Origin of the sequence: Nitratireductor arenosus, from assembly GCF_009742725.1 — a bacterium.
Classification (GTDB): domain Bacteria; phylum Pseudomonadota; class Alphaproteobacteria; order Rhizobiales; family Rhizobiaceae; genus Mangrovimarina; species Mangrovimarina arenosa.
In genome coordinates this window covers 394,299-449,243 of the sequence record NZ_WPHG01000002.1, presented here as the reverse complement: position 1 = coordinate 449,243, position 54,945 = coordinate 394,299, and the positions used below count along the sequence as shown (strand labels likewise).

The window sequence follows — 54,945 nt, the reverse complement described above, 5'->3', positions numbered from 1 at the left end:
CAACTGTTCGGCCGTCATGTTCGGGTTCTGCATCGCCAGATACATGATCGCGAATTGCTGGCCCGTGCCCTTGACGATGGTCGGATCGCGCGCATCCGTCGGCAGGTTGCCGCGCACCTCCTGAACCTTCGACATCACCTCGGTCAGCGCGACGTCGGGGTCGGCGCCCAGTTCCATCTGCACCGTCACCACGCTGGCCGACGGCCGGCTTTGCGAGGTGACGTAATCGACGTTTTCGGTCGTCGACACCGCCGCGGCGATCGGCGCGGTGATAAAACCCTGGATCAGTTCGGCGCTGGCGCCGGGATAGATGGTGGTGACGGTGATCACCGTTTCCTCGACCTGCGGATATTGCCGCACAGTGAGGTTCATCATGCCCTGGAAGCCGAGCAGAAGAATCAGGAAGCCGACGACGGTCGACAGGACCGGACGGCGAATGAAGATATCGGAAAAATTCATTGCGCGGCCGCCTCCCCGGAACGGGTCGCCGCCGGCTCGACACTGTTGTCGACCGTAACCGGACCGTTATTGGTCAGACGGTTCTGTCCGGCAGTGACGACCTCGTCGCCCACGGATACGCCCGAGACGACCTCGATCACGCCGCCGGCCCGGCGCCCGGTCTTGACGAAGACCTGCCGCGCGACGAGGCCAGGCTCGTCCTCCGACGCGTCGCCCTTGCCCTCGGCCGGCGCGACCACGAACAGGTAATCGCCGTAGAGGCTGGTGACGAGCGCCGTCTGCGGCACCACCAGAACGTTGCCCTCGGCCGGCAGTTCGACCCGCACCTGGACGAACTGGCCCGGGCTCAGCCGGCCGCCCGCGTCGGTGATTTCGGCGCGCAGCGCGACCAGCCGCGTTTGCGGGTCGACGCGCGGTTCGATGCCGGTGATCTTGCCGGAAAAGTCGAGACTGTCCTCCGACAGGCCGTAACGGACCGGCAGTCCGATCTTCAAGAGCGGCAGATTCTGTTCCGGCACGCTGAAATCGGCGCGCAACGTGTCCAGATCCTGCAGCGTCGCCACCGTATTGCCGGGCGCGATATATTGGCCCTTTTCCACCCTGGGAATGCCGATCGTGCCCGAAAACGGCGCCTTGAGTTCCTTCTGGGCAAGCACGGCCTCGAGCTTGGCGACCTGCGAGGCCGAGGCCGTCGCCGCCGCCTGCGCGCTTTCCACCGCCGTTTCCGAGCCGACGCCGCGCTTCAGAAGTTCCTGCGCGCGCGTCAAAACCTGCATGTCGAGCTGCGCCTTGGCGCGAGCCGCTTCAAGGTCGGCGCGTTGCACATTGTTGTCGAGCACGACCAGGACCTGGCCCTCTTCGACGCGGTCATTGGCGCCGAAGTTGACGTCCTGGACAATGCCGGTCGTCTCGACCGTCAGGTCGACGCCGCGTGCGGCCCCGACCGTGCCGATCGCCTGAATCCGCGGTGTCCAGACCAGGGACTCGACCTTCGCCGTCGACACAGTCACGGCCGGCCGTGGCCGGTTGGCAAAAAACTGGCTGATCGCCTCGTCCCGGTACATGTTGAAGCCGACGAGTCCTCCGCCAACGATAGCGACGAGAACGAGGGCGATGAGGAAGCGTTTGACCATGCGGGGCTGGCTCCGGCAGTTCGGTTTTGGGCATGCTAGTCGCTAAGACTTCATCCGGCGAGGGCAATGCCGCTTTGAGCGCTTGCGTGCCGAAGCGCTTAACTGTACCGTCTGGTCGGTGAAGTCAATATCGAGGGGCACGGTTTCGATGGCGCCACGACGCCCGTCCTCGCGCGCGAAAATATTGAAGGCCGCCGCCGCGGTCGCCCGCGAGGCCGGCATCGGCCATTTTTCGCTCGACGCCGTCGCCGCACGCGCCGGCCTGTCGAAAGGCGGGCTGCTTTACAATTTCCCCACCAAGTCGAAATTGCTCGAAGCGCTGGTCGAGGAGCACTTGGTCGAGTTCGAGGCGGAGCTGAGCAACTATGCCGCGTGCAGCGCCGGCCGTCCCAACGCGCTCGCGGCCTCGTTTCTGGCCGTCACGCGTGATCAGGATTATCCGCAGGAACAACAGCCGGCCGGTCTCCTGGCCGCCCTTGCGAAAGATCCGAGCTTTCTGGAACCCGTATTGCGCTTCAACCGGCAGACCCTGACACGCATGACCGCCACGGCAAGCGATCCGCACATGGTGCTGGTCGCCTTCCTGGCAATCGAGGGGCTGAGGCTCACGCGCCTTTTGGGGCTCGATGTGCTCGACGCCTCGGAACGCGCCGCAGCCTACGCCAAGCTCGAAGCGCTGCTGGCTGCCTCAACGCCGGCCTGACATCTGCGCCGCAATATCCGCCTCAAAGCGTCGTCCAGGCGCCGTCCCGTTGCGAAGATTTCACACACGCCTCCACGAAGGCGACGCCCTCCACCCCGTCATCCACGGTCGGATAGACCACGCCCGCCTCCGGCTTGCCGCCCGCGCGCCGCGCGGCGCGGATCGCCCGGGCCGCCTCGGCATAGATGTTGGCGAACCCTTCGAGATAACCTTCCGGATGGCCGGGTGGCACCCGCGAAAGCCGCCCCGCCGCCTCGCCCGCGCCAGCTCCGTTGCGCGTGATCAGTCGCTTCGGCTCGCCGAACGGCGTGAACCACAGATGGTTGGGATGCTCCTGCTCCCATGCCAGTCCGCCCTTCGTGCCGTAGACCCTGAGCTTGAGCGCGTTCTCGTTGCCGGGCGCGACCTGGCTCGCCCACAGCATGCCCTTGGCCCCACCCTTGAAGCGCAGCATCACATGCGCGTTGTCGTCCAGCGGCCGGCCATCGACGAACGCCGTCAGATCGGCGGCGAGACTGTCGAGTTCGAGCCCGGTCACGAATCGGGCGAGGTTGAAGGCATGCGTCCCGATGTCGCCGGTCGCACCGCCGACGCCCGAGCGCGCGGGGTCGGTGCGCCACGATGCCTGTTTCTGGCCGGTGCCCTCCAGCTTCTCGGTCAGCCAGTCCTGCGGATATTCGACCTGGACGACGCGCAGGTCGCCAAGTTCGCCTGCGGCCACCATCTCGCGCGCCTGCCGCACCATCGGATAGCCGGTGTAATTATGCGTCAGCACGAACAGTTTGCCGGATTTTTTCACCAGCGCGGCGAGTTTTTTCGCGTCCTCGAGATTGGCGGTCATCGGCTTGTCGCAGATGACGTGAATGCCCGCCTCCAGAAAGACCTTGGCGGCCGGATAGTGCATATGGTTGGGGGTGACGATCGCCACCGCCTCGATGCCGTCGGCGCGCGCCGCCTCCGCCGTCGCCATCTCCTCGAACGAGCCGTAGCCGCGTTCGGGATCGATCCCGAGTTCGGCCGCCGAGGCGCGCGCCCGCTCGGGATCGGAGGAGAGCGCGCCCGCCACCAGCTCGAACTCGCCGTCGAGCCGGCCCGCGATGCGGTGCACCGCGCCGATGAAGGCGCCCTGTCCGCCGCCGACCATGCCGTAACGGATCGGCCCGTTCTCCGTCCGTGCCTTTGATGCGCCGACCATGACGGCCCTCCCTATTCGATCCCCATCATCTTCTTGAGCGCGGCCTTGTCGGTCTCGCCGCCGGCGAAATCGTCGAAAGCCCGCTCGGTCACCCGGATTATGTGCTGTTCGATGAACGGCGCGCCCTCGGCCGCGCCGTCCTCCGGATGTTTCAGGCAGCACTCCCATTCCAGCACCGCCCAGGAGGCGTAGTCGTACTGCGCCAATTTGGAAAAGATGCCAGCGAAATCGACCTGGCCGTCGCCCAGCGAGCGGAACCGCCCAGCCCGGTCGACCCAGCCCTGATAGCCCGAATAGACGCCCTGGCGCCCGGTCGGGTTGAACTCGGCGTCCTTCACGTGGAAGGCCCTTATATGCTCGTGATAGATGTCGATAAAAGCGAGATAGTCGAGCTGCTGCAGCAGGAAGTGCGACGGGTCGTAATTGATCGCGCAACGCTTGTGGCAGCCGACCGCGTCCAAAAACATCTCGAAGGTCGCGCCGTCGAACACATCCTCGCCCGGATGAATCTCGTAGCCGAGATAAACGCCGTTGTCTTCATAGACGTCGAGGATCGGTTTCCAGCGCCGGCCGAGTTCCGCGAACGCTTCCTCGATCAGCCCGGCCGGGCGCTGCGGCCAGGGATAGAGATAGGGAAAGGCGAGCGCGCCGGTAAACGACACCGACGCGTCGAGCCCGAGATTGCGCGACGCCTTGGCCGCCATCGTCACCTGGTCGACGGCCCATTTCTGGCGTGCTTTCGGATTGTTGTGCACTTCCGGCGGCGCGAACGCGTCGAAGGCGCTGTCATAGGCCGGATGCACGGCGACGAGCTGGCCCTGCAGATGCGTCGACAGCTCCGTCACCTCGACGCCGGCTTCCGCGCAGATGCCCTTGACCTCGTCGCAATAATCCTTCGAGCTCGCCGCCTTCTTGAGATCGAACAGCCGTGCGTCCCAGGTCGGGATCTGGACGCCCCTGTAGCCGAGGCCGGCGGCCCACTTGGCGATCGCCGGCAGCGAATCGAACGGCGCCTCGTCGCCGGCGAACTGCGCGAGAAAAATCGCCGGGCCCTTCATTGTCGTCGGCATGGTCTCCTCCCTGTTGGCTGATCGTACCGGGACGTCGCCCAGCCACGACCCCTCCTCCCGGCAGAGCAATTGTCCAGTCGCGCCGGTTTCGAGAGTCCCATTGCCACGACTGGACATTACCCCGCTCGCATTTTTGGTATTACCAGTATTTCCGTCCGGGTCAAGATGCGCGGGCCGGGCCAGTTTTCCCTTTCGGAACGCCGTTTGATTTTCTTAGTCCATATTTTCCATATAGTTACAGCATATGCGCGGCTCGCAACCGCACATGCTTGCGACCGGTTTCGAAATCCGCTAGAAAAACATCAACGCCAGATTGGTCCAACCAGTTTGCCAGTCGGGTCGTTTCGAGGGACGAGAGCGTGTGCCCGTGGCGGCGGCGCTCGCAAGCGATTTTGGAGAAGGACCGACCATGCACCTTTCGACGCATAACTGGATGCGCGCCGAGCCGCTCGAGCGCACGCTCGCCCGGATCAAGAAATTCGGTTACGAATCGATCGAGATTTCCGGCGAACCCACCCAGTACGACACCAAGGAAACGCGGGCCCTGCTCAAGGAGCACGGCATCCGCTGCTGGGGCGCGGTGACGCTGACGCTCGGCGAGCGCAATCTCGCCGCCAAGGATCCGGCCCAGCGCGCCGCCTCGGTCGACTACGTCAAGAGCGTGATCACCATGGTCAACGAGCTCGAGGGCGAGATGATCACCCTGGTGCCGTGCACCGTCGGCAAGGTGGTCCCCGACGCCACGGAGGAAGAGGAGTGGCGATGGGTGGTCGAATCGACCAAGGAATGTTTCGAACACGCAAAGAAGAAGGGCGTGCGCATCGCCGTCGAGCCGCTGAACCGGTTCGAAACCTATCTGTTCAACCGCTGCGCCCAGGCGCTGGCGCTTGCCGACGCGGTCAGCCCCGAATGCGGGGTCTGCCTCGACGCCTTCCATCTCAACATCGAGGAAGCCGACATCTATGACGCGATCCGGCTTGCCGGCGACCGGTTGTTCGACTTCCACGTCGCCGACAACAACCGCTTCGCGGCCGGGTTGGGTCATCTCGATTGGGCCAAGATCGTCGCCACGTTGAAGGACATCGGCTATGACGGCGCGCTGACGAACGAATTCGTCGCGCCCGTCGACCGCACGCCTGCCGCGATCTATCCCGACATGGTCGACCGTGATCCGAGCGACATCCCGCCCGAGCAACTTAAATTCATCCAGGACCACGGATCGAGCGTGCTGACGGAGGCATTTTATGCCGACCAGATGCGCATTACGGCGGAAACCATCCTGCCCCTGATCCGCTAGGATCGGGACGGGTACGGCCGTTCCCGCCGCGAATGCGGGAACGGCACGGGGAACAAGATGCGTATAGCGCGTATTGAAGCTTGGTGGGTGCGCGTCCCCATCGAAAGGAAGAACCAGCACCGAAGCGATTTCGGACAGATCGCGACGTTCGATGCCGCTATCGTTCGGGTGGAAACCGAATGCGGCATCGTCGGCTGGGGCGAAGGCAAGAACGCCGCCGGCAGCGCCGGCGAATATGCCGCGCTGGTGCATCTGATCAACCGCGAGGTCGCGCCGGTGTTGATCGGCCGCGATCCGCGCGAGCCGGGCGTGATCTGGGAAGCGCTTTATAACGGCGTGCGTCACCGGACCGCCGCCAGCGCCGGCCACGCCATGCCGCAACTGGCCCGCCGCGGCCACACGCTGGCCGCGATCAGCGCCATCGACATCGCGCTGTGGGACATTTTGGGCAAGCATCTGGGCGCGCCGGTGTGGCGGCTTCTGGGCGGACGCAAGGCCGACAAGCTGCCCGCCTATGCCTCCGGCGGCTGGGCGGGTGTCGATACGATCGGCGACCAGCTTTCGTCCTATGTCGAAAAAGGCGGCTTTCGCGCGGTGAAAATGCGGGTCGGTGCACTCGACGGCCCGCCGCACGTCTCGGCCGCGCGCGTGAGCGCCGCCCGGGCGGCACTCGGCCCCGGCATCGACATCATGGTCGATGCGCATGGCACCTTCAATGTCGGCGACGCCAAGCGTTTCGCCGCCCTGGTTGCGGATCAGGACGTCGCCTGGTTCGAGGAACCGGTGATCGCCGACGACAAGCGCGGCATGGCCGAGATACGCGCGGCCTGCTCGATCCCGATCGCCGCCGGCGAGAGCGAGGCGACGCGGTTCGCCTTCCGCGATCTCGCCGTGCTACGCGCCGCCGACATCTTCCAGCCCGACCTCGGCTATTGCGGCGGCATCAGCGAGGGCTGGAAGATCGCCGCGATCGCCTCCAGTTTCAATCTGCGTCTCGCCCCGCATCTGTGGGCCGGCGCACCGTGCTTCTTTGCCGGCCTGCATCTATGTGCCGCATCGCCGGCAAGCTTCATCATCGAATATTCGCTGGGCGCCAATCCGATGATACACGACCTCGTCGAGGAGACGATTTCCGTGCAAGACGGCATGATCGACGTTCCGGACCGGCCCGGCCTCGGTTTTACCATCTCGGAGGACTATGTGAGAAAACACGCGGTGGACTGAATGGAATGACCGAAAAAAGCCTGCTCTCCGACCTGGCCGCTTACCTGTTTGCCCATACCGACAAGCAGAGCGCGCGCACGCCCTCCGAGCGTGAGCTCGCCGAGCATTTTAGCGTCAGCCGCGGCCAGATCCGCGAGGCGCTGGCCATCCTCGAGGCCATGCAGATCGTGGAGCGGCGGGCGAAATCCGGTATCTATCTGACCCAGAGCCGGGCGAGCGTCGAGGCGCTGGCGCTGTTTGCCCGCGCCGGGCTGCCGCTTGACCCTGTGCAGATCTACGAGGCGGTGGAACTGCGCAAGATCCACGAGATCAAGGCCTCTGAACTCGCCTGCGAGCGTGCCACGGAAGAAAACTATCAGGCGCTGCGCGCCGTGCTCGACCGCTCCGAAAAGCGGCTGGCGGCGGGCGAATCGCTCAACAAGGAAGATCGCGACTTCCATCTCGAGATCGTCCGCGCGACCAAGAACAGCGTGTTTTACCGTGTGTGCAGCGTCTATTACGTGATGGGCGAAGCCAGGCTGCCGGTCTATTTCAGCGATCCCGAGCGGGGCCGGAAATCCCATGCCGAGCATCTGCAGATTTTCGACGCGCTGGTGCGCCGCGACGGCAATCTCGCCCAGGCGCTGATGAGCGCGCATCTGCAGGGCGCGGAAAGCTACTGGAAGGGTTTGATCGAGCGCGGCACGACGGTGGGCGGATCGGGACCGGCCAATCCCGATCCGCGGCTCGAGAATGTCTGACAATAGCCCTCTGGTCTTATCCACCCACCCGCTGCATCCGCAGGCCGAGGCCAAGCTCAATGGCGCCGCCAGGCTGACAATCGCCTCCGCCCTCGACGCCGATACGCTCGCCCGCGAAGCTGAGGCGGCCGAAATCGTCATCGTGCGCGCGCCTCTGCCCGCATCGCTGTTCGAACGGGCGACCAGGCTGCGCGCGGCGGTGCGCCATGGCGCCGGGCTCGACATGATCCCGGTCGAGGCGGCAACCGCAGCCGGCGTGCTGGTCGCCAACGTCCCCGGCGTCAACGCCCGCACTGTCGCCGAGCATGTTTTATTTGTGGCCATGGCGCTGTTGCGCCGCTTCCGCATGGTCGACCGCGACCTGCGCCAGAAAGGCTGGCTCGCCGGCCGGGCCCACGCCGTTGCCACCAACGAACTCTTCGGCCGTACGATCGGCATTGTCGGCATGGGCAATATCGGCCGCACCGTGGCCGATATCGCCACCCGAGGCTTCGGCCTCGACGTGATCGCCAACAGTCGCAATCCGCGCTCCGTCCCCGACACCATTCCCTATCGCGAAATCGACGCGCTGGTGGCCGAAAGCGATATCGTGGTGCTGTGCTGTCCGCTGACGGACGAGACCCGCGGTCTGATCGATGCAAGGCGCCTTGCGCGCATGAAACGCCAGGCCATCCTCATCAACGTTGCCCGCGGACCGGTCATCGACGAGGCCGCGCTGGTGGCCGCGCTGCAAAAAGAGCGGATTGGCGGTGCGGCGCTCGACGTCTTCGACACCCAGCCTTTGCCCGCCGATCATCCGCTCCTGGCGCTCGACAACGTGGTGCTGACGCCGCACATGGCCGGCATCACCGAGGAAAGCATGGCCCGCATGGGCCTCGGCGCGGTCGAGGAGTGCCTGCGTGTGCTGGCCGGCGAACTGCCGGTCAATTTCTGCAACCCGGATGTCGAGCCGCGCTACCGTTCCCGCTTTCCGCGCGCGTGAGACGAACCTTTTCGCTGGCCGCCGGCAACGAGCTCCGCAGCCTGCCGCGGCGCGCGAAGTCCTACGAGGCGTGGCGCAGGCTGAGACCGGAAACGCGATCGAACAGATGGACCTTGTCGGGGTCCCAGGCGAAACGAACCTGTTCGTCATAGCCGACCCTGGTCTGCGCCGACACCGTCGCGCGCAGCACGGAAGCGCCGGCATGCAGGGTCAGGATCTTCTCCACGCCATGGTCCTCGATGTCGTGGATCGTGGCTGCGCCCGGCGCGCCGGCGGCAAGCCGCACATCCTCGGGGCGGATGCCGAAGGTGAGGTCGCGGCCGGCAACCGAACCGTTGAGCTCTCCGGCGAGCGGCAGCGTCTGGCCGGCGCGCGACAAGGCGGCGGCGCCGTCCTCAACCTTGCCGTCGAGTAGGTTCATCGGCGGTGAGCCGACCGCGCGGGCGACAAACGTGTTGCGCGGACGGCTGTAGATGTCCTGTGGCGTGCCGACCTGGACCAGACGCCCCTCGTTGAGCACGCCGATCTTGTCGCCCATCGACATCGCTTCGACCTGGTCGTGGGTGACGAACAGGAAGGTCGCGCCCAGATTCATCTGCAGGTTCTTCAACTGCGTGCGCAGCGCCTCGCGCAGCTTGGCGTCGAGCGCCGACAGCGGCTCGTCCATCAGGAACACGCGCGGCTCGCGCACGATGGCGCGCCCGATCGACACGCGCTGCATCTCGCCGCCCGACAGGCGGTCGGTCTTGCGCTCGAGCAGGTGTTCGATCCGCAATACCTTGGCGACCCGCGCCACTTTTTCGTCGATTTCAGCGCGCGGCGTGGCGCGAATCTTCGATTTCAGCGGAAATTCGAGATTTTCGCGCACGGTATAGCGCGGATAAAGCGAATATTGCTGCAGCACCAGCGCGACATCGCGCTCGGCCGGACCCCAATCGTTCACCCGTTCGCCGTCGATGAGCACCTCGCCCGTCGTGGGTGCTTCGAGGCCGGCGATCACGCGCAGCGTGGTGGTCTTGCCGGCACCGGTCTCGCCGAGCAGGACGAAAAATTCGCCGTCGGCGATCTCCACATCGAGATTCTTCAGCGCCGCGTGGCTACCGAATTTCTTGCTGATGTTCTTGAGCTGGATATGGGCCATGGGTGTTATCCGTCTTCGCGTGCGGCGGCGCCGGTGGTCGTGGCGGGAAGGAGGGCGCGCCCGTTCACAGCCGCACGCCCAGCGAGTTGCCCGAGACGGCGTCGAAGAAATGGGCCTGGGCCGGGTCGATACGGGCAAACACCTGCCGGCCCGGACCGCCGACGAAGCCGCTGCGGGTGCGGGCGCGCAGATAGTCGTCGCCGACCTGAAGGTCTACAATGTCGTGCGACCCCAACGGCTCGATCAGATGCGCCTCCAGCGGCAGATAGCCGTCGCGCGGCTCGAGCGAAACGTCGATCCCCTCCGGCCGGATGCCGAGCTTGAGGCCGTCCGCGCCGGCCCGCGCCGATTGAAGATGCGACAGGAGCGCGTCCGGAAAGGCAAACCCCTTTTGCGAGCCCGGCGGCACCACTTCCGCCCCGCCATCGGCATCCGCAACCCGGATATCGGTGACGTTCATCACCGGACTGCCGACGAATTGCGCCACGAACAGGTTGGCGGGGTTGGAGTAGACCTCCTGCGGGCTGCCGACCTGCTGCAGGATGCCCTCGTGCATGATCACGATCCGGTCGGCGAGCGCCATCGCCTCGATCTGGTCGTGGGTGACGTAGACGGTGGTCGATCCCTGCTCCAGATGCAGGCGCTTGATCTCCGCGCGCATCTCCTCGCGCAGCTTGGCGTCGAGCGCTCCGATCGGCTCATCCATCAGGATCGCCTTCGGCCGGCGCACCAGCGCCCGGCCGATCGCGACCCGCTGCATGTCGCCGCCCGACAGCGCCGACGGCCGTTTCGACAGCAGATCGGTGATACGCAACACTTTCGCGACGCTTTGGACCTCGCTCTCGATCTCGGTGCGGCCGTGGCCCATCGCGCGGAGCGGAAAGGCGATGTTTTCGAACACCGTCATATGCGGATAGAGCGAGAACGACTGGAACACGAAAGCGATGTCGCGATGCGCCGCCTTGACGTCCTGCACGACCTTGCCGTCGATCAGGATATCGCCCTCGTCGATCGTCTCCAGCCCGGCAATGGCGCGCAGCGTCGTCGTCTTGCCGCAGCCGGACTGGCCCAGAAGCACGATGAATTCGCCGCTCTCGATGTCGAGGTTCAAGTCCTTGATGACCTGCACCTCGCCAAAGAATTTCTGCACCCCGCGAAGTTCGATCTGGGTCATGCCTTGCCCTCGCGATGGTCGGAAACATCGAATACCCGCTCGGCATCCGCCTCCTCGGCGTCCGCCTCGCCGGGACCGATATGGGTCGTGATGATGAAACCGATCAGCCCGGCAATGATGATCGTCAGCCCGTAGCGGTGTAGAAACAGGTTCCAGGGCTGGCACAGGGCCACCATGCCCAGGATCATCACCGTCTGCGAGGCCGGCTGCAAAAATTTCTGGTTGATCTCGCGAAAGCTCATTTGCGGATCGCTCCGAACGACATGCCGCGCAGCAGGTGATTGCGAAGCAGGAAGGTGAAGATGGCGACCGGCAGCAGGAACAGCACCGTGCCGGCCGCGATCACGGTCCAGTCTGGCAGGCCCGAGCCGATCTGGCTGGGAATGAAGGGCGGTGCGGTCTGCGCCCGGCGGTTGGTCATGATCAGCGCGAAGGCGTATTCGTTCCACGCGATGATGAAGCAGAATACCGCCGTGGCCGCGATGCCGGTGGCCGCCTCCGGCAGCACCACCTTGAAGAAGGCCTGCAGCCGCGTATAGCCGTCGACCAGCGCCGCCTCCTCGTATTCGCGCGGGATCTCGTCGATGAAACCTTTCATCAGCCAGACCGAAAACGACAGGTTGAAGGCCGTGTAGAGGATGATCAGCCCGACATGGGTGTCGGTCAGCCCGAACACCCGGTACATCAAAAACATCGGGATCGCGACGACGACCGGCGGCAGCATGCGCGTCGACAGGATGAAGAACAGCCAGTCCTGCTCGCCGGCCACCTTGAAGCGGGAAAACCCGTAGGCCGTCAGCGTGCCCATGCCGACCGCCAGCACGGTGGAGGATATGGCGATGATCAGCGAGTTCATGAAGCGGTCCGGATAGGCCGACCAGCGTACCTCGCCGGTTCCAGAGCGCACCACTTTTTCGCCGCCGTCGAACACCATCTGCTCCCACCAGGGGGCCGCGGCATATTCTTCCTCGCTCGGCGCCGCGCGCAATTGCGAGCGCCGCAGAAAGAGCTTCACAAAGGGCGATACTTCCGGCTCGAACATCACCGTGGGCGGCACGGTGGTGGCCAGGTTGCGCGGCTTGAAGGCCGTCGCCGTGATCCAGTAGATCGGCGCCAGGAAGATCAGCGTCACCAGAAGGACGCTGACGATCGCCAGGCGATTGAGCGTGCGCTCGGCCGGGGTGCGGACTGCAGCCATTCTAGCGCTCCTTCACCTTGTTCAGATATTTGACGTAGATATTGGTGATCGCCACCACCACGATCAGCATGATGTAGGCGAGCGCGCAGGAGCGTCCCGTCTGCCATTCCTGGAACGCCATCTTGTAAAGCCGGATCGACAGCACCTCGGTCGTCGGCTGGCTGGTCAGGATATAGGCCAGGTCGAAGGTCTTGAACGCTTCCATGGTGCGAAAGATGATCGCGATCATCAGGATCGGCGCCACCAGCGGCAGGGTGATGCGGAAGAATGTGTAGAGCGAGCCGGCCCGGTCGATCGCCGCCGCTTCGTAAAGATGCTTCGGCACCGCCGAAAGCCCGGCCAGCGACAGAAGCATGACGAAGGGCGACCACATCCAGATATCGGTGATGGCCACGGCGTAAAGCGCCATGTCGGGATTGGCGAGCCACTCGAACGTGCCGAGCCCGAGCGCATAGTTGATGATGCCGAACGAGGGATCGTAAAGCAGTTTCCAGAACAGGCCGACCACCGCCATCGACAGCATCATCGGCAAAAGCAGCAGCGTGGTGATGAGGCCCTTATAGGGAATGTCGCGATTGAGCAGCAGCGCCACGCCGAAACCGACGATCACCTGGCCGGCGACCGAGACGATGACGTATTTGGCGGTGATGACGAAATTGTTCCAGATGAACGGGTCGTTCAACAGCTCGCGATAATTCTGCAGACCGACAAAATTGGCCGCTGCATTGGTCGAGGCGCGGAAGTCGGTGAAGGAATAATACAGCGAATAAAGCAGCGGGAAGATGTTGAAGACGATCAGGAACAGGATCGTCGGGATGATGAACAGGTTGCGGATCGACAGATCGCTCAGTCCGCGCTTGGCCGCATGCGATTGCGGGTCCAGTCTGGTTATGACGTCGGTCGTCAAGACGCTCCTCCCCTGAGAGCATGATCAAAGCGGGCCGGCACGGTCGCCGGACGAAACAGGACGTTTCGCCGTGATGCACGGCCTGGCCGCGGTGGTCGCGGAACGATTTGCCTGCGTGTCGTCCGTTTGCGAGGCGCGCTCGGTCGCTCGAGAACCTGCGATCCTCGAAAGCGGACGTCGGTGAGGTGCGGAAGGGGCGCCTGGCCCCTCCCGCCATATCGGCTATTTCAGTCGGTCGTACTTCTTGAAGGTGTCGGTCCAATCCGTCGCCAGCGCGTCGAGCGCCTCCTTGGCGGTGCCTTCGCCACCAACGATATAAGGGTAGATGCGCTGGTTGATCTGCTGCAGCAGCTCGGCGAATTCCGGTACCGCCCAGAAATCCTTCACCTTGAACATCGTCTGGTAGAAGGCCTCGTTATAGGGCGTTGCGTTGCGGAACTCCTCCGATTCAAGCGTCTTGGCGTGGCAGGTATAGCCGCCCAGTTCCGCCCAGCGCTTCTGCACGTCGGCGCGGATGAACCACTCCAGGAACTTCATCGCCTCGTCCTTGTTCTGGGAATAGGAAACGATGGAGATCCCCTGCCCGCCGAGCGCGGCGAACTGGTCGCCACCCGGTCCGGCCGGATTGGCGAAGAAGCCGGTATTCTTGGCGTGCGGGTTGGTCGCCTCGTTGAGCAGCGCCGGGAAGAAAGCGAAATAGTTCATGCTCATCGCGGCCAGGCCCTCGGTGATCGCCTGGTTGTTTTCCACGAAGAAGGTCTTCGCCCAGCCCGGAGGCGTGAACTGGTAGAGTTCCTTGTAGGCTTCCAGCGCGGCGACCGCCTTGTCGGAATTGATGTAACCGTCGACCTCGTAGGTCTCGTAATTGCCGAGTTCCCCGCCGTAGCTGAAGATGGCGTTTTCCACGCCCATCACCAGCGCGTCGTAGGAATTATCCGTATAGATCGCCACGCCGTAGCGCTTTTCGTCGGGGCGATGGAAAAATTCGGCGATGTCGCGAAGCTGCTTCCAATCCTTCGGCGGCGCGAGATCGTAGCCGTATTTCGCCTTGAAGGCCTCCATCTCCTTCGGGTCCTCGAACCAGTCCTTGCGATAGGACCAGCCGACGGCGTCGCCTTCGAGCGGGATCGCCCAGTATTTACCGCTGTTGCCGGGATATTCGGCGTAATATTTCACCGTCGCCGGGGCCATCACCTCGCCGAGATTGTGCTCCTTGAAGAAATCGCTCAAATCGACATAGTGGCCGCCGGTCGAGCCCGCGCCGAGCCACTGCGAATCGCCCACGACCAGGTCGTAGGCATCGCCACGCGCATTGAATTCGGTAAAGGCCTTGGTCTGGAAATCCGACCATGGTGTCGTCTCGACCGTCACCCGAACGCCGGTTTCGGTCTCATATTCGTTGACGAGTTCCTGCAAATAGTTGGCCGGATCCCACTCCGCCCAGAAGATGGTCAGTTCCTGCGCCAGCACCGACGTGCCGCTGGCGAGCATAAGGCCTATGCCGGCTGCGATGCCGGCGATTTTTCTTCGCATGATCTTGCTCCTCCCTGTTGCGCCGTTTGACGCGTCGCCGCCGTCGCGGGCCGACTACGTCTGGCCCGGCTGCCGCGTCGCCTTTTGCCGGCAACCTCCACATGCCGGCATAGTCGCCAACGACCCGCCAGCAGCCAAAGCGGTGCGGCGGGCGTCGCTTCCTAAAACTGGTAGTACCAATTGACAGGGGCGGTCAAGCTTCTTTTTCCCCTTTTCGGCACGGCTCTAAACCGTTTTGAAAATCAGCGCCTTATGACGCTTCTATACTGGCTGCCCATCACGCCGTTCCCGCTGTTCCGTTTAGGGATGTGGACGGAAACGCCGAAAACATCCATCTTTGGTAAGACCAGTTATGCCTTATCAGTCGCCTCCGCCGCCATCATGTCGCCCGCTGTCGCGGCGCGCAGCAGCGCCTGGGCCGTCCAGGCCACGATACGGGCGGTCTCGTCGGCGTCGCAGCCCCAGATATCCTTAAGCACCACGAAGGCTTCGACGCCGAAAACCAGCGACAGCGCCTTGGCGAGACGGTCGAACTCGGCATCCGGCAGATCGCCCGCCAGCGGGCTCAGCGCATCGCGCAGCAAGGCGACCCGGTGGCCGCGACGAAACCGGGTTTCGTCGTCAGGCCGGCCGGCCTGTGACGGTTCGCGCTGGTCGAGCGCCAGTTTCAGCGCGGCCCGGAACGTGGCCTCGAACTCGTCCATGCGCGGCCATGACGACGCGAACAGATCGCGGACGCGCTCTGCGGGGTCGTTCGCCTCGCAACGCCAGTCGAGGATCGGGCCGAGCGCCCGGTCGACCACCGTGCCGACCAGAGCGGCCTGGCTGGGAAAATAACGATAGGCGGTGGCGCGCGATACTTCGGCCTCCTCCGCCACCTCGGCGACGGAGGGCACGATGCCGGCCTGCATCATCCGTACCGCGGTTTCGATCATCAACCGCCGTGTCCTGGCCCGCGGACCCTTTTCCGGTTCGGCGGTGGGATTTGCGGCTTGATTTGAGATATTCATATCATTACGATACGCTCGTCTCAAATTTTACGCAACCGGCACGTCATCCGTGCGCAACGATCACGGCCAAACAGGCATGAAACGGGTTTATGTCGTCGGCACGGCCGACACTAAAGGCGCCGAACTGGCCTATCTCGCCGCACAAATCGCGGCCTGCGGCGCGGCTGTGACCGTGGTGGACCTGGGAACCAGCGGCAGAGCCGATGCATCGGCCTTTGCAGGCGTTGATTTCGTGCCCGCCTCCGAAATTGCCACCCATGGCGGCGGCGCGACGCTGCAGGCGGTGGCCGCGTCGGACCGCGGCAGCGCCGTTGCCGCCATGACGGAGGCGTTTTGCGGCTTCGTGACAACCCGCACCGACATTGCCGGCATGATCGGCATCGGCGGCGGCGGCGGCACGGTGATGGCGACGGCGGGCATGCGCGCCCTGCCGATCGGCCTGCCCAAGCTCATGGTCTCCACGCTGGCCTCGGGCGACGTGGCGCCCTATGTCGACGTGTCCGACATCATCATGATGCCGTCGATCACCGACATGGCCGGCCTCAACCGCATCAGCCGCGTCATCCTGGACAACGCCGCCCGGGCGATCGCCGCGATGGCCACGCAGCCGGCCGCACCGGCAGACGACCGGCCTGCCGTCGGGCTGACCATGTTCGGCGTCACCACCGCCTGCGTGACCGCCGTCGTCGAGACGCTGAAGTCGTCGCGCGACTGCCTGGTTTTCCACGCCACCGGCACCGGCGGGCGCACGATGGAAACGCTTGCCGCCTCCGGCATGTTGGAAGGCATGCTCGACGTCACCACCACGGAGATCTGCGACTTGCTGGTCGGCGGGGTGCTGCCGGCGCGCGACGACCGGCTCGACGTGGTGGCGACAACAGGACTGCCTTATGTCGGCTCGCTCGGCGCGCTCGACATGGTCAATTTCTGGGCGCCCGACACCGTGCCGGCCGCGTTCGAAGGCCGCACCTTCTACGAGCACAACCCCAACGTCACGCTGATGCGCACCACAAAAGACGAATGCCGGCGCATCGGCGCCTGGATCGGCAACAAACTCAATGCCTGCCCGGGCCCGGTTCGCATCCTGATCCCGGAAAAGGGCGTCTCCGCGCTCGACGTCGAGGGCGGCCCGTTCTTCGATCCGCATGCCGACGCGGTACTGTTCGACACACTCGAAAACACCGTCGAATGGACGCAAAACCGCCGGCTGCAACGCCTGCCGCTGCATATCAACGACCCCGCCTTTGCCGCCGCGCTCGCCGAGGCCTATCGCGAAATCACCGCCAAGAAGGGCAAATGATGCCAGCCATTCCCCGCCGCCAGATTCTTCGACGCCTACACGACATGGTCAGCCGGCGCATTCCCATCGTCGGGGGCGGCGCCGGCACCGGTCTGTCGGCCAAGGGCGAGGAGGATGGCGGCATCGACCTGATTATCATCTACAATTCCGGCCGCTACCGCATGGCCGGACGCGGCTCGGCGGCCGGGCTGCTCGCCTATGGCAACGCCAACGAGATCGTCAAGGAGATGGCGGTCGAGGTGCTGCCGGTTGTCAAGAAGACGCCGGTTCTGGCCGGCGTCAACGGCACCGATCCTTTCGTGCTGATGCCGCAATTTCTGGCCGAACTGCGCGCGATGGGCTTTTCCGGGGTGCAGAATTTCCCCACTGTCGGCCTGTTCGACGGCGTCATGCGGCAGAGTTTCGAGGAAACCGGCATGGGGTACGGGCTTGAGGTCGACATGATCGCCCAGGCGGCCGCGCTCGACCTTTTGACCACGCCCTACGTGTTCAATCCCGACGAGGCCGACGCCATGACCAGGGCCGGCGCCGACATCATCGTTGCCCATATGGGCGTGACCACCGGCGGCTCGATCGGCGCGACATCGGCCAAGTCGCTCGACGCCTGCGTGGCCGAGATCGACGCCATCGCCGCGGCCGCGCGCGCCGTGCGCGACGACGTCATCGTGCTGTGCCACGGCGGCCCGATCGCAATGCCGGACGACGCCGAATACGTGCTCGGCAAAGCCCAGTCCTGCCACGGGTTCTACGGCGCCAGTTCGATGGAGCGGCTGCCGGTGGAAACCGCGCTGGCCGAGCAGACACGCAGGTTCAAGGCAATCACGTTCGACCGCTGAGGCGGCCCGGTGGGAGGAAAACGATGATCAAGGTCCGCACATCAACCGTCATCGACGCGCCGATCGAAGCCGTCTGGGCGCTGGCGTCCGATTTCAACGGCCTGCCGGCCTGGCATCCGGCCGCCGCCGAAAGCCATATTGAAGCGGGCAAGGCGAACAACGAAATCGGCTGCGTGCGCAATTTTGCCCTCAAGGACGGCTCCGGCCGCGTGCGCGAAACGCTGCTGGCCGCCTCCTCGATCGACCATACGATCATTTACGACATGGTGGGCGGCCCCCTGCCCTTCCTCGACTATGTTTCCGTGCTCCGCTTCGAGCCGGTTACCGACGGCGATCGCACCTTCGCCGTGTGGACGGCCGAATTCCGGGCAGGCGACGGCGAGCCGGACAAATGGGGGCCCTTCGTACGCGACGAGGTCTTCCTTGGCGGCCTCAAAGCGCTCGAACGGACGGTCAAGGCCCGGTAGGGCTGTCATCGCCAGCGCCGCCACAATACTGGACAAAAAAGTTCAGGTATTTTTCGCTTTGCCCTAGCGTCCGATTTGGAATCCTTCTAAACAAGGGGAGGACAAGCCGCGTACCGGCGGCGATCCCGAAGAGGACGATCATGAGGCTTACCCGTCAGACCAACTACGCTGTGCGTATCCTGATGTATTGCGCGGCCAATGACGGCCAGCTCAGCCGTATCCCCGAAATCGCCGCAGCCTATACGGTGTCGGAACTGTTTTTGTTCAAGATCCTGCAGCCCTTGGTAGAGCACAAGCTGGTCACCACGGTGCGCGGCCGCAAGGGCGGCGTCAAACTCGCCAGGCCGGCCGAGGAGATCACCTTGTTCGACGTCGTGCGCGTCACCGAGGAAAGTTTCGCCATGGCCGAGTGTTTCGAAAACGACACGGCCGACTGTCCGCTAATTGACTCCTGCGCCCTCAACAGCGCCCTGCGCGAGGCGCTCGGTGCGTTTTTCGAGGTTCTGGGGCGCCACAGCATCGCCGATCTGGTCAACGACAGCCCCGCCATGCAGGTCAGGCTGGGCATCGCGCTGCCCGAAGTGCGCGCCGCCATCAACTGATCCGCGTTTCCGCGTCGCAGCCAAGAACAACCAACGCGCGTCCGAAAATAGCCGGCGAGTGAACGAACGGCCCGTCCTATGCCGACCCGTCGAATTGCTTACAGCGAGGCGGCGTGCGGCAATACATAAGGCAGGCCCGCCTCCGGCGGCACGCAGACCCTGAGCTCACACTCGAACACACGCGACATCAGCCCGTCGCTCAGCACGTCTTGCGGCGTGCCGGTCGCGGCCACGCGCCCGCGATGCATGACGACGATCCGGTCGGCGAACATCGCGGCCAGGTTGAGGTCGTGCAGAATGGCGATCACCCCGCCGCCGCGTGCCGCAAAGTCGCGCGCGATGCGCATGATGACGAGCTGGTGCTTGATGTCGAGGCTGGAGACGGGTTCGTCCAGGAACAGGTAGCGCGGCCGCCCCTCCAGCACCGGCGCCCAGACCTGGCATAACACGCGCGCGAGCTGGACGCGCTGCTGCTCGCCACCTGAAAGCTCCTGGTAAAAACGGCCGGCGAACCCGTCGAGATCGACCCTGGCGAGCGCCCGTTCGGGCAGGTGTTGCTGTTCGCCGGCCAGTGCGCCGGACCTGCCGCCCGAAAGTCCCAGCCCCACCACCTCGCGCACGGTGAAGGGAAACGACAGGGCCGTCGCCTGCGGCAGGACGGCCCTCATGCCGGCAAGCTGATAGGGTTTCAGGCCCGCCAGGTCGTGACCGTTAATGCCGATCTCGCCCTCATAGGCAAGGTCGGCCGACAACGCCCGCAAAAACGTGGTCTTACCCGATCCGTTCGGCCCGACGATCGCCACCAGCGTACCCGCCGGCGCCTCGAGATCGGCGCCGGAAACGATGCGCTTGCGGCCGATCGAGACCGAAACATTGCGTGCCTTGATCATTGAGTAGCATCCGTGTTTAGAGGTCGAGGAGCCCGCGCCGGCGCAGCAGGATCCACAGGAAGAACGGCGCGCCGACGGCCGCGGTCACGATGCCGATCGGCAGTTCGGCCGGCGCGACGATGGTGCGGCTGACGGCGTCGGCCGCAAGCAGCAGGCTTGCGCCCAAAAGTGCCGAGGCCGGCAGCAGGTAGCGGTTGTCCGGTCCGATCAGGAGCCTGAGCAGATGCGGCACCACGATGCCGACGAAGCCGATGCCGCCGGAAACGGCAACCGACGCGCCCACCGCCGCAGCCACACCGACAATCGAAACGTTCTTCAGCCGTTGCACGGGCACGCCGATATGGTGGGCGGTCGCCTCGCCGAGCGCCAACGCGTTGAGCCCGCGCGCGACAAAGGGCGTGGCCGCCAGCGCCAGCACGATCACCGGGCCGGCGGCGGCGATCTTGGCCCAGGTCGCCCCGGCCAGCGATCCCAGGGTCCAGAAGGTGAGGTCGCGCAACTGCCGGTCGTCGGCCATGAAGATCAGCACGCCGGTAAACGCCATCGCCAGGGCGCCGAGCGCGATGCCGGCCAACAGCATGGTCGCGACCGAGGTCCGGCCGCTGCGCGTCGAGATGCGGTAGAGCGACAACGTCACCACCAGCCCGCCGGCGAAAGCGGCCGCCGGCAGCGCGTAGAGGCCGAACACCGCGACCAGCGGCGCCAACGTCGAGCCGCCCAAAACGATGACAGATACCGCTCCCAGGCTCGCACCGGCGGACACGCCCACTAGGCCCGGATCGGCCAGCGGGTTGCGGAACAGCCCTTGCATCACCGCGCCCGAGACGGCGAGCGCGGCCCCGATCAGAAGCCCCAGGATCGTGCGCGGCAGGCGAATGTCATAAACAATCACCTGGTCGCGCAACGACATCGCGGCCTCGCCGCCGCGCGCACGCGCGGCGAGATCGGCAACCACACCCCAAATCGAGGCATCCGACGCGCCATAACCCAGACTGGCGACCACGGTCGCGGCCAGGAGAACGCTCAGCACGACAAGGGCAAGGCGCGCACGGGACGACCGGTCGCCCGCGCCGCCTTGTTCGTGCACGCCTACGGGCATCGCAGCGGTCGACTGAGACATCGCCACGCCGTCAGTTGGAGACACGATCGCCGTAAAGGCGGAGCGCCAGATCGCGCGCGGCCGCAGCGGTACGCGGTCCGAAGCCGAGCAGATAAAGCCCGTCCATGCGCACAAGCTGCCGGTTCGTCCCCGCCGGCGTCTGGGCGATCGCCGGATGCGCGAACAGTTCCTGTTCCGAAATCTCGAGATCGTCGCCGCGCGCCATCATCAGGACGACATCGGGTTGTGCCTCGATCACCGCCTCGTCGGTCAGTTGCTTGTAACCTTCGAACCCCGACACCGCGTTTTCGGCGCCGGCAAGCGCGACGATGCCGCTTGCTGCCGTGTCGGCGCCAGCGGCCAGGATCTTGCCGCCCTGCAGGCTCAGCACGAACAAAACCCGCTTGCGCGGAGCAATGTCGGCCGTCAATTGCCGCGCGGCCTCCAGTTCGCCGCCCACCTTGTCAACCAGCGCAGTGGCCTTATCCTCGACACCGAGCGCCTTGCCGATGCTGCGAATCTTGGCCAAGATCCCCTCGCCGTCGAACCGCTCGGGCACCATCACCATCGGCACGCGCGCCTTTTCGAGCACATCGATCGCCTCGGGCGGGCCGCTGCCCTCCAAGGCCAGGATGGCGTCGGGATCGACCGACAGCACGCCTTCGGGCGACAGCCGGCGCATATAACCGACGTCGGGTAGCGCGATCGCCGCCGGGGGATATTGCCCGGTCGAATCGCGCGCCACCAGCCGGCCCTGCTCGCCGAGTTCATAGATGATCTCCGTCACCGAGCCGCCGATCGACACCAGCCGTTCGCTGTCGGCGAGCGCGGCGGTTTCGGAGGCCTGCGCATGCCCGCCTGGCCGCGGCGCGACAAGCGGGGCCATCGTCAGCGCCGCGGTCAACAGGCAGGCGCCGGCGCGCAACAGGCTGCGGCGCGAATTCCAGGTCTTCATGGGCTTGCTCCTCACGCGGCTGTGGACTGGGCATAAGCGGGAAGGTCGGCGACCAGCGAACGCCACGCGGTGCGCTCGACAGTGCCTTCCTCGCGCTGGCCGAAAAACTGGATGATCAGGCTTCCCCGGGCGTCATACGCCTCGATCGAGGTGACATGACCGTCCTTGGTCGGCTTTTTCACCGCCCACGCATCGCTGATGTGGTCGGTGCGCAAATGCAGGTGAAAGCTCGGATCCATGACGTTGAGCCAGGGGCCCATCGGCTTCAGCGTGCGGATCGGCCCGGAATGAATCTGGATACAGCCGCGGCTGCCGACGAAACACATGATCGGCAGCGCAATGCGCGCGGCCTCATGCATCATCGCCGCCACGGCTTCATTGTCGAGCCGATAGGCGAAATCCCGCCCGACCAGTTCGACGGCGCGCCGCCGCGTCAATTTCAGGTCGCGCAAAATGCCGATGAACTGATGCACGTCGCGCATATCCGCCCAGCGCGTGCGCAGCGCGTCGGTATCGACTGGCGTGTCGGTCGGCTCCGCCCCACCGGTGGCGGGCGGCGGCGCGATCGCGACCGAGGCGGTCTGATCGTCGGAAAGCAGGGTTGCGACCAGTCCCTCGTAGGCGTTGACGTCGGAGGCCGGACGCAGATGGATCTTGTGAACGGCATCGCCGTGGGCGTCGAAAAACTGCAGGCTGCGCCGCACATTGGTCTCGTCGCGCTTTTCGACCGCGAACCCATGCACGAAATGGCGCGGAAACAGCCGCAAATCGATGTCCTTGCCCAAAAGCATCGCCGCATGCTTGCCGGGCACCGGTTTGTCGTAGGGGCCGATCTTTTCGTGCACCGCGCTTTCATTGCGCGTCAGCGCCATCACTTCGCCGAGCGCGCCGAGTCCGGCCAGAAGCCTGTCGAGATCGGGGGCGATGCGCCGCACGCCGTGGCCGCAATGGGCCGCGACCAATTCGGCTTCGCTGATCCCAAGCCGCTCGGCCAGATCGCGCTCGCGCAGCTTGGGATTGTCGATCCGCGTCTGGCGGATATCGGCCGGCGTTGTTTTCGTGTCTACATTCATGGTCGTGCTGACGTTCATGGCCCGCCCCTATTTGTTGAGAATGAGTTTGCCCTGGCGGGTGATTTTCAACCGGTAGAGCGCGTCGCCGTGCTCGATGCCGATTTCCTGAGCCCCGTCGAACAGGGCTTCGCTGGTCACGGTGCGCGGCAGCGATTTCTGGCTGCCCGTGTCGGCGCCCGGTCGAAGGGCGGCATGGGGCCTGTATCCAGGCGAATCGATTTTTGCGCGATCGGTGTTCACGTCACAGAGCCTCCATTCGCGCCGGGCTTGCAGAGGAGCTGGCTGGGCGTCGTGAAACGGTCGATTGATTTCTTGACAGCTTTAGTCAGGTTAATTACGAAGCGCAATACCGGAGTTTGAAATTCAAGTTTAAAGCCCGGCAAGAACAATCACATGCGAGCAAGCCCCGGGCCAGCCAGCATCTCAGCCTATGGAATCAGGAGTTGGGTGATGGGGCTCGTGTCTCGTAACGTATTTTGTCTTTTGGGGAGTGCCGCCGTCGTCGCGGTCGCGACGGCCAGCGTGACGCATGCCCAAGACGGCGCGCAAACGAATGTCGCCGACAAGCAAGGGCGCGTGACGCTGCTGCAGCGTCTCGTGCTTGGCGCCGGCGTCGAAAAAATTGCCATCGACACCCCGCAATCCGTCAGTGTCGTCGAGCAGGAAGATATCGATCAGGAACAGGCGACGACCGTTGGCGATGTCCTGAAACGTATCCCCGGCGTCAACACCTCCGGCTCCGACCGCGTGTTCGGCCAGACCTTCAACATCCGCGGGATCGGCGCGCCCGAATCGGCCGGCGAGGAAGGCCGCATCATCGTCACCGTCGATGGCGCGACCAAATTCTACGAACAGTATCGCATGGGCGGCTTTTTCTCCGATCCCGAGCTCTACAAGAAAGTCGAGGTGCTGCGCGGACCGGCTTCCTCGACGCTCTACGGCTCGGGCGCGCTTGGCGGGGTGATCAATTTCGTCACCAAGGACGCCTCCGACTTCATCGCCGACGGCGACACCGGCGCGCTCCGCCTGAAGGGCGGCTTCAATTCCAACCGTAACGGCTGGCTCGGCTCGGTGGTGTTTGCCCAGCGCATGAGCGCCGACGCCGAATTCCTGCTGTCGGGCAATTTCCGCCGCGCCGATCCCTATGTCACCGGCAACGGCACCGAAATCCGCAGCTCCGACTTTTCCGCCTGGTCGGGTCTTGCCAAGGGCACGTTCAATGTCGGCGAGGAAGGCCGGCTCAGGCTCTCCTACCAGCAGTGGGATTCGGATGCCGACGATCAGGATTATGCCCAGGTCGGCACCGAATCGCTGTTCGGCACGGTCGACCGCCACGTCGTCGACCGCACCGGCGTCGTTTCCTACGAAAATCCGTTCAGCGACAATGACTGGCTCGACCTGAAGGTTTCGGCCTCCTATTCCGACACCAAGGTCGACCAGACCGACGCAACCGGCAACCCGATGTTCGGGCTGACCTGCGCGACAAGCCTTTTGTTCTGCGACACCGAATACGGCTACCGGACCTGGCAGTTCAACGTGCAAAACACCAGCGAGTGGCGCGGCGAGAACTGGGAGAACTTTCTCACCTATGGCTGGCAGACCGCCTACCAGGTCCGCACCGCCGAGCCGATGACGCTGGCCGGCACGCCGGGCGGCATCAATTTCCATCCAGAAGGCACCGACCTGAAGACCGGCCTGTTCGTGCAGAACGAATTCATCTGGGACGAGCGTCTGACGATCATTCCCGGCGTCCGGCTGGACTGGCACCGTCTGTCGCCGGGCACGAGCACCGGGCTGACCGCCTCCGACACCGACACCGCCGTCTCGCCCAAGATCGCCGCCCACTACCGCTTCAACGACCATGTCGCCGTGTTCGGCTCGATCGCCCATACCGAACGCTTCGCCACGCTCGATGAGGTGTTTTCGACTGGCGGCTCGCGCAATTCCTTCCTGCCCAGCCTCGACCTGAACAAGGAAGCCTCGAACAATTACGAGATCGGCTTTGCGCTGTCGGGCTACGACATTTTTCAGCCGGGCGACGGCGTGCAGTTGAAGACGACCGGCTTCTACAACGACATCAGCGACCTGATCAGCCTCAATCCGGCGCTCCGTCCCGGGCCGAACGCCCTGCCCGGCTACGTCAATATCGACAAGGCGCGTATCTACGGCTTCGAGGTCGAACTCGCCTACGAATCGGACTTCATCTTCGCCAATGCCGGTTATTCGCACGTCGTCGGCAAGGACCAGACGACCGGCGCCTATCTGACCACGGTCGCCCCGCACGAGCTGGCCTTCACGCTCGGCGGCAAGCTGCCGCAGCACGACCTCAGGTTTGGCTGGAAGGCACGCGTGGTCGCCGCGCCGCAGGATCCCGCCCTGCGCTCCTCGCAGGCAAACTGGACAGGCACCTCGACACGGTTCGCCGACAGCTTCGACGTGCACGACGTTTTCGTGAGCTGGACGCCCCAGGACGACCAGTTCGCCGGCTGGGAAGCCGAATTCGGTGTCGACAATCTTTTCGACACCGAGTTTAAGGAGTTCCTGCACAACGACGCAGCCAAGGGCCGCACGTTCAAGCTTTCCCTCAGCAAGCAGTTCGGATGGTAACGATGAAAAAACGGGTGACGACCGCAAGTCGTATTCTGACCGCGATCCTTGTGCTGTCGCCCGTCGCGGGCGGCCCGGCCCTCGCTCAAACGGGCGAGCCGGGCCCCTCGCTCGCACTGGAGCTGAACGCGATCGAGCCGGGTGACGGCGGCTGCCGTTTCACTTTCGTGATTGCCAACCAGCTCGGTGCGGCCCTCGACAAGGCGGCCTTCGAGATCGTGCTGTTCGACAAGGCCGGCATGGTCGACCGGCTGGTGACGCTCGATTTCAAGGCCCTGCCGCAGGGCAAGACCAAGGTCAGGCAGTTCGACCTGCCCGGCGTGGACTGTGCCGGTGTCGGCCGGGTGCTGGTCAACGACGCCACCCAGTGCGAGGGAGCCGGCGTCGATGCGACGGCCTGTCTGCGCGCCCTCGAACCGGCGACCAAGACGGCCATCGAATTCGGAGTGTGACGCCATGAAGCCCAACATTCTCGACGATGTGCGCGCCTTTCTCGAGCTCGGTGGCCCGGTGGTGGCCATCCTGCTCGTGCTGTCGGTGTTCGCGCTGGCGCTGATCCTGATCAAGCTGACCCAGTTCTGGCGCGAGCGCGTCGGTTCCGGTGCAGTGGCCAACCGCGCCTTGCATCTGTGGGTTCACGGCAGCGTCGGCGATGGCCGCCAGATGGCCGAGACGGATCCCTCGCCGGTTGGCGGCGCATTGGCGACTGCGATGCGGCTTTCGGCAAACCGTGCCGCGTCCAAGGCGGTGATCGAGGACGAGATCGGCCGTGTGGCCGTCACGCGCCTGCACGACCTGCAGCGCGGATTGCGCGCGCTCGACGCCATCGCCCAGATCGCGCCGCTGCTCGGCCTGTTCGGCACGGTGCTCGGCATGATCGAGGCGTTCCGGCAGTTGCAGGGCGCCGGCAGCGCCGTCGACCCGTCCCTCCTGGCCGGCGGCATCTGGGTCGCTCTTTTGACGACGGCGGCCGGCCTTGCCGTGGCGATGCCGGTTTCGCTGGTGCTGACCTGGTTCGAGACCCGCATCGAAAACGAGCGCGTGGCGATCGAGACCGTCACCACCGCGTTCCTGTCGCAGCAGGCACTCGGCACGGCCGGCACCCGGCTGGAACCAAATACGCCCGAAGCCGCCCAGCCGGCCGCGGTGGAACGAAGCCATGCGCATTGAAACCGCCCGCCGACCCCGGCGTCCGGTCTCCGTGACATCGCTGATCGACGTCATCTTCCTGCTGCTGCTGTTTTTCATGCTGACCTCCACCTTCGCCAAATTCTCCGAGGTCGAGATCACCGGCGGCCGCGCCGGCGAGGCTGTCGCCGGCAAGCCCCCCGATATCATCGTTCGGCTGTCGGAGACGGACTGGCGCGTGAACGGGCGACCTCTCACCGAAGCCGACGCGCTTGTGGAAATCGGCCGCCTGGAGCAGGCCGGCGCCGAAACCGCCGTGATTCTGGTACGTGGCGATATGACCTCCCAGGCCATGGTCGGCGCCATCGAGGCGATCCGCCGCGGCACCGGCCTGTCGCTTTCCGTCGCGCGGTAGCCGCCATGAAGCTGCCACGCCCACGCCCCCGTACAAGGCACGAATCGACGATCACCCTGATCAACATCGTCTTTTTGATGCTGATCTTTTTCCTGATCGCCGGCACGCTGACGCCGCCGATGGAACGGGACGTCGCCCTGATCACCACCTCGCAATCCGATCGTGCCGAGCCGCCGCGCGCGCTGTTCGTGACCAGCGACGGCGCCCTCAGCGCCGGCGGCGAACCCGTCACGGCAGCCGATTATGTCGAGCGGTTGCGCGCCGCCTCCGGCGCGGACGGAGCCATACCGGTTGTCAAGGTCGCGGCCGACCGCGCACTGCCGGCACAGGAGCTGATCGGCATCGTGGCGGCGCTGCGCGACGCCGGCGCCGGCCGGATCGCCCTCGTCACCGAGCGGGAGACGCCATGAGGTCCGCCTGGAAATGGTCGATCGCGGTGCTCGCCTCGGGCCTGGTGCATGCCGGCGCTGCCGCCTATCTGCTCGCCGAACGGCCCGAGGCGGTCGACATCGCCGGCTCGGCGGCGATGGAGGTCGCGCTGCTCGGCTCGTTCGAAGAAGCCTTCGCCGCCGGCGAGCCGGCGCCCGACAGCGAGATTGTCGAGCCCGTCGACACGCCGGCCGAAACGGCGGCCGCCAGGGAGGCGCCGGCCGGCGAAACCGTCGAACCGGACGAAGCCGTCCAGCCCCGCCCGATACCCGAAACGGAAAGCCGCGAAATCGCCGCCCGGGCGGCCGACGCAGCCGAGACGACCAAAGCCGAGCCTCGGGTGGCCGATGTCACGGAAGCCGTCGCGCCGCAGGCGCCGCAACCGGCGCAGGTGCTGGTGCCGGCCGAGGCGATCGCCCCGGTCGGGGTCGAGCCTGTCAACGCGGCAACGACCGCGCCCGAGCCGGCGCCGGAGGCCGAGCCGGTCGTGACCGCACGCGCCCGGATTACCCCCGTTAAGACGTCCGAGGCGCTGGCGCCCGTCGACGAGATCGCCATCCCCGACGACGTGCCCTTGCCGACCGCGCGCCCGCAACCGCCGAAAGTCCAGCAGGCGCTGGTACGGCCTGAAAAACCGCGCGCCAGGGAAGCCCCGCGCAAGAAGGCCGAAACCCCGCGCAAGCAACGCAAGAAAAAGCAGGCCTCCGGCCAGGGCGGCCGAGCCGAGCAGAGCACGCGGCGCGGCGAGGCCAACGGCAACGAACGCGGCCGCGCGGCCGCACAGGGCACCGGCAGCCGCAAGCAGGGCGCGGCCGGCAACGCCGCCGTCTCCAACTATCCCGGCAAGGTGGCGCGCAAGCTCCGCAGGGCGCTGCGCGGCGTGTCTCGCGCCGCCCGGCGCGACGCCCGGCGCGACGTCCATGTCCACTTCGTCGTCACCCGCAATGGCGGTCTCGGCTCGGTGCGCATCATCCAGAGCTCCGGCTCCGACACGCTGGACAAGGCCGCCCTCGCCTCGGTGCGGCGCGCGGCTCCGTTCCCGCCAATACCGGCCGCGGCGGGCCGTTCGAACTGGAAGTTTTCCGTCCCGCTCGGCCTGGCACGCTGACACCCAACCGCGAAAGGATAGTCATGACCGGCATGCTCGCCTTCGACCGCCTCGTCGCGCAGCGCCATGGCGACGGGCTGGACCCGCGCCTGCGCGCGCTGTTTGAGGACCAATTCGACCGCCGGCGCGGCGGCATCGTCGACCTCGACGGCAAGCGGCCCGCCGATCTTTGCCAGGCCGGCCCGAACCCGTTCCGCGACCGGCCGGCCCGGCTGCCGGCCGGCGTGGTGTCCTTTCCCGAGCCGGAAACGGACCGCTGCGAGCGCACGCCAACACCCCTCTCCAAAGCCTGAAAGGACACCGCCATGTATATCGCCATGAACCGTTTCAAGGTCAAAACCGGGTCGGAAGCCGATTTCGAACAAGTCTGGAAAGGGCGCGATTCCAGCCTGTCGGAGATGAACGGCTTCAAATCCTTCCACCTTTTGCGCGGCGCGCGCAATGAAGACGAAGGTTACACCTTGTTCGCCTCCCATACCGTCTGGGCGAGCCACGAAGACTTCCTCGCCTGGACCAAGTCGCAGCAGTTCCGCGACGCGCACAAGAATGCGGGCTCCAACACGCCGCTTTATCTCGGCCATCCCCAGTTCGAGGGCTTTTCCGTGGTCGAGGGCGCGTAGACATGCAGCCTCCCGCGGTTTGGGCGTGGAGGTGACGACGATCGCGCGCAGGACGCTGTGCGCCATCGCCTTGTCGACCTCGTGGCGCTGGCCGGCATCGAGCGAGCGATGGTGGAGGCCGATCGGCAAACCGTCCTCGTCGACGCACCACCGCCGCTGGGACAGGATTTCGGCCTCAAGCCGTTCATCTTAAAATGGGATCGTTTGACCGCCGGGATTTCGTCGTCTGGCCAGGAGCGCGCGGCGATGCGGTGCAGGCACCGCGAGCCGCGCGTGACGCCGTAAGACGCGCGAAAGACCAAGGTCGGGCGATTATAGTTTGACGGGCGATATCAAAACCACGGGCGTTCCCCGGCTCGGACGGCTCTAGCGCGGCGCTGGCAAGAGCGCGCCGGTCCACCCTGCCAGCCGATAAGCGACAAGCCCGATCCATTCACGTACGGCCAGCACCATGTTGTGCAGGGAATCGATCGGATTGTCCTGCGTCAGTCCGGGCGTTTCCTGACCGCTCGTGCGGTAGTCTGTCGGCCAGGCAATAACGTCGAAGCCGGCCTTACGGAAAAGCCCCATCGAGCGTGGCATGTGAAAGGCGGAGGTGACAAGCAGCCAACGCTCTCCAGGCGCGGGCTTGGCGAGCCGGTGGGAGAACTGCGCGTTCTCATAGGTGTTGCGCGACTGGTTTTCCAACAGCAGCCGGCCGGGATCAACGCCGAGCGCTTCCAGGAGACGCGGCGCGGTCTCAGCGTCGCTCTCGCCTTTCAACAGCAACGCGCCGCTGCCGCCCGAGATCAGGATTTTGGCGTCAGGCAGGCGCCGCGCCAGGACCGCCGTCTCCACGAAGCGGTCGCCGCTCCGGTTCAATTCGTAGCCGCCGCGCACCCGGTTGACGCCGCCTTCGAAGCCACCGCCGAGGACCACGATCCCGGCAACGGTTTCGGGCAGCCTGTCGGGCCGGCGAAAGCGGTCCTCGAGCGGGTGCAGCAAAAGCGCGCCCGCCGTCGTCCACCCACCGAGCAGGAGGATAGCCGTTGCCGCGAATGTCGCCGCGCCGGCGCTGCGCCGCCAGCCCAACAGGCCGGCGGTCAGTGCCGTTATCAGCAGCAGGACCGACAGGCTGAGAGGATTGGCCAACGCCCAGAAAATCTTCGATACGACGTAAAACAAGCTGGATTTCTCCCCTGGCGCATCGGCGCCGCTCCGACTCAGGGCCGGACGGCGTCTTCCTGTTCGTCCGTATCCGGCCGGTCGGTCGTATCCGGTTCTGGCGGCGCGAATCGGTCAACGAACCGGCGCAGCTCGGCAAGCACGGCGGCGGCTTCCGCGTCGTCGAGCCCGATGCCGAAGCTGCGCGTCTTGCCGCCGGCGACGAAGCCGATCCGGCGCGGCGCGAAAATGCTCGGCACTTCCGGCGGCTTGTCGGGCATCAGCCCGACGGACGACACGTTTTCGACCGGGTAGACCTGTTTGCGGCCGAACGGCCGGAAGCCGCGTTCGACGACGATCGCGCCGGCACTGACCAGGAACAGTTTTTCGACGCCGATCAATTGCCACAGCACCACCCCGCCGATCATGAAACCGCCGGCGGTCCAGCCGGCGAGCCAAAACAGCAAGAAGAGGTCGAGCGCCGCCGGGCCGCCGCTCAGCACTTGCCACACGACGAAGACCTCGCCTGCCCCCCAGCCGATCAGCCAGAACAACAGGAACCCTAAGGCCAGCGGTTCGCGCCGGGCGGGGTTGTAGACGCCGATGCCGTCCTCGGTTTCGCGGATGACAATCCGCCCCTGTCGGCGCGCCGGCATGCCGTCGGCCCGATCCCTCACATCACTCATATGTCCGTCTTCCCACCCATGCCCCTGTTGCAAATTATCAACGCTCGCGGCCTTCGACAATTCGCAACTGTCGTAGCGGATTGACCCGACGCCGTTTTCGTCTATGTCCCGGCAATTCGGAGCTTTTATGTCCACCTTGTCTGAATCCCGATAAAGCCCGATCCGGCGACGGATCGGGCCCGACCATGAGCCGGCACGGCGCGCCCGGTGGCACGCCGCTGCTTGTCGTGGCCGCGGCGCATATGCGCCGCGCATCGTGGACTTCACCGACAAATGGATATTTCACGCAAGGAACAGCGCGTGCTGCACGTGCTGGCGCAGGGCGGATTCATCCGTCTGGCGCGCAACGAAGACGGTAAGATCGGACAGATCGAATGCTACAGCCGCGAAGGCTGGATGTTCACGCATTTCGACCAGTTCCTGTTCCGTAAGCTCAGGCGCAAGCGCGCCATCGCCTCAAGCCAGGGCGGCCCCTACCGCATCACGCGGCGCGGGCTTGCCCTGGTGCGCGCGCAGCTCGACAACCGCTGAAAAGCGCCCGTCCCGACCGCCGCGCCTTGCGGCCGGCCGGGACGGGCAGCATCGTCACGGGCAGGGGTTTCCGACCCGCTGATGAACGGCGTCAACGGCGTCCCGCATCTCCTCGCTCCAATCCACCTCGGCGGAATCCAGAGCGGTTTCCAGTTGCGCGATCGACGTAGCGCCGATGATGTTGGACGTCACCACGGGACTGTGGGTGACGAACGCGTTGGCAAATAGCGCCGGTTCCATGCCGAACTGCCGGGCGAGCGCGTTATAGGCGCCAAAGGCCTCGGCCGCGTTCGGGGTCTCGTAACGTTGCAGCCTGTCGAAGAGCTGCTTGCGCGAGCCCTTCGGCAAGGCGCCGTCCTCGTATTTTCCGGTCAGATATCCTTGCGCCAGCGGCGAATAGGCTAAAAGCGCGACATCCTCGCGGCGGCAGGCCTCGGCGAGGTTCACCTCGAACGTGCGGTTGACGAGATTGTAGGCGTTCTGGATCGAGGCCGCGCGCGGCCCGACCTGCCGGTCGCTTTCGGCAACGAACCGCATCAGGCCCCAACCGCTTTCGTTCGACAGGCCGAAATGGCGGATCTTGCCGGCCTTCACCAATTCGTCGAACACAGCCAGCGTTTCGGCGATCGGCGTTTCGTCGGCGGGTCCGTCGGCCTGGTCGGCCGCGCCGACGCGGGTCGGGTTTGAGCCCCAGGGGATCGGCCGCTCGGGCCAGTGGATCTGGTAGAGGTCGAGATAGTCGGTTTGGAGTTTTTTCAAAGACTTGTCGATGGCGTCGAAAATGTCGGCGCGCACGAGTTTGGACGGCCGCCCGCCGCGAAACCATTCATTCGCGGTCCGTCCGACGACTTTCGACGCCAGGACGACATCGCCGCGATTGCCGCGCGCCTTCATCCACGTGCCGATGATCGTCTCCGTGCGGCCCTGGGTCTCCGCCTTTGGCGGGATCGGGTAAAGCTCGGCCGTGTCGATGAAATTCACCCCGCGCGCGAAGGCGATATCCATCTGCGCGTGGCCCTCGGCCTCGGTGTTCTGCTCGCCCCAGGTCATCGAACCGAGGCAGATTTGCGAAACAAACAGGTCCGTGCGGCCGATGCGGCGCTTTTGCATAAAAACTCTCCGGGATTGGTCGATCCGGGCGGATCTTGAAGTGGCGACTATAGCCACCAACCACCGCGCGCAAAAGCGTCCGCGTGGCCAAAGGACGGCATAGGGGTCAGCGCCAGTCGATCGCCGGCGGTTCGCGGAAGGCGAAACGCTCGAGATGGCTGGCGATCACCGAACGCATACGCTCCAGGTCTTCCGGCGTGCCGGCGCTCACCGTCATGGTCAGCATTTTTTCGCCGGCTGAGAGTGTGCAGGCGCCGAAATCGAATTCGATCGAGCCGTGTTCAGGGGTGAAGTTGACGGGGCGCTTATGGCCGAAATGCTTGCACAATTGCTGCAGGTAGCGGCTGGCCTTATCGGTCGTCACCATCGCGGTAGAGGTCAGCGGATCGCTTTCGTGGTCGCTCATCATCGTCTCCTCATGACATCATGGAGGAGAGATCGGTCAGCGGGGCCCGGAACGCAAGTTAAATCTGATAAAAATAGTCAAGTTAAAGCGATCAGCGCTTGGCGGCTGCGTTGCGCTTGGCCCGGTCGATCAGCATGTTGGCGATCTGCATGCGCGCAAGCGCCCGCTCGCGCCGATCCGGCGCCACCTTGTCGGGGTGGTTGTCGCGGGCGAATTCGCGCCGGATCCGGTCGAAATCCTTCGGCCAGCGCGCATAGGCGATCTTGAGTTCGGCCGCTATCGCGGCCGGATCGGCCGGCGGCAGCGGTTCTTCCGGCGGATCGGGCGTTTCGATGCCAGGCGCGTTCTCGGCCAGGCTCTCCAGTCCGGTGCGGCGATAAAGGCTCGCCACCACTTCGCCTGGAACATTGGCCCACAATTCCTCGACGGCCTCGGAGGACGGCACGAAGCCGAACGGCACCGACGGCCCGGCGCACTCCGCCTCGCTCTCGTCGGCCTTTGCCGCGATGAGTTCGTCGAGAAGTGTCGCAAACTCGCTGGTCGAGAAGCCGCTCAAACCACCTGCTCCAAGGGTTTTGCCATGAACGCGCCGGCACGATAGGCACAAGGAATTAACAAGCTGGCCAAAAAACCGGACCAAATTGAGTCATCGTAGCGGCGGTGCGGCTTGCCTCGTCGGGCCGCTGGGTGAGAGTGTTCACAGCTTCGCCGCCATCGTCGTTTATGCTCGGGCGCGATCGCAACACGAGAATCGCAGGAGAACCAGCATGCGCACCGGTTTGTTTTGCCTTGTCGCGACTATCACCGCCGCCGTGCCGGCCGGCGCGCAGGACCGGCCCTATCGCGACGACCGTTCCGACGCGGCCGCGCTGATCGCCTCCTACTACAACGCCGTCAACCGCAAGGAATATGCCCGCGCCTGGAGCTATTTCGGCGAGGACAAGCCGGCGGCCGACCTCGACGCGTTTGCTAACGGCTACGCCACGACCGAAAGCGTGGAACTCGTCGCCGGCGCTGCGGCTGAAGACGGCGCGGCCGGCAGCGTGTTTTTCCAGGTCCCGGTCGCGATCCGTGCGACGGAGGCAGGCGGCGGCCAAAACCTTTATGCCGGCTGCTACACGGCCCGGCTGATCGATCCGCAGATCCAGGACGAGCCGTTCCGCCCGCTATTCATCGTCGCAGCCAGTCTTGAGCCGGCCTCCGAACCGCTGGAGGATGCATTGCCGGCGCAATGCGGCGACGCACCGGCAAGCCCGCCGCGCGACGCCGGCATCGAGCGCGCCAGGGCGCTGTTCGACGCCGCCTACGACCAGACCTGCGACGGGACGCCGCCCGGCAGCGACAGGCCGCAGGCGCCGGACATCCACACGATCGGCTTCCGCTACAGCTATGACGACGCCGACGCCCCGGAGCGCCAGCTGCGGCTGTTTCGGTTTTACTGCCGGGCCGGCGCCTATAACGAGATGCATATCTATTACGTGGAAGACGAGATCGACGGCGTGCGCGAACTGCATTTTTCGACACCCGAACTCGACATTCGCTATGAAAACGACGACAGCGACGGTCCGGTCGATTCCATGCGCGTCATCGGCTTCACCGCCGAAAACCAGCTGGTGAATTCAGATTACGATCCGGAAAACTACACCATCACCTCCTACGCCAAATGGCGCGGACTGGGCGACGCGGCCGCCTCCGGTACCTGGCTGTTCCGCCATGGCCGCTTTTCGCTGGTCAAATACGAGGTCGACGCCTCCTATGACGGCGAGATCAATCCGGAATTGCTGCTCGACTATTATTCGGCGCCGTGAACGGCTTTATTCGCCAAATCCGGCACCAATTGCCTTCGGCGCCAGGCGAATCAGGCGGGAATCGGCGACGGCCGCCTGACGGTGAACGACCGCCTTTTGGTAGGCGGGATCCTTGACCATCTCCACGAAGGCGGCGCCCGACGGATATTCGGCGATGAAGCAATGGTCCCAGCGCTCGTCTTCGGGGCCGATCAGCATCAACCGGAAATCTCCGGCCCAGGCGATCTTGCCGCCGACCCGGCGAAAGATCGGCCCGCTTTCGCTCCCGTAGGCGGCGTAGGCCTGCGCGCCGGTCGCCCGGCGCCCGTCCGGATAGGCCGCGCGCTCGCGCAGCCGCACCAGATTGAGCATATGGACGGCCCCCTCCTCCGGCATTTGCCTGAATTCGCCGAATGTCTCGCGGGTCGGATCGATGAAGCCGGTCATGAACGATCTCCAAGAATTCGCGTCAGCGCCGTGTCAGCATCCAGTTGAGCGTCTCGCGCCAGTCGGTCATGCGGATCGGCGTTCCGTGCGTGCCGGTCTCGAAGCGCACGAAACGGACGGGATAGTCCGGCGCGGCCGCGAGGATCGCGCGGAAAAACGCTTCCTGTTTTTCGACCGGAAACACCGTGTCGCGGCTGCCCTGGCCGATGAAGACGGGGGTTTTCCGCTTGAAGGCCGGGCTTTTGAGGAAATCCGCATCCCAGTGCGAGCCGAGCAGAATCAGTCCGCCGAGGCGCGCGGCAACGCGCGCGTCCTCTGCCAGCGCGTAACACAGCGCCCCGCCCATCGAGCCGCACGCGACGAAGACCGGCGCCGCCGGCGAGCGCGCGGCGTAATGCTCGATCAACGCGGCAATGGCGTTCTTGCCGCCGGCGCCGAAATCGGGAAAGTCGGGCGACAGATAGAGCCCGTCATTGCGCATCATCAAATTCTTGATGCGATTGAAATTGCCGCCGAAGGTGAAGTCGTCGACCCCCTGCCGGCGGCTGCCGCCCTGGCCGTGCAGGTAGATGGTGATGATCTTGGCGCCCTCGCGCCGGCCGACCGCGTAGTGGCGCAACTCGCCGAGCGCGTATTGCTGCTGGGACGCGCGCACGCGCAAGGAGACGTAGTCGTCGCGCACCCGCCGTTCCGGCACGGCGTCGCGGCCGTTGATATCGCGCATCTCGCGATAGTCGACGACGCGGTATCGGCCGCCATCTGCCGAGCCGAGCGTCGCCGGATAGGCGAACAGCCGGTCCTTGTGGGGGGCGAGTTCGAAAGCGCCGGCGCTGCCCGCGGCAAGCAAAAGGGCGGCGAAAAGCAGAAAACGGCAAAACATCCCGGTCATCGCCGCGACTGTGCCGTCCGCCGCCGGGCTTGGCAAGCCCGGCATGGGGCGCTGATGCGGGTCTACCCCTCGAGCACGCCGCCTGCCCGCACGAGGGCGTCTTGCGTGTCGACATCGATGCTCGCCGCCGCGCCGATTTCCACGTCGATCACCTCGGCAAGCCCGCTTTCGACCAGATGGCGGGCGCCGGTATCGCCGGCAAGTCCGTCGACTGCCGCAAACACCGCGCGCGGCAGGATGACGGGGTTGCCGCGCTTGCCGTTATGGGTGGCGCGCACCACGGCGCGCCCGCCGGAACGCTCGAAGGCGCCGATCAGCGCATCGAGTGCCGCCGTGCCGATCGCGGGCATGTCGGCAAGCAGCACCAGCGCGCCATCGGCCGCCTCCGGCACGGCGTGCAGGCCCGCCTTCAGCGAAGTCGACAGGCCCTGGGCGAAATCGGGGTTCTGGCGCGTCTCGACGGCAAGCCCGGCAAGGGCCGCGGCCACGCGTTCGGCCTGATGGCCGACGATGACGGTCAGCCCGTCCGCGCGACTGGCCAGGGCACGCTCGGCGCTGCGCCGCACCAGCGGTGTGTCGTCGAACGAGGCCAGAAGCTTGTTCGGTCCGCCCATGCGGCTTGAGCGCCCTGCCGCCAGCAGCACGGCGTGCACTTTCGGCGGCGCTGCCGGCGCGTCGGCCGGCGCTGGCGCCTCGCGCGGCTGCGGCCGGGTGGCGATCTCCATCAACAGCCCGCCGACGCCCATGCCGGCGATCGTGCCGGCATCGACTTCGAGACCGGCCAGCATGCGGTCGAGCACCCAGTCGAAACCGTTTTCCTTCGGGCTGCGCGCGCAGCCCGGCGCGCCGAGAACCGGCACAGCGCCGATCCGCCCCTTGACCAGCAGATTGCCGGGATCGACCGGCATGCCGAAGCGTTCGACCGTACCGCCGGCGCCGCGGATCGCGGCCGGGATCACGTCGTCGCCGTCGCTGACGGCCGACGCGCCGAAGGCGATCACGATATCGCTGCCGGCTGTGGCGTCGGCCAGCGCCCGCGCCAGGCTCGCCTCGTCGTGCGGGGTGCGGCGCTCGAAGGCGATCGCGCTGCCCGAGGGTTCCAGCCGCGCGCGCATCGTCTTGACCGTCTTGTCGAGCACGCCCGGCTTGGTGCCCGGCAGGCTGGTCTGGATCAGGGCGACGCGTCGGGCGGTGAACGGATGCACGCCGAACACCGCGCCGCGCGCGGCGATCGCCTCGACCGCGTCGACCAGCGTGCCGGCGACGGCGAACGGAATGATTTTTACCGTGGCCACCATCCGGCCCGGTTCGACGCGAACGTGGTCGTTCAGCGTCGCGATGGTGATCGCCGGATCGACGGCGTTGATCGCGTCGACCAGCGCCCGGTCGACGCAAAACACGCCTGCCGGCCCGGCATGCAAATTGACACGTCCGGTCGCCGCGTCGCGGATCTCGACGGCGCGGCTTTTCAGCGCCGCGGCGATCCGGCGGGCGGCCTCGTTTTCGTCCAGGTCGCCGGGGTCGAGCACGGCCGCGGCGACCTCCGCGATGCCGGCCTCCCGCAAGGCCGCGATCTCGACTTCGCCAAGGCGGGTGCCCTTCTTGATCCGGCGCGTCCCGGCCTGGGTGGCGTGAGCGAGAATCGCGCCAAGCGCATCACGAACCGGTACGGGACCGAATTTCATGCCGCGCGGCTTTCCGTTGCCGCCGCCAGTCCGCGCGAGCGCAAGGCAGCGACGATCTGGGCCAGCACCGCCACGGCGATCTCGGCCGGGCTCGCCGCGCCGATATCGAGGCCGATCGGCGCCTGGATGCGGGTGCTCGCCTCATCCGTCACACCGGCCTCGGCAAGCCGTGCCAGGCGCTTGGCGTGGGTCTTGCGGCTGCCGAGCGCGCCGACGTAAAAACAACCCGTCTCCAGCGCCGCCTTGAGCGGAAAATCGTCGATCTTGGGATCGTGGGTGAGCGCGGCCAGCGCGGTATAGGCGTCGAGCGGCCGCCGTTTGAACACGTCCTCGGGCCAATCGGCCGCAAGCCGCGTCTCGGGAAAACGTTCCGGCGTAGCGAAGGCGGTGCGCGGGTCGATGATCTCGATGTCGAAACCGGCGATCCGGGCCATCGGCGCCAGCGCCTGGCTGATATGGACCGCGCCGATCGCCACGATGCGCGGCGGCGGCAGATGCACGTTGAGGAAAAACGACCCGCCCCCGGCCTCCACGGTGCCGGACTTGCCGGAGCGGAACGCGCGCTGCAGTGCCTCGCCGAGATGGCCCGAAAGCACATCGCCCTCGCGCACCAGCCGGTCTTTTCCATTCGCAAGGTCGGTGACGAGGATCGCCGCGCGGCGCGTGCGCCGTTCGGCGTTCAGCGACCTCAGGGTTTGAGCATGCATGGCGTCCTCCGCTCAGCCGAGAGGTTCGACATAGACTTTGATGCGCCCGCCGCAGGACAGTCCCACCTCCCAGGCGGTCTCGTCGGCGACGCCGAATTCGAGCAGGCGCGGCGCGCCCGTCTCGATCACGTCGGCGGCCTCGGCCACCACCGCGCCTTCCACGCAGCCGCCGGAGACCGAGCCCTCGAAATTGCCCTCGGTATCGATGACCAGATGGCTGCCGACCGGGCGCGGCGCCGAGCCCCAGGTTTCCACCACGGTTGCGATCGCGAGCGTGCGCCCGTCCTTCATCCAGCGTTCGGCGATCAGCAGCGGATCGCGCCGTTCGTCGAGGACCGAGAGGTTCTCCATGACTGCACTCCTTTGCCCGACACTAGGATCACGCCGCACGCTTGCCAAGGGAAACCGCTTCCAGAAAACGGCGCGGATCGGCCGCGCGCGCGCCGCGCCGCGACGACAGGGCCGCGCACAGATCGTCCAGCGCCTCCAGCGTATGCACGGCGCGGAACTCGTCGACATGCGGCAGCATGGCGCGCACGCCGCGCGCGCGCGCCTCGAACCCGTCGAAACGCAACAGCGGATTGAGCCAGATCAGCCGCCGGCACGATTTGTGCAGCCGTTCCATCTCGCGCCCGAGCAGGTCGATGTCGTCGCGCTCGAGCCCGTCGGTGATCAACAGCACGATCGCGCCCTGGCCCAGCACGCGGCGCGACCACAGCCGGTTGAATTCATAAAGCGTGTGGCCGATGCGCGTGCCGCCCGACCAGTCCTTGACCGCCGCGGCGCAGTCGGCGAGCGCCTCGTCGGGATCGCGATGGCGCATCTGCCGGGTCAGATTGGTCAGCCTGGTGCCGAACACGAAGGAGTGCACGCGCTGGCGTTTTTCTGTCAGCGCATGCAGGAAATGCAGGAAGATGCGGGTATACTGGCTCATCGAGCCGGAAATATCGGCAATCGCCACCAGCGGCGGATGGACTTCGCGCACGGAGCGGAATTTCGGCAGGATCAGTTCGCCGCCGGTGCGCAGTCCGGCCCGCAGCATGGCGCGCGGATCAGTGCGCGCGCCGCGCGGGTCCGGCCGCCAGCGGCGGGTGCGCACCTGGTCGAATGGCAGCCGCAATGCCGCGATCGCCCGCTTCGCCTCGGCCAGTTCGACGGCCGTCATCTGCGAAAAATCCTTGCCGCGCAGGATCTCGCTGGTCGAGGTGGTCAGCCGCGCGTCGACCTCGATCTCGGGTATCTCCTCACGCGGCCGGTTTTTCTCGTGGCCTTCGAACATGGCGTCGGCGACGCGCGATTCGGCCGCGCGCGGCCGTTCCCTTTCCCGCTGGTCGACCGCCTGCGGCGAAAACATCGCCAGCATTTTTTCCACCAGCTCGCGCGATTTCCAAAACAGCCGGAACGCCTCGTCGAACACCGCGTGGTCCTCGCGGCGCGTCACCAGCACGGCATGCAGGGTCCAGTAGAAATCGTCGCGGGTGCCGATGCCGCCGGCCAGCACGGCCTCGATCGCATCCTTGACCGCGGCCGGGCCGACGCGCATGCCGGCCTTGCGCAACGCGCGGGCGAAATAGACGATATTGTCGGCGATACGCCCGTCCGGCGGTGGCGTGCGGGAAGCGGAAACCTGCTGATCCATGGCCCCGGCCGGCCCTAGTCGCTCGCCGCGAGTTCGCTGCGCACCTCGTCGAGCAGCTTGCGCCCCTCGCCTTCCTCGATGCGGGCGATGTCGTCTTGATATTTCAAAAGCACGCCGATCGTGTCCGACACGGTCTCGGGATCGAGCGCGACCTTGTCGAGTTCGGTCAGCGCGCTCGCCCAGTCGATCGTCTCGGCAACGCCCGGCGCCTTGAACAGGTCCATCTGGCGCAATCTCTGGATGAAGCCGACCACTTCCTGCGACAGGCGCTCATTGGCCTGCGGCACCTTGCGATGGACGATCTCGAGCTCGCGCTGGGCATCGGGATAGTCGACCCAGTGATAGAGGCAGCGGCGCTTGAGCGCGTCGTGGATCTCGCGCGTGCGGTTGGTGGTGATCACCACGATCGGCGGTTCGGCGGCGCGGATCGTGCCGAGCTCGGGCACGGTGACCTGGAAATCGGACAGGATTTCGAGCAAAAAGGCCTCAAAAGCCTCGTCGGTGCGGTCGAGCTCGTCGATCAAAAGCACCGGCGCGCGGCCGTTTGTGCCGGAGAGCGCGTCCAGGATCGGCCGGCGGATCAGGTATTTTTCGGAAAAGACGTTCTTTTCCATCGTGCCGCGGTCGACCGCGCCGGCGGCCTCCTCCATGCGGATTTCGATCATCTGGGCGGCGTAGTTCCACTCATAGACGGCCGAGGCGACGTCGAGACCCTCATAGCATTGCAGGCGAATCAAGCGCCGGTCGAGCGCGCTCGCCAGAACCTTGGCGATTTCGGTCTTTCCGACCCCGGCTTCGCCTTCCAGAAAAAGCGGCCGCTGCATGCGAAGCGCAAGGAAGAGCACGGTCGCCAGCGCGCGATCGGCGACGTAGTCGGCGTCCTGCAAAAGGGCGAGCGTTTCGTCGATCGATTGCGGAAGGGCGGGCGGTGTCGGGCGCGTCATTGCGTCTCCGGATAAGGGATCGACCCTGGAAGCGGTTTGCCGCCCGACCGTCAGAGCACGCGGTAGGCGCGGTTGTGATAGACAAGCGGATCAAGGCTATCGCCGATATCGAGGCCTGTCACCCTGCCGAAATAGACCCGGTGGGTGCCCAGTTCCTTGGTATCGACGATTTCGCAGTCGAACACCGCCAGCGCGCCTTTCAGCACCGGCGCGCCGGTTGAAATGCGGTCCCACTCGGCGGCGGCGAAGCGCGCGTCCTGGCTCTTGCCGGTCAGGCCGGAGAAATCCGACGACAGGGCTTCGTGCGAGGCCGCCAGGGTGTTGAGTGCGAAGACGCCGTTGCGCAGGAAACAGTCGTTGTTTTCGTTCTCGCGATTGAGGCAGACCAGGATCGTCGGCGGATTGTCGGTCACCGAGCAGGCGGCGATCGCCGTCACGCCACGCCGGCCGAACGGCCCGTCGGTCGTGATCACGTGAACCGCGCCGGCAAACTGCGCCATCGCGTCGCGATAATGGCGTGGTTCGATTTCGCTTTTCTTCAACACCTGCCGCCCGGCCTTTCCGCCAGCAAACACCTGGCCCTACTGACAAGCAATATAGGCCCGCGCGCTTACGCCACAAGCCGTATACGCGCAAGACGAGTTGCGCTGATCCAGCGGCTTCTTTACGAAACGGCGGTAGCGGTCCCGCAAGCGGAAACCATCACGCGATGCGCATGTCGAAGCGATTGGCGATCCTTTTTGCCGCCATCTGTGCCGCGCTGCCGGCCCATGCGGCCGAGCCGCGCATCGGCCTGGCCGCGCCGTTGTCGGGCGCGAGCGCCTTGCTGGGCGCACAGATGGAGGCTGGCGCGACGGCGGCCGCCAAGGCCGACGGCAAGGCTGCGCTGGTGGTCAAGGACACCGGCTGTTCGGCGGTGGGCGGCGCGGTTGCCGCCAACGCCCTGATCGCCGAAGGCGTCGATCTGGTCACCGGCTTTGTGTGCATCGAGGCGATCGAAGCCGCCTTGCCGGTGCTTTCGGGCGCGGGCATTCCCGTCATCGTCACCGGCGTGCGCGTCGACGCGCTTACCGACCGGCGCGACAAGACCGGCTGGCCGGTATTTCGTCTCGCCCCGCGCGCCGACGCCGAGGCGCAGGCCGTCGCCCGTATTCTGACCCGGGCATGGCGAAGCGAATTGTTCGCGATCATCGACGACGGCACCATTTACGGACGCGAACTGGCCGAAAGCCTGCGCGTGGCGGCCGAACTGGCCGGTCTCGATCCGGTGTTCATCGATACGTTCCGGCCGCAGCTGCCCAACCAGATCGCGCTCGCCGGCCGGCTGCGCAAGGCGGGCGCGACCCATGTGTTTGCCGGTGGCGACCGGGCCGACATCGCCCTTCTCGGCCAGGCGGCGGCCGAGCTTGGCTATCCCCTGCAGATCGCCGGCGGCGAGGCCTTGCGCGCCGCGCGCGACGAGGCCGACCTTGTCGCCGGCACCTTGATGATCGGTCCGCCCGACTGGGCCGACATCGCCGATCCCGGAATTGTCGCCGCGCTGCGCCGGACCGGTGTCGAGCCGGACGGCTACGTCCTGCCGGCCTACGCGGCGGTCGAGATCGCGCTGGCGGCAAGACGCACCGCCGGCGACGCACCCGCCGCCGACGTGCTCGCGGCGACGCGGTTTGAGACCGCGCTCGGAGCGGTGCGCTTCAACGATATCGGCGACTGGGCCGGGACGCGCTACCGGCTGTTTCGCTATGACGGCCAAACCTTCGAACAGGTCGATCTGGAATGAGTTTTACCCCCGGCCCGCGCAACCTTTTGACCGACATTGCCGGCCTGCGCGTCGGCTCGGCCCACGACGACAGGCTCAATTCGGGTGCCACCGTCGTGCTGTGCGACACGCCGGCGGTGGCCTCGGTGCAGGTGATGGGCGGCGCGCCCGGCACACGCGAGACCGATCTTCTGGAGCCGCACAACAGTGTCGAGACCGTCAACGCACTCGTGCTTGCGGGCGGTTCGGCGTTCGGCCTCGACGCGGCCTCCGGCGTCCAGGCCTGGCTGCGTAAGCACCATATCGGGCTTCAGGTGCACGACCAGCGCGTGCCGATCGTGCCGGCGGCGATCCTGTTCGACCTCGTCAATGGCGGCGACAAGGGTTGGGGGCGCTACCCGCCCTATCGCGAGCTCGGCTACCAGGCGGCGCAGAACGCAGCGGGCACGTTCGACCTCGGCACGGCCGGCGCCGGCTACGGCGCACTGACGGCCGGGTTGAAAGGCGGGCTCGGCTCGGCCTCGACGCGGCTTGCCGACGGCACCACGGTCGCCGCCCTGGTCGCGGTCAACGCGGTCGGCTCGGTGACGGTCGGCAGCACGCGCCATTTCTGGGCGGCCCCGTTCGAGGCCGGCTCCGAATTCGGCGGCCTCGGCCTGCCCAGCCCGCTGCCCGACGATGCCGGCGAGGTGCGGCTGAAGTTCCGCGATCCGGGCCTTGCCGCCAACACCACCATCGCGGTGGTGGCCACCGATGCCGCTCTGACCAAGGCCGAGGCCAAGCGCCTGGCCGTCACCGCCCATGACGGGATCGCCCGTGCGATCTGGCCCGCCCACACGCCGGCCGACGGCGATCTCGTCTTCGCGCTTTCGACCGGCGTCCGGCCGGCGCCTGACAATGTGGCGATGATGGAACTTTACGCCGTGGGCGCGGCCACGCTGGCGCGCGCGATCGCGCGCGGCGTCCATGCGGCGCGCCCCGGTTCGCGCGACGTGATGCCGGCCTGGTCGAGCCTCACCTAACTCCTACCCCTATCGAGAGGCCGGCCGCGCCTGTCCCGCCCGGCACGCGCCCGTGATAGACTTGGTTCAGAATCGATCCGCAACAAGGATTTCGCCATGCTCGACCGTGCTGCCGCGATGTTTTGGGCCGCAGCCTTTTTCCTGTGCGCGCCGGCGGCCTCGGCCGGCGATGTGGCCGAGCTCGAGATTCTCGGCTTCTCGGATGACGCCTCGATCTTCGCTTTCGAGGAATACGGCGTTCAGGACGGGTCGGGTTTTGCCTACGCCAACCGCTATTACATCGACGTCGAGAACGACAGTTTTTTGCCCGGTTCGCCGTTCCGCGTGCTTGTCAGGGACGAAACGGTAAGCCTCGATACCGTACGCGCCCAGGTCAAGGCCGCCGCCGAAACCGTCGTTGCCGATGCCGAGCTGGCGCGCAACAAGGGCTGGCTTGCCGCCTACAGCCCTGTCACCGAATTGTCGGGCGATCCGGGCCGGATGGCGATCAATCCGCGGCCGGTTCTGCCGCCGATCGACGCGGCGGTCGCCTTCCATCTCGAGGAGATCGGTTTGGCCGCGCCGGAACGATGCGCCGCCTTCGGCCCGGTCGTCGGCTACCGCCTGTCGCGCGTCGATCTCGAACCGGGCGGCGCGTTCGTGCGCCTGCATCAAGACGAAACGATCCCGCAAAGCCGCGGCTGCCCGCTCGGATACCGGCTCGGCGCGGTGCAGACTGTCTATCCGCAGGGCGGGCCGCCCTCCTTCGCGGTGATGATCGCGGTGCGCGGCTTCGGGTTCGAAGGGCCCGACATCCGCTGGCTGGCCGTGACCGGCCGGCTGTGAGCGCTGAAAGAACAAACCAGCCGGCCGTGCCGTTGTCCCGCGCCCGCGGCACCGGCAGGCGAACGCTCGCGACCCTGGCGGCCGGCGCACTGGCCTGGTCGCTGCTGATGGCGGCCAGTGCCGTGCTGACGCTTTGCCGCGACGGCTGGCAGGAACCGGCCCATATCCGCGCGGTCGCGGTCTTGTTCGGCCTGGCGGCCTTCCTCGCCTATCCCGTTGCCGTGATCCTGGCCGGCTGGGCGAGCGGCGGCAAGAAATTCGACACGCGGCTTGCCGCCCATCTCTTCCTGCTCGGCGCCGGCACGCTCGGGCTGACGGCGGCGTTTTACGGGCTCGACCATCGCGCCTATTTTTCCCAGTGGCACGCCGCGCCGTTCACGGTCACCTGGTCGATCCAGTATTTTTTCACCGTGGCCGGCGCGTTTTACCAGTTCGCCGCGTTCGGCATGCGGCTCTATCTGCCGATCGGCATTCCGGCGCTTTGCCTGTTTGCCCTATGGCATGCCGCGAAAGCGCGTTGAGCCGGGCCGGCGGCTCTGTTACGACGCAGCCACTCTTTCCGTTCACAGGATACAAGCATGATCCCGCGCTATTCGCGGCCCGATATGGTCGCAATCTGGTCGCCCGCGACGAAGTTCCGCATCTGGTTCGAAATCGAGGCGCATGCCTGCGACGCGCTCGCCGAACTCGGCGTGATCCCGAAAGAGGCAGCCAGAACCATCTGGGACAAGGGCGGCAAGGCCACGTTCGACATTGAACGCATCGACCAGATCGAGGCCGAGACCAAACACGACGTTATCGCCTTTTTGACCCATCTGGCCGAGATCGTCGGGCCGGAGGCGCGTTTCGTCCACCAGGGCATGACCTCGTCCGACGTGCTCGACACCTGTTTCAACGTGCAGCTGGTGCGCGCCGCCGATCTGCTCCTGGCCGATCTCGACGCCCTGCTCGCCGCGCTGAAAAAACGCGCCTTCGAGCACAAGGACACGATCACCATCGGCCGTTCGCACGGCATTCACGCCGAACCGACCACTTTCGGCGTCAAGCTCGCCCAGGCCTATGCGGAATTTTCGCGCTGCCGCGAGCGGCTGGTCTTCGCCCGCAAGGAGGTCGCGACCTGCGCGATCTCGGGCGCCGTCGGCACGTTCGCCAATATCGACCCGCGCGTGGAGGAGCATGTCGCCGACAAGATGGGGCTGGAGCCGGAGACGGTGTCGACCCAGGTGATCCCGCGCGACCGCCACGCGATGTTTTTTGTCGTGCTCGGGGTGATCGCCTCGTCGGTCGAGCGGCTCGCCGTCGAGGTGCGCCATTTACAGCGCACCGAGGTGCTGGAGGCGGAGGAATATTTCGCGCCCGGCCAGAAGGGCTCGTCGGCCATGCCGCACAAGCGCAATCCGGTGCTGACGGAAAACCTCACCGGGCTTGCCCGCATGGTGCGCGCCTACGCGCTGCCGGCGATGGAAAACGTCGCCTTGTGGCACGAGCGCGACATCTCGCATTCCTCGGTCGAGCGCATGATCGGGCCCGACGCCACCGTCACGCTCGATTTCGCGCTGGCCAGGTTGACCGGGGTCGTCGACAAGCTTCTGGTCTATCCCGAGACGATGCAGAAGAATCTCGACCGGTTCCGCGGGTTGGTGCACTCGCAACGCGTGCTGCTGGCGCTGACCCAGGCCGGGGTGTCGCGCGAGGACGCCTATCGGCTGGTGCAGCGCAATGCCATGAAGGTCTGGGAGCAAGGCAAGGATTTCCTTGAAGAATTGCTCGCCGACGCCGAGGTGCGCGCCGCGCTTTCGGAAGACGAAATCCGTGAAAAATTCGACATCGGCTACCACACCAAGCATGTCGACACGATTTTTGCCCGCGTGTTCGGGCGCGACTGAGACGATCGGCGTGCCGGTGCCTGCCTTGCTTTGCCGGCCTGAAGCCGGGTGGCCTTGCCCAGCGCGGATCGCCTCGCTACATGGGCGGCCATGAAGGCCAAAGACACCGATATCCTGATCATCCCCGGCTACACCAATTCCGGCCCCGGCCACTGGCAAAGCCGCTGGCAGTCGAAACTGTCGACGGCGCGCCGGGTCGAGCAGCGCGAATGGTCGAAGCCGGTGCGTGGCGACTGGATCGCGCGCGTCGCCGAGGAGGCCAACCGGGCCGAGCGGCCGATCCTGCTCGTGGCGCATTCACTCGGCATTCCAACAGCCATCCACGCTTTGCCGGTGATCGAAAAACCGGTTGCGGGCGCGTTTTTCGTCGCCCCACCGGACGTGGCCAACCCGAAGATCAGGCCGAAACATCTGATGACCTTCGGACCCTATCCGCGCGAGCCGCTGCCGTTTCCCTCGGTGGTGGTGGCGAGCCGCAACGACGAGTTCTGCGCCTTCGACGTCGCCGAGGACATCGCCGCCGCCTGGGGATCGCTGTTTGTCGATGCCGGCGAGGCCGGGCATCTCAACGCCGAATCGGGTTTCGGCCCCTGGCCCGAGGGTTCGCTGCTGCTGGCGAAATTCCTGTCGCGGCTGTAGAGCCCGCGGCGGCGCGGGTGGTTACCCGGTCGCGGCTTGGTTCCTGGCGGCCTTTTCGGCGGCGCGGCGGTCTTTTTCGGCCTGGTAACGCGCCTTCAGCTTGGACGCCCGGCCTTCCTTGACGGTCTGCGGAGCGCGGCCGAAGGCAAGCGCGTCGTCGGGCACGTCGGCCACGATCACGCTGCCGGAGGCGACATAGGCGCCGGCGCCGATCGAAACCGGCGCGACCAGCGAGGAATTCGAGCCGATAAAGGCCTCGGCGCCGATTTCGGTGCGGTCCTTGGTAAATCCGTTATAGTTGCAGGTGATGGTGCCGGCGCCGATATTGGCCCTGGCGCCGATCGTGGCGTCGCCAATATAGGTGAGATGGTTGACCTTGGCGCCCGGCCCGATCTCGGCGGCCTTGACCTCGCAGAAATTGCCGACCTTGGCGCCTTCGGCCAGATCCGCGCCCGGCCGCAGCCGCGCGAAGGGACCCACTTCGGCACCGTCGGCGATCGTGGCGCCCTCGATATGGGAAAAGCCGCGCACGCGCACGCGGTCGCCGATCTGCACCCCCGGCCCGAACACGACATGCGGCTCGATCGCCGTGTCGCGGCCGATCGCCGTGTCGTGGGCGAAAAACACCGTCTCCGGCGCCGTCATCGACACGCCGTCGAGCAGCATGCGCCGGCGCCGGCGGGTCTGCCAGATCGCCTCGGCCTCGGCCAGTTCGGCGCGGTTGTTGATGCCGAGCACGTTTTCGAACGCCACTTCGGCCGCGACCACGCGCAAGCCCTGCGCCCGCGCGATCTCGACGATGTCGGTCAGGTAATATTCGCCCTTGGCGTTGTCGTTGCCGACCGCCTCGAGCAGGGCGAGCGCCCGGGCGCCGTCGATCGCCATCAGCCCGCCATTGCAAAACGTGATCGCCCGTTCCGCCGCGCTGCAGTCGCGGTCCTCGCGAATCGCCACCAGCTCGCCGCCCTGTTCCACCAGACGGCCATAACCGGCCGGCTTGTCGGTGCGAAAGCCCATCACCACCACGGCGGCGCCGTCGGCCAGGCCTTGTCGCGCCTCGGCCAGCGCCTCGGCCTCGATCAGCGGCGTGTCGCCGAACATCACCAAAATATCGTCGAACCCGTCGGCGATCGCGTCGCGGGCGGCAAGCACGGCATGGGCCGTGCCCAGCCGTTCGGCCTGGACGAAGGTCCGGCAGCCGGCAGCGTGGGTCTTGAGCGTTTCGGAGACGGTTTCGGCGCCATGGCCGACCACCAGGGCGAGCGCTCCGCTGCCGGCGGCGCGCGCCGCGCCGAGCACATGGGCGGCCAGCGGCAGGCCGGCGACCGGGTGCAGCACTTTCGGCAGATCGCTTTTCATCCGCGTGCCCTCGCCGGCGGCGAGGATGATCGACAGGCAGCTGCGTTCTCTCATGGGGATTTCCGTATCGCGATTGGGGACGGTTCGCGCCGTCTTTATCATCGCGCGCCCGGCAATCCAATCGCCCCGGCGGGCGCGGGAGCCTATCCCAGTTGGCCGAGCGCGGGAAAGGTTTCCAAAAGCCAGTAGGAGGCGGCCTGGATGCCGCCGGTCAGAAACAGCACGCCGGCAATCACCAGCAGCCCGCCCATCACCTTTTCCACCCGTCCCAGATGCAGGCGGAACCGACTAAGGAAGCGCATGAAGGCGCCCGAAAACAGCGCCGCCAGCAGGAAGGGAATGCCGAGGCCGAGCGAATAGGCAAACAAAAGCGCCGCGCCCTCGCCGACCGTGCCGCGCCCGCCGGCCAGGGTCAGGATCGGGCCGAGAACGGGACCGATGCACGGCGTCCAGCCGAAGGCGAAGGCCAGCCCCATCAGATAGGCCGCGGCCGGCCCGGCCTGCGCGCCGCCAGCCTGGAAACGGGCCTCGCGCGACAGGAAGGGAATGCGGATCAGGCCGAGAAAATTCAGCCCCATCAGGATGATCAGAATGCCGGCGACGATCGCCAGTTCCTGCTGCCAGGCCCGCAACAGGCCGCCTATGGTCGAGGCGCCGGCGCCAAGCGCGACGAAGACGGTGGAAAAGCCGAGCACGAAGGCAGCCGCCGCGCCGAGCAGGGCAAGCCTTGTGCCGGTGACCTGCGCAGCGGCCTTGCCGTCACGGAAATCCTCGACCGAGACGCCGGCCATATAGCACAGATAAGGCGGCACCAGCGGCAGCACGCACGGCGACAGGAAGGACAGCGCCCCTGCCCCGACCGCGCTCGCATATCCGACATCGATCGCCATGACGGCCCTTACACCTCGTGCCCGCGCGCCCGGCCCGTGCCGGCCAGGGCGTGCGATCCGGCTATAGCCTCCCGGGACGGGGCCTGCCAATCACCCTTTCGTGGGCGAATTGTCCCGGTCAGCGCACCGTGTCCCGCCTTTCACCAACAAGATCGCCGATGACGCGCTTTTGCGGTTGACCCGAGGATGCCGCCTCCCTATTTTCCGCCCACTTTCGGGGCCGAACAGGCCCTGCGGGAGCGCGTAGCTCAGCTGGTAGAGCAACTGACTTTTAATCAGTAGGTCCAGGGTTCGAGCCCCTGCGCGCTCACCAACATCCGCATCCTTCATGCATGAGAGGCATCGTCGTGTCCGCGACGACCGCCAATATTGCTGCCACGGGCGCCGGTCGGCCACGCCGTGACGACGGGGTGCGTGATCGCACCATACACGCGGCGAGCGTCATGGGTGAGTTTGCGGCTGCGGACCGTGATTCCCGAAAGCGTATCTCCCACGCGATCTGGCAACATTCGGGTGGCACGGTCCGTCCCCTGCCCGTGGACGAGGCATGGGCAGGGGCCCTCGTGAAAAAAACCGCCGGCATCGGGCGACGCCAGGCGGTTTTTTACGATGTCGTTCCGTGTCGCCCGGGATTCGGCGACCTAGCCGACGAAGGCGCGTTCGACGACGAAGTCGGCCGGCGCGGCGTTCGATCCCTCGACCAGGCCGGATTTTTCGACCAGCGCCTTGACGTCGCGGATCATGTCGAGCGATCCGCAGATCATCACCCGGTCGCTGGCGGGGTCGAACGGCGCGACGCCGAGATCGGAGAACAGCTTGCCCGATTCGATCAGCGTGGTGATGCGGCCGGTCCGCTCACCGTCCTCGCGCGTGGTGGTGGGATAATAATGCACGCGTCCGGCGACCAGCTCGCCGATCAGCGGATCGGCCCGCAACCCGGCGATCAGCTCGTCGCCGTAGGCGAGCTCGGCGACGTCCCGGCAGGTATTGGTCAGCACGATCTCGTCGAATTTTTCATAAGTGTCGGGGTCGCGGACCAGACTGGCGAAGGGCGCGATGCCGGTGCCGGTGGCGATCATGTAGAGCCTTTTGGCCGGGCTCAGCGCGTCGTTGACCAGCGTGCCGGTCGATTTCTGGCGCAACAAAACGGTGTCGCCGGGCACGATCTTCTGCAATTCCGACGTCAGCGGCCCGTTCGGCACCTTGATGGAATAAAACTCCAGTTCCTCGTCCCAGGCCGGGCTGGCGATCGAATAGGCGCGGAACACCGGCTTTTCGGCGTTGGGCAGGCCGATCATGACGAATTCGCCGGAGCGGAAGCGGAAGCTTTGCGGGCGGGAGATGCGGAAGGAGAACAGCCGGTCGGTATGATGTTTCACCGAAACCACGGTCTCGGCATGCACGCCGGCGGGAATGGGAAAATCCGACTGGCGGACAATCTCGTTGCTATTGGCGGCGACATTCGTCATCCGGTGCACCTTCCTGGCAAGCGTCGGTTGAAATGGCCGCGTCGGCGGCCGGTTGTGACAAACGGTGCCCGGCCAGGCCCGTTCGCGGGGTTGTTCGCCCCTGTCTCTTGCTCGCGAAATTAATTAGTATACAAATGAATATCGGGTCAAGATCGAGACCGGGAGAGCTGTTCCAAATTGCCGGCCATTGTTAGGCCGCGCGTTCGGGAAAACCGAGATGGACGAAAAAAACCGCGCCGGCCCCGCCTCAACCGTGGCCGGCATCGACGTTGGCGGCACGTTTACCGACCTGATCCTTATCGACGCTGCATCGGGTGGACGCGTCCGGCTTGCCAAGACCCCCACCACCGGCGCTAACCAGGCCGAGGGCGTGGTCGATGCGCTCGCCCAGACCGGCTTTGCCGTCGAGGCGATCGACCTGATCGTGCACGGCACCACCACCACCACCAACGCGGTCTTGGAACGCCGGCTGGCGCGCACCGGCATGATCACCACGCGCGGCTTTCGCGACATTATCGAGCTCGGCCGGCGCACCCGGCCGCAGCCCTACGGCATGACCGGCCGTTTCGTGCCGGTGATCGCGCGCGATCTAAGGCTCGAGGTCGGCGAACGCATGATGGCGGGCGGCACCGTGCACACGCCGCTCGACGAGGCGGAATTGCGTGACGCCGTGATCCGGCTGCGCGATCTCGGCTGCGAGGCGCTTGTCATCCATTTCCTGCACGCCTACGCCAATCCTCGCCACGAGCTGCGGGCGGCCGAGATCGCGGCCGAGCTCTGGCCCAACGACCACATCACCATGGCGCACGCGCTTTTGTCGGAGGCGCGCGAGTTCGAGCGCGGCGTGACCGCGGCCGTCAACGCCGCCGTGCAGCCGATCCTGAAACGTTACGTCGAGCGGCTGCGCCGCGACCTGCGTGGCCAGGGCTACAAGCGCGAATTTTTGGTCATGAACGGCAATGGCGGCATGATCTCCGCCGGGCTGGTGGCGCGCGAGGCCGCCAAGACGGTGATGTCGGGTCCGGCCTCCGGCGTGATGGCGGCCGCCTATACCGCGCGGCGCGCCGGTTTCGGCGACGTCGTCACCTACGACATGGGCGGCACCTCGACCGACGTCGCCATGGTCCGCGCCAGCCGCCCGGCGGTCTCCAACGAGATCGAGATCGAATACGCCATGCCGATCCATGTGCCGATGGTGGACGTGCGCACGGTCGGCGCCGGCGGCGGCTCGATCGCCCGCGTCAACGATGCCGGTCTGTTGGAGGTCGGCCCCGAGAGCGCCGGCGCGGTGCCCGGGCCGATCTGTTACGGGCGCGGCGGCACCCGGCCGACCGTGTCGGACGCCAATCTGCTGCTTGGCCGGCTCAACGCGCAAAAGCTGCTCGCCGTCGACGGCGCGGCCGACATCAAAGCCGTGCGGGCGGTTTTTTCGCACACGCTCGGCGCCCCGCTCGGGCTCGACGCGACCGAGGCGGCCGGCGCGGTTTTGAAGATCGGCAATCTCAGGATGGCCGGCGCCATCCGCATGGTCTCGATCGCCAAGGGGCACGACCCGCGCGACTTTTCGCTGTTCGCCTTCGGCGGCGCAGGCCCGCTGCATGCCTGCGCGCTCGCCCGCGAACTGGGTATCCCGCGGGTGATCGTGCCGGCCCGGCCCGGCATCACCAACGCGCTCGGCTGCGTGGTGGCCGATCTCAGGCACGATTTCGTCAGAACGCTGAACCGCCCGCTGGCGAGCGTCGACATGGCGACGGTGCACGCGATCCTGGAAGAACAGGCCGACGACGGCCACGACCAGATCGCACGCGAGGCGGTGCGCCCGGAACGCGTCGAGGTCGCCCATTCCGCCGACATGCAGTTCGTCGGCCAGACCCATCTGCTCAATGTCGCCCTGCCTGGGCCCGAGGTCGACCGCGCGACGCTGCAGGCGTTGTTCGAGGAGGCGTATTTCGCCCGTTTCAAGGTGAAACTGCCGGAAATCCGCGCCAATCTGGTCAATCTCAACACCTCGGTGATCGGCATCCGCCCCGAGCTCGACCTGTCGACGCTGATCGATCCGGCCGGACGCGCCGACACGCTCGCCGCCGCGCGCACCGAGACGCGGCCGGTCTGGTTTGCCGGCGACTGGCTGGACACGCCCGTCTATGCCCGCGAAAAACTGCCGCTTGCCGCCCGCATCGACGGCCCGGCGATCCTGGAACAGATGGACGCCACCACCGTGCTGGAACCCGGCGACCGGGCCGTGAGCGACGGCGACGGCAATTTGATCATCACCGTTGCAAAGGCGTGAGCGATGGCCGAGCTCGACCCGATCACCCTGACCGTCATCCAGGCCGCGCTACAACAGGTCTGCGACGAGATGGATCTGGCCTTTTCGCGCGCGGCGTTCTCGCCGGTGATCGCCGAGGCCAATGACCGCTCCGACGGCATCTATGCCGCCGGCGACGGCGCGCTGATCGCCCAGGGCGTCGGCGGGCTGCCGGTATTTGTCGGCGTGATGGAATATTCCACCCGTACGCTGATCGAGATGATCGCCGACGGGCGCTGCCTGCCGCCCGAGCCGGGCGACATCTATATCGTCAACGACCCTTATCTCGGCGGCACCCATTTGATGGACGTGCGTTTTGCCCGGCCGGTGTGGCGCAACGGCGAAATTTTCTGCTGGCTGTCCAATACCGGCCACTGGCCCGACATTGGCGGCTCGGTTCCGGGCGGGTTTTCGGCGTCGGCCACCGCCGTCGAGCAGGAGGGGCTGCGGCTGCCGCCGGTCAAGCTTTTCAAGCGCGGCGAACTCGATCCCGAAATCCACGCCATCATCGCCTCCAATATCCGCGTCGCCGACCAGCGCATCGGCGACATCAAGGCCCAGGCCGCCGCGCTGATGGTCGGCGAGGAGCGGCTGTGCGCCCTGCTCGATCGCTACGGCGACGACACCGTTCTGGCCGCGATCGCCGAATTGCGCCGGCGCGCGGCCGAGCAGATGCGCGCGCGTATCGCCGACATCGCCGACGGCGTTTATCGCGCGACGGCCCATGTCGATTCCGACGGGGTCGTCGACCGGCCGCTGACGATCGCGCTTGCGGTCGAAAAGACCGGCGAGCGGCTGGTGTTCGACTTTGCCGGCTCAAGCCCGCCCTGCGCGGGGCCGATGAACAGCGTGCTCGCCACCACGCTGTCGTCGGTCTATCTGGCCATGCGCCATATCTTTCCCGACGTGCCGCTCAGCGCCGGCGCGTTCGAGCCGCTGGAGATCCGGCGTCCCGAGGGCACGTTTCTCGACGCGCATTATCCGCGCCCGGTCTCCGGCTGCGCGGCCGAGGTCTCGCAGCGCATCGCCGAAGCGGTGTTCGCCGCCCTGGTCCAGGCTCTGCCAGAGCACGTGACGGCGGCACCGGCCGGCTCGTCCGGCAATTTCGCCCTCGGCGGCCACGATCCGGCGCGCGGGCGCGACTATGTGATGTACCAGATTTCCGGCGGCGGTTATGGCGGCAACAGCGACCATGACGGGCTCAGCAATGGCTGTTCGACCATCGGTATTTCCAAATCGCCGCCGATCGAGGTGATGGAGCAGGCCTATCCGATCCTCTACCGCCACTACGCGCTGCGCGAGGGCTCCGGCGGCGCGGGCCGGCATCGCGGCGGCTTCGGGCTTGCCTACGAGGTCGAGCTCCTGCGCGGCGAGGCGCGCGCCTCCTTCGTCATGGACCATGGCCGGTTCGGCCCGCAGGGTGTGCTCGGCGGCGCCGACGGCGGCGTCAACACCGTCACCGTGTGGCGCGACGGCGTCGCCCATGTGCCGCAACATCTGTCCAAGGAACAGGACATCG

60 protein-coding genes and 1 tRNA gene (2 of these 61 running past the window's edge) are annotated in these 54,945 nt (G+C 66.1%); 29 read left to right on the top strand and 32 right to left on the bottom strand.

The window, feature by feature from the left end; all coding sequences use genetic code 11:
* Both GN330_RS09100 and GN330_RS09095 read right to left on the bottom strand, forming a co-directional pair.
* A protein-coding gene (locus GN330_RS09100) for an efflux RND transporter permease subunit (protein WP_156712368.1) crosses the window boundary here: on the bottom strand, positions 1–459 show its 5' portion. 2,610 nt of this gene lie to the left of the window's left edge; only the first 459 of its 3,069 coding nucleotides appear in the window; it begins with the start codon at positions 457–459; its stop codon lies off the left edge, out of view.
* Complete coding sequence (locus GN330_RS09095; protein WP_156712367.1) at positions 456–1,592, bottom strand: efflux RND transporter periplasmic adaptor subunit; 1,137 nt, start codon at positions 1,590–1,592, stop codon at positions 456–458. Before GN330_RS09095 ends, GN330_RS09100 begins: the two co-directional genes overlap by 4 nt.
* Before the next feature lie 148 nt (positions 1,593–1,740).
* Here GN330_RS09095 and GN330_RS09090 point away from each other — a divergent pair, with 148 nt between their 5' ends.
* On the top strand, positions 1,741–2,295 hold the full coding sequence (locus tag GN330_RS09090; protein ID WP_156712366.1) for a TetR/AcrR family transcriptional regulator: 555 nt from the start codon (positions 1,741–1,743) through the stop codon (positions 2,293–2,295).
* Between the two features lie 22 nt (positions 2,296–2,317).
* On the opposite strand, the gene GN330_RS09085 is transcribed toward GN330_RS09090, so the two are convergent.
* The gene (locus GN330_RS09085) at positions 2,318–3,490 is read right to left on the bottom strand and encodes a Gfo/Idh/MocA family protein (RefSeq protein WP_156712365.1); all 1,173 of its coding nucleotides are present in this window, start codon (positions 3,488–3,490) and stop codon (positions 2,318–2,320) included.
* A gap of 11 nt (positions 3,491–3,501) precedes the next feature.
* The gene (locus tag GN330_RS09080; protein ID WP_156712364.1) at positions 3,502–4,560 is read right to left on the bottom strand and encodes a sugar phosphate isomerase/epimerase family protein; all 1,059 of its coding nucleotides are present in this window, start codon (positions 4,558–4,560) and stop codon (positions 3,502–3,504) included.
* Between the two features lie 409 nt (positions 4,561–4,969).
* On the opposite strand from GN330_RS09080, the gene GN330_RS09075 reads away from it, so the two are divergent.
* Genes GN330_RS09075 through GN330_RS09060 form a run of 4 tightly spaced genes read left to right on the top strand, consistent with a single transcriptional unit; the run spans position 4,970 to position 8,803 of the window.
* Entirely contained in the window at positions 4,970–5,857 is an 888-nt protein-coding gene (locus GN330_RS09075; RefSeq protein WP_156712363.1) for a sugar phosphate isomerase/epimerase family protein, read from the top strand.
* Positions 5,858–5,914: 57 nt separating this feature from the next.
* Positions 5,915–7,081: a mandelate racemase/muconate lactonizing enzyme family protein gene (locus GN330_RS09070; protein ID WP_156712362.1), complete on the top strand. Its 1,167-nt coding sequence runs from the start codon at positions 5,915–5,917 to the stop codon at positions 7,079–7,081.
* Positions 7,082–7,086: 5 nt separating this feature from the next.
* Positions 7,087–7,821, top strand: coding sequence for a FadR/GntR family transcriptional regulator (locus GN330_RS09065; protein WP_156712361.1), 735 nt, complete (start codon positions 7,087–7,089; stop codon positions 7,819–7,821).
* Complete coding sequence (locus GN330_RS09060; RefSeq protein WP_156712360.1) at positions 7,814–8,803, top strand: NAD(P)-dependent oxidoreductase; 990 nt, start codon at positions 7,814–7,816, stop codon at positions 8,801–8,803. Before GN330_RS09065 ends, GN330_RS09060 begins: the two co-directional genes overlap by 8 nt.
* A 61-nt stretch (positions 8,804–8,864) precedes the next feature.
* Here the strand turns inward: GN330_RS09060 and GN330_RS09055 are convergent, their stop codons facing one another.
* The 7 genes from GN330_RS09055 to GN330_RS09025 all read right to left on the bottom strand — a co-directional run bounded on the left by GN330_RS09055 (position 8,865) and on the right by GN330_RS09025 (position 15,766).
* A complete protein-coding gene (locus GN330_RS09055; RefSeq protein ID WP_156712359.1) occupies positions 8,865–9,944 on the bottom strand; it encodes an ABC transporter ATP-binding protein in 1,080 nt (359 codons plus the stop codon).
* Between the two features lie 64 nt (positions 9,945–10,008).
* Positions 10,009–11,118, bottom strand: coding sequence for an ABC transporter ATP-binding protein (locus GN330_RS09050; RefSeq protein ID WP_156712358.1), 1,110 nt, complete (start codon positions 11,116–11,118; stop codon positions 10,009–10,011).
* Positions 11,115–11,360, bottom strand: coding sequence for a hypothetical protein (locus GN330_RS09045; RefSeq protein WP_156712357.1), 246 nt, complete (start codon positions 11,358–11,360; stop codon positions 11,115–11,117). Before GN330_RS09045 ends, GN330_RS09050 begins: the two co-directional genes overlap by 4 nt.
* On the bottom strand, positions 11,357–12,316 hold the full coding sequence (locus GN330_RS09040; protein WP_156712356.1) for a carbohydrate ABC transporter permease: 960 nt from the start codon (positions 12,314–12,316) through the stop codon (positions 11,357–11,359). Before GN330_RS09040 ends, GN330_RS09045 begins: the two co-directional genes overlap by 4 nt.
* A gap of 1 nt (position 12,317) precedes the next feature.
* Positions 12,318–13,223 carry a carbohydrate ABC transporter permease gene (locus tag GN330_RS09035; protein WP_156712355.1) on the bottom strand — a complete coding sequence of 302 codons (906 nt, stop codon included), beginning with the start codon at positions 13,221–13,223 and terminating at the stop codon, positions 12,318–12,320.
* A gap of 222 nt (positions 13,224–13,445) precedes the next feature.
* Positions 13,446–14,756: an ABC transporter substrate-binding protein gene (locus tag GN330_RS09030; protein WP_156712354.1), complete on the bottom strand. Its 1,311-nt coding sequence runs from the start codon at positions 14,754–14,756 to the stop codon at positions 13,446–13,448.
* A gap of 350 nt (positions 14,757–15,106) precedes the next feature.
* Entirely contained in the window at positions 15,107–15,766 is a 660-nt protein-coding gene (locus GN330_RS09025; protein WP_156712353.1) for a TetR family transcriptional regulator, read from the bottom strand.
* Between the two features lie 76 nt (positions 15,767–15,842).
* Between GN330_RS09025 and GN330_RS09020 the strand changes: the two genes are divergently transcribed.
* The 4 genes from GN330_RS09020 (at position 15,843) to rirA (ending at position 18,971) form a co-directional block, all read left to right on the top strand.
* Positions 15,843–17,066: a Tm-1-like ATP-binding domain-containing protein gene (locus GN330_RS09020; protein WP_156712352.1), complete on the top strand. Its 1,224-nt coding sequence runs from the start codon at positions 15,843–15,845 to the stop codon at positions 17,064–17,066.
* Positions 17,066–17,902: a phosphoenolpyruvate hydrolase family protein gene (locus GN330_RS09015; protein ID WP_156712351.1), complete on the top strand. Its 837-nt coding sequence runs from the start codon at positions 17,066–17,068 to the stop codon at positions 17,900–17,902. Before GN330_RS09020 ends, GN330_RS09015 begins: the two co-directional genes overlap by 1 nt.
* A gap of 23 nt (positions 17,903–17,925) precedes the next feature.
* On the top strand, positions 17,926–18,369 hold the full coding sequence (locus GN330_RS09010; protein ID WP_156712350.1) for an SRPBCC family protein: 444 nt from the start codon (positions 17,926–17,928) through the stop codon (positions 18,367–18,369).
* Positions 18,370–18,509: 140 nt separating this feature from the next.
* Positions 18,510–18,971 carry an iron-responsive transcriptional regulator RirA gene (gene rirA / locus GN330_RS09005; protein ID WP_156712349.1) on the top strand — a complete coding sequence of 154 codons (462 nt, stop codon included), beginning with the start codon at positions 18,510–18,512 and terminating at the stop codon, positions 18,969–18,971.
* Positions 18,972–19,069: 98 nt separating this feature from the next.
* On the opposite strand, the gene GN330_RS09000 is transcribed toward rirA, so the two are convergent.
* Genes GN330_RS09000 through hemP form a run of 5 tightly spaced genes read right to left on the bottom strand, consistent with a single transcriptional unit; the run spans position 19,070 to position 23,228 of the window.
* On the bottom strand, positions 19,070–19,861 hold the full coding sequence (locus GN330_RS09000; RefSeq protein ID WP_156712348.1) for a heme ABC transporter ATP-binding protein: 792 nt from the start codon (positions 19,859–19,861) through the stop codon (positions 19,070–19,072).
* 16 nt (positions 19,862–19,877) lie between these two features.
* Positions 19,878–20,981: a FecCD family ABC transporter permease gene (locus GN330_RS08995; protein WP_197435101.1), complete on the bottom strand. Its 1,104-nt coding sequence runs from the start codon at positions 20,979–20,981 to the stop codon at positions 19,878–19,880.
* Positions 20,982–20,991: 10 nt separating this feature from the next.
* Positions 20,992–21,915 carry a heme/hemin ABC transporter substrate-binding protein gene (locus GN330_RS08990; RefSeq protein ID WP_156712347.1) on the bottom strand — a complete coding sequence of 308 codons (924 nt, stop codon included), beginning with the start codon at positions 21,913–21,915 and terminating at the stop codon, positions 20,992–20,994.
* An 11-nt stretch (positions 21,916–21,926) separates the two neighbouring features.
* Positions 21,927–22,988, bottom strand: a complete 1,062-nt coding sequence (locus GN330_RS08985) for a hemin-degrading factor (RefSeq protein ID WP_156712891.1) — start codon at positions 22,986–22,988, stop codon at positions 21,927–21,929.
* Between the two features lie 27 nt (positions 22,989–23,015).
* Positions 23,016–23,228, bottom strand: a complete 213-nt coding sequence (hemP, locus tag GN330_RS24110; RefSeq protein ID WP_343040475.1) for a hemin uptake protein HemP — start codon at positions 23,226–23,228, stop codon at positions 23,016–23,018.
* 210 nt (positions 23,229–23,438) lie between these two features.
* On the opposite strand from hemP, the gene GN330_RS08975 reads away from it, so the two are divergent.
* Genes GN330_RS08975 through GN330_RS08935 form a run of 9 tightly spaced genes read left to right on the top strand, consistent with a single transcriptional unit; the run spans position 23,439 to position 29,580 of the window.
* Positions 23,439–25,595, top strand: a complete 2,157-nt coding sequence (locus GN330_RS08975) for a TonB-dependent receptor domain-containing protein (RefSeq protein ID WP_156712346.1) — start codon at positions 23,439–23,441, stop codon at positions 25,593–25,595.
* 2 nt (positions 25,596–25,597) lie between these two features.
* Positions 25,598–26,047 carry a hypothetical protein gene (locus tag GN330_RS08970; RefSeq protein ID WP_156712345.1) on the top strand — a complete coding sequence of 150 codons (450 nt, stop codon included), beginning with the start codon at positions 25,598–25,600 and terminating at the stop codon, positions 26,045–26,047.
* 4 nt (positions 26,048–26,051) lie between these two features.
* On the top strand, positions 26,052–26,765 hold the full coding sequence (locus tag GN330_RS08965) for a MotA/TolQ/ExbB proton channel family protein (RefSeq protein WP_156712344.1): 714 nt from the start codon (positions 26,052–26,054) through the stop codon (positions 26,763–26,765).
* Entirely contained in the window at positions 26,755–27,138 is a 384-nt protein-coding gene (locus GN330_RS08960; protein WP_156712343.1) for a biopolymer transporter ExbD, read from the top strand. The genes GN330_RS08965 and GN330_RS08960 overlap by 11 nt, the downstream gene beginning before the upstream one ends.
* A 5-nt stretch (positions 27,139–27,143) precedes the next feature.
* Positions 27,144–27,548 (top strand): ExbD/TolR family protein, encoded by a 405-nt coding sequence (locus GN330_RS08955; protein WP_156712342.1) that lies wholly within the window; start codon positions 27,144–27,146, stop codon positions 27,546–27,548.
* The gene (locus tag GN330_RS08950; protein WP_156712341.1) at positions 27,545–28,675 is read left to right on the top strand and encodes an energy transducer TonB; all 1,131 of its coding nucleotides are present in this window, start codon (positions 27,545–27,547) and stop codon (positions 28,673–28,675) included. Before GN330_RS08955 ends, GN330_RS08950 begins: the two co-directional genes overlap by 4 nt.
* 23 nt (positions 28,676–28,698) lie before the next feature.
* A complete protein-coding gene (locus tag GN330_RS08945) occupies positions 28,699–28,968 on the top strand; it encodes a hypothetical protein (RefSeq protein WP_156712340.1) in 270 nt (89 codons plus the stop codon).
* A gap of 12 nt (positions 28,969–28,980) precedes the next feature.
* Positions 28,981–29,295: a heme-degrading protein HmuQ gene (gene hmuQ / locus GN330_RS08940; RefSeq protein ID WP_156712339.1), complete on the top strand. Its 315-nt coding sequence runs from the start codon at positions 28,981–28,983 to the stop codon at positions 29,293–29,295.
* A gap of 57 nt (positions 29,296–29,352) precedes the next feature.
* Complete coding sequence (locus GN330_RS08935; protein ID WP_156712338.1) at positions 29,353–29,580, top strand: hypothetical protein; 228 nt, start codon at positions 29,353–29,355, stop codon at positions 29,578–29,580.
* 81 nt (positions 29,581–29,661) lie between these two features.
* On the opposite strand, the gene GN330_RS08930 is transcribed toward GN330_RS08935, so the two are convergent.
* Positions 29,662–30,459: a YdcF family protein gene (locus GN330_RS08930; RefSeq protein WP_156712337.1), complete on the bottom strand. Its 798-nt coding sequence runs from the start codon at positions 30,457–30,459 to the stop codon at positions 29,662–29,664.
* A 38-nt stretch (positions 30,460–30,497) separates the two neighbouring features.
* Positions 30,498–31,124, bottom strand: coding sequence for a hypothetical protein (locus tag GN330_RS08925; protein ID WP_156712336.1), 627 nt, complete (start codon positions 31,122–31,124; stop codon positions 30,498–30,500).
* Positions 31,125–31,397: 273 nt separating this feature from the next.
* Between GN330_RS08925 and GN330_RS08920 the strand changes: the two genes are divergently transcribed.
* A complete protein-coding gene (locus tag GN330_RS08920; protein ID WP_156712335.1) occupies positions 31,398–31,655 on the top strand; it encodes a YjhX family toxin in 258 nt (85 codons plus the stop codon).
* Positions 31,656–31,709: 54 nt separating this feature from the next.
* On the opposite strand, the gene GN330_RS08915 is transcribed toward GN330_RS08920, so the two are convergent.
* The 3 genes from GN330_RS08915 to GN330_RS23770 form a co-directional block, all read right to left on the bottom strand.
* Positions 31,710–32,765 (bottom strand): aldo/keto reductase, encoded by a 1,056-nt coding sequence (locus GN330_RS08915; RefSeq protein WP_156712334.1) that lies wholly within the window; start codon positions 32,763–32,765, stop codon positions 31,710–31,712.
* Positions 32,766–32,871: 106 nt separating this feature from the next.
* The gene (locus GN330_RS08910; RefSeq protein ID WP_156712333.1) at positions 32,872–33,171 is read right to left on the bottom strand and encodes a DUF2218 domain-containing protein; all 300 of its coding nucleotides are present in this window, start codon (positions 33,169–33,171) and stop codon (positions 32,872–32,874) included.
* Positions 33,172–33,262: 91 nt separating this feature from the next.
* Positions 33,263–33,727, bottom strand: a complete 465-nt coding sequence (locus GN330_RS23770; protein WP_246188600.1) for a hypothetical protein — start codon at positions 33,725–33,727, stop codon at positions 33,263–33,265.
* A gap of 211 nt (positions 33,728–33,938) precedes the next feature.
* Here GN330_RS23770 and GN330_RS08900 point away from each other — a divergent pair, with 211 nt between their 5' ends.
* Positions 33,939–34,979 (top strand): DUF1176 domain-containing protein, encoded by a 1,041-nt coding sequence (locus GN330_RS08900; RefSeq protein ID WP_156712332.1) that lies wholly within the window; start codon positions 33,939–33,941, stop codon positions 34,977–34,979.
* A 6-nt stretch (positions 34,980–34,985) separates the two neighbouring features.
* Here GN330_RS08900 and GN330_RS08895 read toward each other — a convergent pair whose 3' ends face one another.
* The 8 genes from GN330_RS08895 to GN330_RS08860 form a co-directional block, all read right to left on the bottom strand.
* The gene (locus GN330_RS08895; protein WP_156712331.1) at positions 34,986–35,405 is read right to left on the bottom strand and encodes a DUF1330 domain-containing protein; all 420 of its coding nucleotides are present in this window, start codon (positions 35,403–35,405) and stop codon (positions 34,986–34,988) included.
* A 22-nt stretch (positions 35,406–35,427) separates the two neighbouring features.
* Positions 35,428–36,285 (bottom strand): alpha/beta hydrolase, encoded by an 858-nt coding sequence (locus GN330_RS08890; protein WP_425487163.1) that lies wholly within the window; start codon positions 36,283–36,285, stop codon positions 35,428–35,430.
* 71 nt (positions 36,286–36,356) lie between these two features.
* Positions 36,357–37,979 (bottom strand): NTP transferase domain-containing protein, encoded by a 1,623-nt coding sequence (locus GN330_RS08885; protein ID WP_156712329.1) that lies wholly within the window; start codon positions 37,977–37,979, stop codon positions 36,357–36,359.
* On the bottom strand, positions 37,976–38,686 hold the full coding sequence (locus GN330_RS08880; protein ID WP_156712328.1) for an XdhC family protein: 711 nt from the start codon (positions 38,684–38,686) through the stop codon (positions 37,976–37,978). The genes GN330_RS08885 and GN330_RS08880 overlap by 4 nt, the downstream gene beginning before the upstream one ends.
* Positions 38,687–38,698: 12 nt before the next feature.
* Positions 38,699–39,037, bottom strand: a complete 339-nt coding sequence (locus GN330_RS08875) for an XdhC family protein (protein ID WP_156712327.1) — start codon at positions 39,035–39,037, stop codon at positions 38,699–38,701.
* 28 nt (positions 39,038–39,065) lie between these two features.
* Complete coding sequence (locus GN330_RS08870) at positions 39,066–40,325, bottom strand: vWA domain-containing protein (RefSeq protein ID WP_156712326.1); 1,260 nt, start codon at positions 40,323–40,325, stop codon at positions 39,066–39,068.
* 14 nt (positions 40,326–40,339) lie between these two features.
* Entirely contained in the window at positions 40,340–41,269 is a 930-nt protein-coding gene (locus GN330_RS08865) for an AAA family ATPase (protein ID WP_156712325.1), read from the bottom strand.
* Between the two features lie 50 nt (positions 41,270–41,319).
* A complete protein-coding gene (locus GN330_RS08860; RefSeq protein ID WP_343040471.1) occupies positions 41,320–41,814 on the bottom strand; it encodes a flavin reductase in 495 nt (164 codons plus the stop codon).
* Positions 41,815–41,984: 170 nt separating this feature from the next.
* Between GN330_RS08860 and GN330_RS08855 the strand changes: the two genes are divergently transcribed.
* From GN330_RS08855 to GN330_RS08830, 6 genes are all read left to right on the top strand, one after another.
* Positions 41,985–43,049 carry a branched-chain amino acid ABC transporter substrate-binding protein gene (locus GN330_RS08855; RefSeq protein ID WP_246188599.1) on the top strand — a complete coding sequence of 355 codons (1,065 nt, stop codon included), beginning with the start codon at positions 41,985–41,987 and terminating at the stop codon, positions 43,047–43,049.
* Complete coding sequence (locus GN330_RS08850; protein ID WP_156712323.1) at positions 43,046–44,050, top strand: P1 family peptidase; 1,005 nt, start codon at positions 43,046–43,048, stop codon at positions 44,048–44,050. The genes GN330_RS08855 and GN330_RS08850 overlap by 4 nt, the downstream gene beginning before the upstream one ends.
* A 96-nt stretch (positions 44,051–44,146) precedes the next feature.
* A complete protein-coding gene (locus tag GN330_RS08845; protein ID WP_246188598.1) occupies positions 44,147–44,875 on the top strand; it encodes a DUF2259 domain-containing protein in 729 nt (242 codons plus the stop codon).
* A 32-nt stretch (positions 44,876–44,907) separates the two neighbouring features.
* Complete coding sequence (locus tag GN330_RS08840; RefSeq protein ID WP_156712322.1) at positions 44,908–45,396, top strand: hypothetical protein; 489 nt, start codon at positions 44,908–44,910, stop codon at positions 45,394–45,396.
* 57 nt (positions 45,397–45,453) lie between these two features.
* On the top strand, positions 45,454–46,761 hold the full coding sequence (gene purB / locus GN330_RS08835; RefSeq protein WP_156712321.1) for an adenylosuccinate lyase: 1,308 nt from the start codon (positions 45,454–45,456) through the stop codon (positions 46,759–46,761).
* Positions 46,762–46,851: 90 nt separating this feature from the next.
* The gene (locus GN330_RS08830) at positions 46,852–47,400 is read left to right on the top strand and encodes an RBBP9/YdeN family alpha/beta hydrolase (protein WP_156712320.1); all 549 of its coding nucleotides are present in this window, start codon (positions 46,852–46,854) and stop codon (positions 47,398–47,400) included.
* Between the two features lie 21 nt (positions 47,401–47,421).
* Here GN330_RS08830 and glmU read toward each other — a convergent pair whose 3' ends face one another.
* Both glmU and GN330_RS08820 read right to left on the bottom strand, forming a co-directional pair.
* Positions 47,422–48,813 carry a bifunctional UDP-N-acetylglucosamine diphosphorylase/glucosamine-1-phosphate N-acetyltransferase GlmU gene (gene glmU / locus GN330_RS08825; protein ID WP_156712319.1) on the bottom strand — a complete coding sequence of 464 codons (1,392 nt, stop codon included), beginning with the start codon at positions 48,811–48,813 and terminating at the stop codon, positions 47,422–47,424.
* Between the two features lie 89 nt (positions 48,814–48,902).
* Positions 48,903–49,649: a cytochrome c biogenesis CcdA family protein gene (locus GN330_RS08820; protein ID WP_156712318.1), complete on the bottom strand. Its 747-nt coding sequence runs from the start codon at positions 49,647–49,649 to the stop codon at positions 48,903–48,905.
* 237 nt (positions 49,650–49,886) lie between these two features.
* On the opposite strand from GN330_RS08820, the gene GN330_RS08815 reads away from it, so the two are divergent.
* Positions 49,887–49,962 (top strand) — tRNA-Lys (locus GN330_RS08815).
* A gap of 328 nt (positions 49,963–50,290) precedes the next feature.
* On the opposite strand, the gene GN330_RS08810 is transcribed toward GN330_RS08815, so the two are convergent.
* Entirely contained in the window at positions 50,291–51,118 is an 828-nt protein-coding gene (locus GN330_RS08810; RefSeq protein WP_156712317.1) for a ferredoxin--NADP reductase, read from the bottom strand.
* A gap of 217 nt (positions 51,119–51,335) precedes the next feature.
* On the opposite strand from GN330_RS08810, the gene GN330_RS08805 reads away from it, so the two are divergent.
* Positions 51,336–53,408 (top strand): hydantoinase/oxoprolinase family protein, encoded by a 2,073-nt coding sequence (locus tag GN330_RS08805; protein ID WP_156712316.1) that lies wholly within the window; start codon positions 51,336–51,338, stop codon positions 53,406–53,408.
* A 3-nt stretch (positions 53,409–53,411) separates the two neighbouring features.
* On the top strand, positions 53,412–54,945 hold the 5' portion of the coding sequence (locus GN330_RS08800) for a hydantoinase B/oxoprolinase family protein (RefSeq protein ID WP_156712315.1). 179 nt of this gene lie beyond the right edge of the window; 1,534 of the gene's 1,713 nt are visible here — the first part of the coding sequence; the start codon lies at positions 53,412–53,414; its stop codon lies beyond the right edge, outside the window.

Coding starts and splice junctions, on each gene's coding strand:
- GN330_RS09095 (WP_156712367.1), bottom strand. CDS start 1,592: ATGGTCAAACGCTTCCTCATCGCCCTCGTTCTCGTCGCTATCGTTGGC.
- GN330_RS09090 (WP_156712366.1), top strand. CDS start 1,741: ATGGCGCCACGACGCCCGTCCTCGCGCGCGAAAATATTGAAGGCCGCC.
- GN330_RS09085 (WP_156712365.1), bottom strand. CDS start 3,490: ATGGTCGGCGCATCAAAGGCACGGACGGAGAACGGGCCGATCCGTTAC.
- GN330_RS09080 (WP_156712364.1), bottom strand. CDS start 4,560: ATGCCGACGACAATGAAGGGCCCGGCGATTTTTCTCGCGCAGTTCGCC.
- GN330_RS09075 (WP_156712363.1), top strand. CDS start 4,970: ATGCACCTTTCGACGCATAACTGGATGCGCGCCGAGCCGCTCGAGCGC.
- GN330_RS09070 (WP_156712362.1), top strand. CDS start 5,915: ATGCGTATAGCGCGTATTGAAGCTTGGTGGGTGCGCGTCCCCATCGAA.
- GN330_RS09065 (WP_156712361.1), top strand. CDS start 7,087: ATGACCGAAAAAAGCCTGCTCTCCGACCTGGCCGCTTACCTGTTTGCC.
- GN330_RS09060 (WP_156712360.1), top strand. CDS start 7,814: ATGTCTGACAATAGCCCTCTGGTCTTATCCACCCACCCGCTGCATCCG.
- GN330_RS09055 (WP_156712359.1), bottom strand. CDS start 9,944: ATGGCCCATATCCAGCTCAAGAACATCAGCAAGAAATTCGGTAGCCAC.
- GN330_RS09050 (WP_156712358.1), bottom strand. CDS start 11,118: ATGACCCAGATCGAACTTCGCGGGGTGCAGAAATTCTTTGGCGAGGTG.
- GN330_RS09045 (WP_156712357.1), bottom strand. CDS start 11,360: ATGAGCTTTCGCGAGATCAACCAGAAATTTTTGCAGCCGGCCTCGCAG.
- GN330_RS09040 (WP_156712356.1), bottom strand. CDS start 12,316: ATGGCTGCAGTCCGCACCCCGGCCGAGCGCACGCTCAATCGCCTGGCG.
- GN330_RS09030 (WP_156712354.1), bottom strand. CDS start 14,756: ATGCGAAGAAAAATCGCCGGCATCGCAGCCGGCATAGGCCTTATGCTC.
- GN330_RS09025 (WP_156712353.1), bottom strand. CDS start 15,766: ATGAATATCTCAAATCAAGCCGCAAATCCCACCGCCGAACCGGAAAAG.
- GN330_RS09020 (WP_156712352.1), top strand. CDS start 15,843: ATGAAACGGGTTTATGTCGTCGGCACGGCCGACACTAAAGGCGCCGAA.
- GN330_RS09015 (WP_156712351.1), top strand. CDS start 17,066: ATGCCAGCCATTCCCCGCCGCCAGATTCTTCGACGCCTACACGACATG.
- GN330_RS09010 (WP_156712350.1), top strand. CDS start 17,926: ATGATCAAGGTCCGCACATCAACCGTCATCGACGCGCCGATCGAAGCC.
- rirA (WP_156712349.1), top strand. CDS start 18,510: ATGAGGCTTACCCGTCAGACCAACTACGCTGTGCGTATCCTGATGTAT.
- GN330_RS09000 (WP_156712348.1), bottom strand. CDS start 19,861: ATGATCAAGGCACGCAATGTTTCGGTCTCGATCGGCCGCAAGCGCATC.
- GN330_RS08995 (WP_197435101.1), bottom strand. CDS start 20,981: ATGTCTCAGTCGACCGCTGCGATGCCCGTAGGCGTGCACGAACAAGGC.
- GN330_RS08990 (WP_156712347.1), bottom strand. CDS start 21,915: ATGAAGACCTGGAATTCGCGCCGCAGCCTGTTGCGCGCCGGCGCCTGC.
- GN330_RS08985 (WP_156712891.1), bottom strand. CDS start 22,988: ATGAATGTAGACACGAAAACAACGCCGGCCGATATCCGCCAGACGCGG.
- GN330_RS08975 (WP_156712346.1), top strand. CDS start 23,439: ATGGGGCTCGTGTCTCGTAACGTATTTTGTCTTTTGGGGAGTGCCGCC.
- GN330_RS08970 (WP_156712345.1), top strand. CDS start 25,598: ATGAAAAAACGGGTGACGACCGCAAGTCGTATTCTGACCGCGATCCTT.
- GN330_RS08965 (WP_156712344.1), top strand. CDS start 26,052: ATGAAGCCCAACATTCTCGACGATGTGCGCGCCTTTCTCGAGCTCGGT.
- GN330_RS08960 (WP_156712343.1), top strand. CDS start 26,755: ATGCGCATTGAAACCGCCCGCCGACCCCGGCGTCCGGTCTCCGTGACA.
- GN330_RS08955 (WP_156712342.1), top strand. CDS start 27,144: ATGAAGCTGCCACGCCCACGCCCCCGTACAAGGCACGAATCGACGATC.
- GN330_RS08950 (WP_156712341.1), top strand. CDS start 27,545: ATGAGGTCCGCCTGGAAATGGTCGATCGCGGTGCTCGCCTCGGGCCTG.
- GN330_RS08945 (WP_156712340.1), top strand. CDS start 28,699: ATGACCGGCATGCTCGCCTTCGACCGCCTCGTCGCGCAGCGCCATGGC.
- hmuQ (WP_156712339.1), top strand. CDS start 28,981: ATGTATATCGCCATGAACCGTTTCAAGGTCAAAACCGGGTCGGAAGCC.
- GN330_RS08925 (WP_156712336.1), bottom strand. CDS start 31,124: ATGAGTGATGTGAGGGATCGGGCCGACGGCATGCCGGCGCGCCGACAG.
- GN330_RS08920 (WP_156712335.1), top strand. CDS start 31,398: ATGGATATTTCACGCAAGGAACAGCGCGTGCTGCACGTGCTGGCGCAG.
- GN330_RS08915 (WP_156712334.1), bottom strand. CDS start 32,765: ATGCAAAAGCGCCGCATCGGCCGCACGGACCTGTTTGTTTCGCAAATC.
- GN330_RS08910 (WP_156712333.1), bottom strand. CDS start 33,171: ATGAGCGACCACGAAAGCGATCCGCTGACCTCTACCGCGATGGTGACG.
- GN330_RS08900 (WP_156712332.1), top strand. CDS start 33,939: ATGCGCACCGGTTTGTTTTGCCTTGTCGCGACTATCACCGCCGCCGTG.
- GN330_RS08895 (WP_156712331.1), bottom strand. CDS start 35,405: ATGACCGGCTTCATCGATCCGACCCGCGAGACATTCGGCGAATTCAGG.
- GN330_RS08890 (WP_425487163.1), bottom strand. CDS start 36,285: ATGTTTTGCCGTTTTCTGCTTTTCGCCGCCCTTTTGCTTGCCGCGGGC.
- GN330_RS08885 (WP_156712329.1), bottom strand. CDS start 37,979: ATGAAATTCGGTCCCGTACCGGTTCGTGATGCGCTTGGCGCGATTCTC.
- GN330_RS08880 (WP_156712328.1), bottom strand. CDS start 38,686: ATGCATGCTCAAACCCTGAGGTCGCTGAACGCCGAACGGCGCACGCGC.
- GN330_RS08875 (WP_156712327.1), bottom strand. CDS start 39,037: ATGGAGAACCTCTCGGTCCTCGACGAACGGCGCGATCCGCTGCTGATC.
- GN330_RS08870 (WP_156712326.1), bottom strand. CDS start 40,325: ATGGATCAGCAGGTTTCCGCTTCCCGCACGCCACCGCCGGACGGGCGT.
- GN330_RS08865 (WP_156712325.1), bottom strand. CDS start 41,269: ATGACGCGCCCGACACCGCCCGCCCTTCCGCAATCGATCGACGAAACG.
- GN330_RS08855 (WP_246188599.1), top strand. CDS start 41,985: ATGTCGAAGCGATTGGCGATCCTTTTTGCCGCCATCTGTGCCGCGCTG.
- GN330_RS08850 (WP_156712323.1), top strand. CDS start 43,046: ATGAGTTTTACCCCCGGCCCGCGCAACCTTTTGACCGACATTGCCGGC.
- GN330_RS08845 (WP_246188598.1), top strand. CDS start 44,147: ATGCTCGACCGTGCTGCCGCGATGTTTTGGGCCGCAGCCTTTTTCCTG.
- purB (WP_156712321.1), top strand. CDS start 45,454: ATGATCCCGCGCTATTCGCGGCCCGATATGGTCGCAATCTGGTCGCCC.
- GN330_RS08830 (WP_156712320.1), top strand. CDS start 46,852: ATGAAGGCCAAAGACACCGATATCCTGATCATCCCCGGCTACACCAAT.
- glmU (WP_156712319.1), bottom strand. CDS start 48,813: ATGAGAGAACGCAGCTGCCTGTCGATCATCCTCGCCGCCGGCGAGGGC.
- GN330_RS08820 (WP_156712318.1), bottom strand. CDS start 49,649: ATGGCGATCGATGTCGGATATGCGAGCGCGGTCGGGGCAGGGGCGCTG.
- GN330_RS08810 (WP_156712317.1), bottom strand. CDS start 51,118: ATGACGAATGTCGCCGCCAATAGCAACGAGATTGTCCGCCAGTCGGAT.
- GN330_RS08805 (WP_156712316.1), top strand. CDS start 51,336: ATGGACGAAAAAAACCGCGCCGGCCCCGCCTCAACCGTGGCCGGCATC.